This is a genomic window from Roseateles aquatilis, assembly GCF_002205645.1.
Taxonomy (GTDB): Bacteria; Pseudomonadota; Gammaproteobacteria; order Burkholderiales; family Burkholderiaceae_C; genus Roseateles; species Roseateles aquatilis.
Window position 1 is genome coordinate 230,687 of sequence record NZ_NIOF01000001.1, and the last position, 53,796, is coordinate 284,482.

A 53,796-nucleotide genomic window follows, 5' to 3' on the forward strand; every position below is an offset into this window, starting at 1 on the left:
GCGCTGGCGGACCTCTCCGCCATCGCCGAGCGCTCGCGGCTCAAGGGCAAGGCGCTGGACCTGTCGGCCATCGACGCGCGGCTGCGCCGCCCCTTGCCGCTGGCGCTGCGCGTGGTGCTGACCTGGGACGCGGACAACACCGACATCGACCTGTGGGTCACCGATCCGGACGGCGAGCGTGCGTACTTCGCGCATCCGCTCACGCGCCAGGGCGGGCGCATGTCGCGGGACTTCACCGGCGGCTACGGCCCCGAGGAGTTCTCGCTGCGCGTCGCCAAGCCGGGCACGTACACGGTGCAGGCCAACTTCTTCGGCCACCAGCGGCAGGTCATCGCGCCGTCGACGACATTGATGGTGCGGCTGTCCAGCGGCTTCGGCACCGCGGCGCAGAAGGACCGGGACATCGTGCTGCGCCTGGCGGGCCGCGGCGACGGCGTGGTGGTGGGCACGTTCACCGTGAAGTAGCGCCCGCGCGGCCAGGGCCGGCACCCCGTTTGCCCCACCGGGGATTGCCCTGGAAAAAGGAAAACACGCATGGATGCCGCATCGCTGAAGCTGGGCCTGGTGGGCAATTGCGCGGTCAGCGCCCTCATCGACGACCGCGCGCGCGTGGTGTGGGCCTGCGTGCCGCGCTACGACGGCGATCCGATGTTCAACGCGCTGATCGACTCGCCCGAGGGCGTGGGGCCGGACGGTACGTTCCAGGTCATGCTGGAGGACTTCTCGCACAGCGAGCAGTCCTACGACCATGGCACCGCGGTCCTGCGCACGCGCCTGTACGACACGCACGGCGACGCGATCGAGGTCACCGACTTCATGCCGCGTTTCTTCCTCCAGGACCGCCCCTTCCGGCCGATGATGCTGGTGCGGCGCATCCGCCCGCTGCAGGGCCATCCACGCATCCGCGTGGTGCTGCGCCCGGTGCTGGCGTGGGGCACGGCCAAGCCGGAGCGCACGCGCGGCAGCAACCACATGCGCTTCGTCGGCCCGCGCTTCACCGTGCGCCTGACCACGAACGCGCCGCTGACCTACGTCAGCGCCGAGACCGCCTTCGCGCTCGACATGCCGATGAGCTTCATCTTCGGTCCGGACGAGACGCTCGATCGCGGCGTGGAGGACGCGGCGCGGCTGCTGGAAGAGCACACCATCACCTACTGGCGCGACTGGACCCGGCGCCTGGCGATCCCGCTGGAGTGGCAGGAGGCGGTGATCCGCGCGGCCATCACACTCAAGCTCTGCCTGTACGAAGAGACCGGGGCCATCGTCGCCGCGATGACCACCAGCATCCCGGAGGCGCCCGGCACGCAGCGCAACTGGGACTACCGCTACTGCTGGCTGCGCGATGCCTTCTTCGTCGTGCGCGCGCTCAACAGCCTGTCGGAGACCGGCACGATGGAGGACTACCTGCGCTGGCTGCGCAACGTGGTCGCGCAATCGAAGGACGGGCACGTGCAGCCGCTCTACGGCATCGGGCTGGAGCAGACCCTGACCGAGCGCACCATGGACCACCTGCGCGGCTATCGCGGCATGGGCCCGGTGCGCGCGGGCAACCAGGCCTACGAGCACTTCCAGCACGACGTCTACGGCAACATCGTGCTCGGCTCGGCGCAGTCCTTCTTCGACCACCGGCTGCATCAGCGCGCGGGCCTCGACGAATTCGCGCTGCTGGAGCGCGCCGGCGAGCGGGCCTACGCCATCCACGACCAGCCCGACGCCGGCATGTGGGAGCTGCGCACGCGGTCGCGCGTCCACACCTCGTCGGTGCTGATGAACTGGGCCGCCTGCGACCGGCTCGCCAAGATCGCGAACGAGCTCAAGCTGCCTCAGCGCTCGGCGCTGTGGCGCGAGCGCGCCGACGTGATCAGGAAGAAGATCCTGGAGAACGCCTGGAGCGACCAGCGCCAGTCCTTCGTCGAGAGCTTCGGCGGCAAGGACCTGGACGCGAGCGTGCTGCTGATGGCCGAGGTCGGCTTCATCGACCCGAAGGACCCGCGTTTCGTGAGCACCGTGGAGGCGCTGGAGGCGTCGCTGTGCGACGGCCCCTACATGCGGCGCTATGAGGCGCCGGACGACTTCGGCCGGCCGGAGACCTCGTTCAACATCTGCGCGTTCTGGCGCATCGACGCGCTCGCCCGCATCGGCCGCACGGAGAAGGCCCGCGAGCTCTTCGAGTCACTGCTCGCGTCGCGCAACCACCTCGGGCTGCTGTCCGAGGACACGCATCCCGTCACCGGCGAGCTGTGGGGGAACTTCCCGCAGACGTACTCGATGGTGGGGATCATCAACGGGGCGATGCGGCTGTCGAGGGCGTGGGATACGCAGATCTGACGACGCCGTGAGCCGGCCCGGCGCGTGCGATCGTCGGCCCCGCCCGGCTGAGGCCCGGTGGGGTCGTCCCGCCGCACCGCGGCGGGACGACGGCGAGCCTCGCCGTCATCGATCCGGGAGAACCAATCCCCTCACTCGGTGATCCGGACACGCCGCAGTTGCGGATCGCTGTCGATCTGCGCCCGCGTGAATGGCTGGCGGATCCATTCCTTGGCCGAGAACTTCAACGTCTGATCCGCGGCATGCGGCGAGTCGGAATGCGGCGATTGCGAGTACGCCAGCAATGCATCCGCCACGGGGCCGTCGGCGTTGAAGCCGACCACCTGCACGTAACTCGTGCCGGCCACCACCTCGCGCCACCGGAAGGAGCTGCCGCTCTCCATCGCGTTGTAGACGCCCAGGCGCGCGCTGCCGCCATGCACCGGGATCGAGCCGGTGCCTCGCGAGGCACGCTGGACGTCGCCCCAGCGCTTGCCGTCGCGCCATAGCCTGCTGTCGTCGACCGAGGCCGCCGCGCCGCGCAGCGTGTCCCGCACCGCCGCCGCCACGGCCGGATCCTCGACCCGCAGGCCGCGCGGCGTGGACAGCGGCTGGCCGGGATCGAACGGCACCCGCCAGAAGTCGGCGGGCAGCGGCGCGTCCGCCGGCACGAAGGCATCGAAGTAACCGTAGCCCACGCCGGCCTCGAGATTGGCGCTGCGGTCCCACGTGGACAGCGCCGTGCAGGGTGTCGCCAGCGAGGCGTCGGCGACACACGCCCGCAGCACGTCGTCGAGCACGAGATCGGCGAGGTAGACCCGGTTGTTCATCAGCATCGCCTGCACGTCCTGCGCCGACATGCGCGCGCCGCCGGACAGCGCCTGCGTCACGTGCCGCAGCCCGAAACGGGCGCGCGCGTCCAGCTCCACGCCGTCCATGCTCACCAGCGGCGAGTACCCCGTGAGCGGCGCCGCCGGATTGGCCATCCAGGCGCTGTCGTTGGCGTTGTGCACGAAGTCGTTGCGTTCGAGGATGGGCAGGTCCTTGCCGGAGAAGATCCCCGATTGCGGCGCCGTGGGGTCGACCTCCCAGCGGCAGTCGGCGCGCGCGTCCAGCACGAAGATGCCGTTCGCCGCAGGTGCCTCGAAGCCGCTCGCGATGCAACGCCGCGCGCGCTCGGTCGATAGCTTCGGGACCGGGCTCACGGCCATGAACAGCGTGCGCCCCTCCTTGTCGGCGGCGATCGTGTTGTTCCAGGGATTGCCCACGTTGTTCCGCACGACGGTCTTCACCTGATCGAGCGACGCCGCGCGATTGATGCCGTACCACTCGTCGACAAGCCGGTGGTTGTCCAGCCTCGCGTCCCGCATCGCCGTGGCGCCCGCGGCGTCCCAGCCGATCAGCCAACCGAACTCGCTGCGGTAGAACGTCCGCGAACGGGTCTGCACCGTGCCGTCGGCCTGTTTCACCGGCACGTCGATCCGCTGGCGTTCCATCGCCTTGCTGGCGCCGTCGACCATGTAGCGGGTCGGGTCCGCCGGATCCAGCGCCAGACGGTACAGCGTCGAGTGCGCCGAGGTGGTGGTGGTGTGACTCCACGCGAAGTTGGACGTGAAGCCGATGCCCACCACCGGCAGACCCGGCAGCGTCGCGCCCATCACGTCGAGCTTGCCCGGGATCGTGGTGTGGAGCTGCATCATGCGCAGCACGCCGGCCCACGGGAAGTGCGGATTGCCCAGCAGCAAGCCGCGTCCGTTCTGCGAGCCATCGCGTCCGAGCGCGAGCGCGTTGCTGGCCGTCGGCCGGCGCTGCGCGGCGGTGCGCGCCAGCAGCGTGCCGAGCGCCGAGGCCGCCGTGGCCTGCCCGGGCTGCGCGGCGACGACCTGGGCCTGGAAGTCCAGGATGCCGTTGAGCGAGTTGTAGAACCGGGTCAGGCGGACCAAGTCGACGTCGACGATCTCGCGCACCCAGGGCGCGTCGCGGCAGTCCTGCGGCAGCTTGGCCTTCGCGGTCTCACGCACATGGCGGTTGTAGCCCGCGACCCAGCCGCGCATCAGCTCGCGCGCCTCCTTGGACTGCGCGCGCCAGGCGGTCTGCACGCTGGCCTCCTCATTGAGCAGGCGGAAGAAATAGTCGGACGCCAGGTTGGCCGGCACGCCGGTCGCCCCGCCGGCCGCGCCCTCGCCCAGGTACCGCGAGCGCTCGCCCGCCACCGTGGCGAATTGCTCGGCCAGGACGCACACCCCGTCCTGCGCCTGCACGTAGCCGACGCCGTAGCCGAGGCTGCCCTCGTCGACCGCGCTGACGTGCGGAATGCCGTAGGACGTGCGCGAGATCTCGGCCTCGTAGTCGTGCTTCGGCGAATCGCCGCCGCAGGCCGCCAGCAGCGTGGCGGTGGTCAGCGCGAGCGCGCCCGTGGAAGGGCGCGTCGTCAGCGCCGGATGTCGCGATGGCATGGGGGAACTCTCCTGGATGAATCGCCTGCTCACGCGGGACATCCGCGTGGTGCCGTTCACTCTAGGAAAGCGGGCTTAGCAACCCCTGAGCCGTCGCCGCCACGGCTGAGCACGGGCTGAGCGCGGGCAGCTCCACGACGAAGGTCGCGCCGCCGCCCGGCGTGTCCTCGACGCGCACCCGGCCGGCGTGCAGATCGACGACGCGGCGCACGATGGCCAACCCCAGGCCGCTGCCCGAGCCGTCGTTGCCGGGCACGCGGTAGAAGCGCTCGAAGATGCGCTCGCGTTCCGACGGCGGCACGCCGACGCCCGTGTCGGCAACCCGCAGTTCCAGTCGATGCGCGCCGCCGCCGGCCTCATGGCCGCGCACCTCGACGTCGACACGCCCGCCCCGCGATGCATGCCGCAGGGCGTTGTCGAGCAGGTTGTCGAGGATCGACACGGCCGCCTCCGGATCGAGGCTCGCGCGGGCATGGTCGTCCCCCTGGTAGGACAACTCGATGCGCCGCGCGCCGGCCACGCCCGCCACATGCGCCAGGCGCTCCCGCGCCAGCGCCGCCACGTCCACCAAGCGGCGCGGCGCATGCACGTCGAGCACCTCCAGCCGCGACAGCAGCAGCAGCTTCGCCGCCAGCTCGCTCGATCGCTGCACGCCCTGCTCCAGCGCGGCCAGCGCCGCCGCGCGCTCGTGGGCATCGCGTGAATGCGCGAGCACGTGGGCTTGCGCGTTCATCGCCGCCAGTGGCGTGCGCAATTCATGCGCCGCATCGGCGAAGAACTGCCGCTCGGCGTCCAGCATGCGCGACATGCGGGCGAAGAGACCATCGATGGCATCGAGCAAGGGCGCCAGCTCCGCGTGGCGCGCCGGCAGGACCAGCGGGGACAGATCGCGCGGGTCGCGCGCCGCCAGACGATGCGCCGCGGTGCGCAGCGGCCTGAGCCCGGCGTGCGCGCTGACGCCCACCAGCACGATCGCGACGGCGGCGATGATCAGCATGGTCCAACCGGCGTCCTCCATCAGCTCCGCGCCGGCCCGGTGGTACAGCGCGAGCGGCTGCGCCACGACGACGGTGAGCGCGCCGTTGGCGCTGCGCGCCGCATAGGTCCGCCACACCTGATCGCCGCGGCGCGCCTCGCCGGCGCCGTCCCGCACCGAGGCGAAGTCCAGCGCGGGCCCGTTGCCCGATGCCGCCAGGACACGCCCGTCGGAGGACCAGACGCGATAGGCGAATTCCTCCGGACGCATCGTCGGCTCCGTCATCGCCACTTTCACCTGCACCAGCAGCCGCGCCTGATGCGCCCGGGCCGCATCCTCCAGTCCCGGCGCCGATAGCAGGTCGGCATAGGCCTGCGCCGTGAGCTGCAAGTCCCGGAGCACCGCCTCGCCGTCGGCGGCGATCAATTGGCGATAGACGTAGATGCATTGCGACAGCAGGACGCCGCACAACAGCAGGACCACCAGGCTGTAGAGGCGCCGGAACAGCGATGGACGCAGCCACGGCCCGAGCAACCGCCTCATTCGAGCGCCATCATGTACCCGACGCCGCGCACCGTCTGCACCACGTCGCGGCCGAGCTTGCGGCGCAGGCCGTGGACCTGCACCTCCAGCGCGTTCATCGTGGCCGACTCGCCGTCGCGGTAGACGCGATCGAAGAGCTCGTCGCGGGGCACCCAACGTCCGGCGCGGCGGGCCAGCTCGATGAGCAACTGGTACTCGCGCGGGGTCAGCTCGACCGCCTCCTCGCCGGACCAGACGCGGCGCTGGTCGGTATCGATGCGGACGCGGCCGACGCTCCACTGGCTGACCGCGTAGCCCGCATGGCGCCGCAGCACCGCCCGCAGCCGGGCCAGCAGCTCGGGCACGGCGAACGGCTTGACCAGGTAATCGTCGGCGCCGCGGTCCAGCGCCTGCAGGCGGTCGTCGAGCCCGCCGCGGGCGGTGGCCACCACGATGGGCACCCCGTGCCCGCCCTGGCGCAACTCGGCGAGCAGCGTCACGCCCTCGCCGTCCGGCAGCCCCAGGTCCAGCACGATGGCATCGACCTGACGCGCCGCCAGCGTGCCGCGCGCGTCCTCGACGCGGCGCACCCAAATCGTCCGGTAGCCCGCCTGCTCCAGGGCCTTCGCCAGGGCGTTGCCCAGGGGAAGATCGTCTTCGACCAACAGCACCTCACGCATGGCCCGCTCCGCTCCTTGCCGCGGACCTTAGCGAATCAATCTGAGGATTTCCTGATCGTCCCGTGTCGCGCCCTCGGCGGCCGCGTCGCGCCGACGCGGCCGCCGATGCTCATCGGATCCAGCGTTCCCCGGTCTCGCCCGGCTCGCCGCCCTGCGGGAAGAACACCACCGCGACGACCATGCCGTCGGCGCCGCGCTCGACCTTCGCGATGCCGACGCTGCCATCGATCGCCAGGCTGTCGGGTCCGGTCGGCACCAGCACCAGCGGCGCGCGCCCCTGACGAACCCAGCGCAGACCGCCGTCCTGGACCGCCAGCTCGCGCTGCGACTTCTCATCCGTGGACAGCTTGTAGTTGCCGGCGAAGGTCTTCAGTTGGGCCTCGGTCAGCGTCACCGGCACCACGTCCGCATACGGCTGCCCGACCGCGAAGGCGGCCAGCTTGCGGGCCGCCAGGCTGACGTTGAAGCCAGGCGCGTCCGAGTTGCGCAGCATCACGACGGTCAGACCGCTTTGCGGGAAGTAGGCCAGCGAGCTGACGAAGCCGTTGATGCCGCCGCCGTGATCCAGGCGCGGCTGGCCGCGCAAGGTGCCGGCCGTGATGCCGAAGCCGTAGCCGCTCGCCTGCGCCGGGCCTTCCGGCGTCGTCATGCGCCGATAGAGCGCCGGGGACAGCACCTTGCCGCCATGCAGCGCGAGGTTCCAGCGCCACAGGTCCTGCGCGTTGGCCACCAGCGCGCCGGCGGCATGGGGCTGCGTCATGCTCAGCAGGCCGGCGGTGGCCAGATTGCCGGTGGCCGGATCCAGGCTGTAGCCCTCCACCATGCCGGGGATCACGCGCTGCTCGCCGGGATAGACGGTCTTCGTCAGGCCGTTGGGGGCCAGCACCAGTTCCTGCGCGGCCAGGTACCAGGCCTTGCCCGTGATGGCCTCGATCACGGCGCCCACCAGCACGTAGCCCGAGTTGTTGTAGGCCCAGCGCTCGCCGGGCTTGAAGTCGACCGGCAGGTTCTTGAATTCGTCGATCAGCGCCTGCGTGCTCAGGTCCCGGCGGATCGGGTTGCGCATGTAGTTGGGGATGCCGGTATAGCTCTTCACGCCGGAGGTGTGGTTGAGCAGTTGCAGCAGCGTGATGTTCTCGCCGTTCGGGAAACCGGGCACGTACTTGGACAGCGGGTCGTCAAGCTTGGCGCGCCCCTGGTCGATCAGCTTGAGCAGCGTGGCGGCCGCGTACTGCTTGGTCACCGAGCCGATGCGGAAGCTCTGGTCCGCCTTCATCGGCACGCCCAGCTCGACGCTGGCCATGCCGCGCGCGCCCTGGTACAGCAGCTGGTCGCCGCGCGCCACGAGGATCACCACGCCGGGTCCGTCGGTGGCGAGCTTCTGCTCGTCGAGCAGTCGCTGCGCGTAAGTGCCGATCTGCGCGGCAGTCGGCGCCGCCGCGGGCGTGCGGGCGGACCCGTCCTGCCCATGCGCCATGAACGATGCCGCCAGCAGGCTGGCGGCAAACAGGTGTCGACTCCATCGCTTCATTGATTCATCTCCCTTGGCCGAGGTGGCGGGGCGCAGGATGCCCTACTCACGCGGTGCCCGCCCATCGGGATTGCGATGAGCCGTCGGAACAAGGGGATGAATTGCAGCGCGGCATGCGCCCGCGCGGGAACCGTCAGTTCAGCCGCGTCGTCGGCCTGGCCAGCAACACCCGCTCGAACGCCCGGAAGTGACGGCAGGAGCGCATCGGGTCGTCCATGCGCTCGTACAGCGCGCCGAGGCAGTAATGGGCGTCGGCCATGTCGGGATCAAGCGCCAGCGCGTGCTCGTAGGCTTCCAGCGCCTCGATCAGCGCACCCGTTTCCTCCAGCGCCGCGCCATGCTGCAGATGGACCCGCGCGCTGCCGGCGCATCGCTCGATCGCCAGCTCCAGCAACGCCAGCGCTTCCTGGCCGCGACCTTGCCGCCGGAAGTGGGTGGCGAGCTTCACGTAGGCGTCCTCCGCGATGCGCAGCGCCTGCGGATCGGCCATCGGACTGGCCAGGGCAGGCAGCGCGGCGGCGGTGACGTGAGCGTCGGAGCGGCGGGTCGAGGTGGCGGCGTAGGTCATGTCGATGGCTTCCTGTTGTTGGACACGAAGTTATCGCGATGCCCGTGCCCGCGCTGCCGGCAGAAGGAGCGAGGCGGCGTAGGACAAGCGGCATGCCGTCGCGGCGCCGTCGCGCGGACCGCGTCGGCAATCCCTACAGCCGCGGCTGGATCAGCCAGATCCAGAGCGCCGCCCCCGCCGCCAGCCACAGCGCGACGATGAGCACGGCCCCCACCCGGCTGCTCGGCTTCGCTCCCTGGGTCCGCATCCACCGGTCGGCCTGGTCGCGACAGTCGGCGAGCACGTCGGCCGGCAGCATCCGGATGGTGAGCCAGATCAGCGCGGGCAGCAGCAGCACGTCGTCCACATACCCGAGCACGGGGATGAAGTCGGGGATCAGGTCGATGGGGCTCAATGCGTAGGCCACCACGAAGAGACCGAGCGCCTTGGCAGGCCAGGGCGTCCCCGGGTGCTTGCCGGCGAACCAGAGCGTCACGCCGTCGCGCTTGATCCGCTTGGCCCAGCCCTTGAGTCGAGTACCGAAAGTCATGCGGCGAGCATGCCACGGCGATGGTGACAAGGTCCCGCGCGAGAGATCGGCCGTGCAACGCCTGACGAATAATCCCGGCATGAACTTCATTCGCCCTCGCGCCCTCCTGCTCGCCACGCTCCTCACGACGACCAGCGCCGTGGCGCTGGCGGAAACACCGCTGGTGGAGGCGCAGTCACGGGTCGCCTGGACGTCGCTGCGGACGCTGGTGTCCAAGGCGCTGCTCCATGGGCAGGTCAACCCGCAGGTCGCCGCGTGCGTGCGGACGTTGCCGCCCAACAGCTTTCATCAGGTCATCCGCCAGATCGCCGACGACAGCTTCGAGCCGTCCGCGCAAGGCATGGTGGACGACTTCCTGAACTCGCCGGTGGGCCAGAAGCAGGCGAAGCGGGCATGGCTGACGGTTTTTCAGAACCAGCAGTTGCCGCTGCCCCAGCCCATGCCGGAGTACTCCGCGGAAGACAGGCAGCAGCTCGAGATCTTCTCCGGGCTGACGGCCGTGCGGCGGTATCTGGACGAGAGCTTCCTGGACAGTCCGAAGGCCTCGCCGCTGATCCAGGGTCGCGTGCGCGAGTTGATGCAGCAGTGCGCGGAGAAGGTGACGCGCGCCGCCGCCTCGCAGGCAGGAGCTTCGCAGGCAGGGGCTCCGCAGACGACGCCGCGGGTCGGCACGACGGCCGCGACGGCCGCGACAGCCGCGGCGCCCGCCGACTCGGCGGCTACCGAGAGCCGTGACGCGGCACTCGGCGCGATCGGCACGGCCTACTTCATCGTCGGAAGGATCGGCAAGGACTGCCTGTCGCTGCTGAATCGGCCGGACACCGCGCAGGATTTCGTCGCCGTCTGGCAAAAGCGCAACGAAGTCTTCGTGACCGCCGCGTCGAAGTACCAGGCCAGGCGACTGGCGGAAGCACGGGCGCAAGGCGGCAAGGCGCAGGCCGACGTGGTCTGGGGCCAGATGACCGGCGCCGTGCGCGCGAGCGGCGAAGGCGCGGTGCGCGGCATGCTCGACCAGCCGGATCGCACGGCCGCATGCCAACGCGCGGTTGATCTGATCGACAAGGGCGCGTTCGACCTGAAGCCGGGGCAGCCGATGCATGACGAGTTGCAATCGCTGGTCGCCTGGGCCGAGACACAGCGATAGGCCCCTGCGCTAAGCTCCGCGGACCTCACGACGCCCAGGAGCCCTCATGAAGCGAGTCACCGGAATCGGCGGAATCTTCTTCAACGCCAAGGACCCCGCCACCTTGCGCGATTGGTACAAGACGCACCTGGGCATCGACGTCCAGCCCTGGGGCGGCGCCGCCTTCTCGTGGGCCGACGCCGACGGCCAGCCCACCGGCGGCACGACGGTCTGGTCCATCGGCGCCGGCGACGGGGATGCCATCGCGCCCGGCAAGTCGTTCACGATCAACTATCGCGTGGACGATCTCGCCGCGCTGCTGCAGGCGCTCCGTGACGAGGGCTGCGACGTCCTGGAAAAGAGCGACGACTCGGCGTACGGCAAGTTCGGCTGGGTCATCGACCCCGAGGGCAACCGCGTCGAGCTGTGGGAGCCGCCGGCGGGGCAATGACGGCCGTCTTCGGCGACGGCAACGCCACGCTCGGCGGCCCGGGCGCGACCGGCGCCGCATCGCGCGGGTGCCGGGCGCCCGCGCGACGCCGCGCGGCCTCGGCGCCTCAGCGCTGCCCGGCCTGCACCGCGCGCGCCCGGTCCGTGTAGCCCTTGTAGGCCGGGATCGCGACGGCGGCGACGAGGCCGACCAAGGCGATCACCGGCAGGATCACGCCCAGCACCCGCACGCCCCAGGTGTTGGGCGGGGGCGGCGCGCCGAAACGGTTCGCGCCCTTGCTGCCCGGCACGAAGATCCAGATCAGTGCGATGACCGGCACGATGACCGTCAGCGTCCACCAGCCGCTGATGTTGAGGTCGTGGCACCGCTTGATGCCGATGATCACGGTGAACCAAAGCACCGCGGCCAGCGCCGCCCAGCCCGCGAGCATCGCCAGCACCGAGCCGCCGAGCACGAACATCAGCCCGCCCGACACGGCCGTGTGGATCAACGACGCGCCGGTGGAATAGGCCAGATAGCGCAGCCGCCCGATCCGCCCCTTGGCGGAGAACATCTTGAGCTCCGCCGCGGGCACGGGCGGCGCCACGTCGGCCACCGCGGCGACGGGCGGGGCGTACTGGTTCAGCGTGGGTTCGATCATCGGGTCCTCCTGGGTTGAATCTGAATCTGAAAGCTCACAACAGTCCCGCGCGCTTGACCTGGTGGTACCGGTTGACCAGCGTGGCGGCGAGCGCGCGCGGCTCGACGTCGATGGACAGCTTGTCGTGGTCCACCACGCGGGCGAAGGCATCGTGGCGCGCCTGGGTCAGCAGGTGCGCGCTGGCCACCGTGACGGCGTCCTCGGGGCCGGCGATGGGCTGCGCGGCCATGCGCCCCAGCGCGGTCTCGCGCAGGCTGGCCAGCAGCACCAGGTGACGGCGGCGCAACAGGCGCAGCGCCGGCTGCAGCTCGGGCGAATCCTCGTCGCGGAAGTTGGTCAGCACGATGACCAGCGAGCGGCGGCGCAGTCGGTGCGACAGCGCCTCGGCCGCGGCCAGGTAGTCGGAATGGTGCCCGCCCGGTTGCAGGTCGTGCATCTTGTTCATCAGCACGTTGAGCGCGCCCATGCCCTTGCGCGGCGCGCAGTCGCGACGCGCGCCCTCCTCGCAGCCGAAGGTCATCGCGCCGACCTCGTCGCCCTCGGAGAGCGCCACGTAGGCCAGCAGCATCAACGCGTCCAGCGCGTCGTCGAAGTGGCTGGTCTCGCCCACGTCGGCCGATCGCTCGTCGGCGCGCATGCGGCGGCCGCAATCGAGCAGGAACATCACGCATTGGTCGCGCTCGTCCTGGTACTCCCGCACGACGGGCTTGCGCTGGCGCAGCGAGGCCTTGGCGTCGAGGTGTCGCAGCGGGTCGCCGCGCCGATATTCGGCGAGCTGGCGGAAGTCGGTGCCCTGCCCGCGCTGAATGAAGTTCTTGATGCCGATCTGCGCCAGGCGACGATCGCCGGACAGCCACGCATAACGCGCCAGCGCCGCGAAGTTGGGATAGACGCGCAGGTCGCGCGGCTCGCCCATGCGCTCGCGCACCTCGAAGAGCCCTGCCCGCGTGCGCCACAAGAGCTGGGTGATGCCCAGCGTCGCCACGCCGCGCTGCCGCGCCGTGGCGCGGAACTGCACGCTGACGCGCGTCTGCGCGGCCAGGGTCAGCGCATGCGGCAGGCCCTCGAAGTCGAAGAGCGGGTCGAGCTCGTCGAAGACCTGCAGGCGCCAGGCCATCGGGCCGGGATTGACGAGGTCCAGCTTGAGCTCGGTCGGCGCGCCGATGGCGAAGGCCGCCGGCAGCCGCCGCTCCACCCGCAGGCCGCCACTGGCCCACAGCCGCGAGCTGCGCCACAGGTCGACGACGGCCAGCACCAGCAGCGCGCCCAGCACCGCGCCGCCCACCGGCGCCACGACGGCCAGCGGGGCCCCCAGGGCCAGCGCGATCGCGAAGGCGAGGCACAGCGCGACCAGCACCGCGATGCTGGCCCGCGTGGGCAGGACGAGGCGGCGGGCGGTGGTCTTCAAAGCCGGGGCGCCTCCACGCTCTCCAGCGCGGCCTGCAGGATCTCGTCCAGGTCGCGGCCCTCGATCTGCGCATCGGGCGCCATGGTGACGCGATGGCGCAGCACCGCCAGCGCCTGCCGCGCGACGTCGTCGGGCGTGATGAAGTCGCGGCCGTCGATCAGCGCGACGGCCCGCGCCGCGCGCACCAGCGCCACGCTCGCACGCGGCCCGGCGCCGACGTCCAGGCCGGGCCAGTGGCGCGTGGCCCGGACCACGCGCACGGCGTAGTCGACGACCAGCCCGTCCGCATGCACGAGGCTGGCCAGGCGCTGCAGCTCCAGGACCTGCACGTCGTCCAGCACCGGCCGCACCGCCTCCAGCGGCAGCTCATGCCCGGCACGGCCGGCGGTGACGAGCTGCACCACGGCCGTTTCCTCCTCGTGCGTCGGATAACCGATGCGGATCTGCAGCAGGAAGCGGTCGAGCTGGGCCTCGGGCAGCGGATACGTGCCCTCGGTGTCCACCGGGTTCTGCGTGGCCATCACGATGAAGGGCCGCGGCAGCGGCAACGTCTCGCCTTCCAGCGTGGCCTGGTACTCCTGCATGACTTCGAGCAGCGCGCTCTGCGTCTTGGCGGGCGCGCGGTTGACCTCGTCGGCCAGCAACAGGTTGGTGAACACCGGGCCCTTGCGCACGCGCAGGCGGCCCAGGCCCGCGCCGGTGTCGTCCAGCACGCTGTGGCCGACGACGTCCGCCGGCATCAGGTCCGGCGTGAACTGCACGCGCGCGTACTTCAGGCGCAGCGCCTGCGACAGCGCGCGGGCCAGCAGCGTCTTGCCCAGGCCGGGCACGCCCTCGACCAGCACGTGCCCCGACGCCACCACGGCCACGAGCATCTGCTCCACGGCCTGCGCCTGGCCGACGACGGCCTTGCCGACTTCGTTGCGCAGGGCGTGCACCCATTGCGTGGCGAGCTTGAGCTCCTCGGGCTTGATCATGGCGAATGTCTTTCTTCGTGAGGTCGTTGCAGGCGGCGCCGGGCCGATTCGAGCAGGTGCAGGCGCGGCGGCAGCTCCGCGCGGGTGCAGAGCCGCGAGGACATGGCCGTCGCCAGGTCGTCGCGCGCCACCAGGGTGGCATCCGCGATGGCGTGGGCGCGTTCCAGCCGGGTCAGTCGGCCGTAGCCGGGCAGTGTGTTGGACGCCGCTTCATCGAGCGCCCGCTGCTGGGCTGCCAGCAGCGCGTCGCCGCCCTCGCGATGCAGATAGGCGCCCATGCCGCGCACCTGCTCGGAGATGGACCGGCGCAGGCGCGGCGGCGGCGCCAGCCGTGGACCGAACCGGATGGCACCGCGCCACAGGGCGGCCGCCAGGGCCAACGCACCGAACAGGATCGCGATCCAGCCGCTGTGCCACAACCAGGGCAGCAAGGCCTCGCGTTGTTCGCCCAGGTAGATCCAGACCTCGGCGCCAGGCTCGGCCTGCACCGCCGCGGCCAGGAGCACCGGGGCGTCGCAGCGCAGCGCCCAGTCGTTGTGGAAGAGCATGCGGCTCGTGTTCAGCACGGTCACGCTGCCCTGCCCCACCGAAACACGCAGCCCCTGCGCGCCGAGCTTCTGCTCCAGCGTCCAGGTGGCCTCGTGGCCCGGCTTGGTCCTCAACCGCTGACTCCAGCGGAAGGAGCTGCATAGCTCAAGCTTGCCGACGTTGCCGAAGATCGGGGGGTTCGACGTCATGCGTTCGCCTTCGCGATCCGGCCCACCGGCCGCGGGCGTGACCGCGGGAGCACGAGCGCGCTCGGCGGCGGAAGCCGCCGAGGCCGCTTCCGCCGCTTCCCGGCGGACCCTCTCGCCGACGGGGACGCGCTGCACCGGCACCCAGTCCTCCAGCTTGGTGTCGTCCCAGTCGAACCCTTCCACCAGCACGAGGTGCCCCCCGCGCTCCACCCATCGATGCAATTGTTCGGCGCGGCCTGGCATCAAGGTCCAGTTGCCGGAAAGCAGGACCAGGCGCGCGTGTTTCGGCGGCAGCGCGTCCAGCTCCTCGCGGTGCTGCGCCTGCAGGCCCAGCCGGCGCAGCACCTGCTCGAAGGCATAGACCGGGTTCTTCAACGCCTCACCCTGCGAACGGCGTGGACGTTCCCGCTCGACCCACTCGGTCTGGGTCGAGAACCACCAGCCGCCGAGCACCGACACCAGCAGCACGAGCGCCCAGATCACGCGGTCGCGATTCATGTCGCCGCTCCCGTGGGCATGCGGACGTCGAAGTCGGCGCACAGGTGCTCGAACACCTCCGGCGACAGCTCGCGCCGGGCGTACGCCACCGTCTGCCAGCCCGCCACCAGTTGCGTCAGGAAGGTCTGCGACGCCGCCTCCAGGTGCGGGGCCGACAGGGCCAGGCAGTCACGTTCCGTGCTGGCCGCGCGGATCGGCACGCCATGTCCATGGACCAGCCGCGACAGCGCGCCGCGGTACAGCAGCGACAGGGCCGCGCGCGTTTCGCCGCGCTGCCACAGCGCGCGCGCCGCGCCGCCGATGTCGGCGGGCAGGCTCTCGGGGCGGATGTCCAGCGTGCCCACGTGGGTCGGCGGCGCGGCCGTCAGCGCGCGGCCGGCCTGCTGGCGCTGGAGCAGGTCCCTCAGGCGCAGCAGCACCCACACCAGCAGGCCGGCGCCGACCAGCCACATGGCCACGCGCAGTCCCGCGGACAGACTGTCGATCAGATCGCGCCACCAACGGAAATCGTCCTGCTTGCCGGGCGTCTTCCTGGCCTCGTCCTTCTTCTTGAGGCGCAAGACCCTGGTCTTCTCCATGCCGGCCAACAGCGGGTCGGCCTGCACGGCGCTCGCGGCCGCCAGCACCGCGCGCGCGTCGATCGCCGACGCTGGGGCCGATGCCGCGGCTGGCGGCGCGGCGGGAGCCGACGCTGATGCCGACGCCGACGCCGACGCTGATGCCGACGCTGATGCCTGTGTCTGCGACCGTGGCGATGCCGTTGCCGATGCGGATGCCGATGGCGACACCGTCACCGCCGGCGTGCGCGCGCCGCCGACGCTGCTCCCCAGGACCACCGCCAGCACGATCACGTCACGTAAACGCACGGCGGAACTCCTGCTCGATGTCCCAGGCCTCGAGGACCACGCGCCGGTTCAGGTACATCGCGAACCCCGCCGCGACGTAGAACGGCTCCAGGAACAGCACCACCAGCATGTAGGCCGACGCCAGCAGCATGTCCAGGCCCAGTTGGCCGGCCGCATGCGTCTCGGGGCGGAAGAACCAGTCCCACACCCCGGCGCTGCGGTTTTCTGGCGCGAACCACCACACCAGCGCGATCAGCGCGTAGCTCAGCACCGCCTCCGCGTGCACGAACGCGGTCTGCAGCGCCGTGGCCGCGCCGCGGTTCTCGTTGAGCATCAGCTGGACGCGCTGGCGCCGCGCGCCGCCGCGCTGGCCTTCGAGCTGTTCGACCGGCTGCGTGTACGCACGCCACGGCGAGAAGCGCCGCCACAGCAGCGTGCGCAGCAATTGCCCGCCGAAGACCTGCCGCCGCGCGCGCCACAGATCGGACCAGCGCGTGGCCTCGCCAAAGACCGCGCGCGACATCACGAACAGCAGGCTGCGGTCCAGCCAGGGCTTGAGCCAGAACACGATCAGCATGGGCAGCCAGCTCTGAACGTCCACGGTGCACATGGCCAGCACCGCCACGACCAGGAACACCGGCGTGAAGCACCGCCAGATCGACGGCGCCTGCGCGCGCACCAGCGCCAGGCCCAGATCGCAGGCCTCGCCCTGGCTGCGCGGCCGCAGCACGACGGCCAGTCCCTCAACCCGCATGCGCGCCCCCTCGCCCCATCAGGCCCAGCCAGGCGAGCACCAGCGCCCAGCACACGGCGGCGACGCCGTACTTGACCGCCGGCGTGATCCAGCCCGCGGAGGACCAGAAGGCCTCGACGGCGGCGGCGATCAGCAGCAGGAAGAACGCCGCGTAGATCAGCGGCACGGCCGCCCGCGCGGACTCGCGCAGCGCCTCCAGCCGGCCCAGGCGTCCCGGCGCCAGCCAGCCCAGGCCCATCCGCAGGCCGGCCGCGCCCGACAGCACAATGCCGGTGAGCTCGAAGGGCGAGTGCGTGGCCACGAAGGGCCAGAGGTTGTGGCCCAGGCCGACACGCTGCAGATGCCCGAGGGTGACGCCGATCGCCAGGCCGTTGTAGAGCAGCACGAAGGCGCTGCCCACGCCGGCCAGGATGCCGGCGCCGAAGCAGCGGAAGCCGATGCCGATGTTGTTGAAGATGTAGAAGCCGAACATCTGCCAGTCGTCGTCGGCCCCGCGCACCCGTCCCAGCGCGTCCTTGCCGTCGGCGTACATGGCCTCGTAGTCACGCAGCTGGCTGGCGTCCAGCAGGCGCAGCGCGAAGTCCGGGCTGTGCAACGTCAACGCGTAGGCCAGCGCCAGCGGCAGCGCGAAGAGCAGCAGCGCCAGCAGCACGAAACGCCCTTGCGCGCGCACCGCGCGGGGCAGGTCCACGCGCAGGAGCCGGGCCAGCGGCCGCAGCCCGTAGTCCTGGCGGCGGTAGATGAGCTGGTGGGCCTCCTGCGTGAGCGCCTCCAGGCGCTCCACCAGATGGATGGGATATGCGCGCGACTGCGCCAGCGCCAGGTGCTCGCACACACGCCGGTAATGCGCGGCCAGCAAGGCGCCGTCCGCCTTCTGGCCCAGCTTGGCCAGCGCCAGCTGCGCGGCGAAGGCGTCCCACACCGGGGCGTACTTCTCCTCGAAGTGCGTCGGGGTCATGGGCGCGTCCCCATCAGCCAATGCGCGACGCCGAGCAGGCGCTCGGACGTGCCGCGCCTGGGTTCGCCGGGTTGCACCGGCGGCAGCACGGGCGCGGCGAGCGCGGCCAGTTCCTCGAAACGTTCCGGCGTCAGACGCCTGGCGCGGCCGGCCCAGGCGCTGATGGCGGCGCGCTCGCGCTGGTTCAGGGGCCGGGCCGGCGCCAGGCTGGCGGCCGAGGGCGCCGGGTCGTGCAGGATCACCGGCTCGGTGTGGACGACCAGCGTGCCGGCGGCCAAGTCGCCCAGGCGTTTGCAATCCCGGTTCAGCAGCATCGTGACGATGCCGAAGGCATAGGCCAGCGGCAGGAAATCCGCGACGCGCAGCAGGTTGCGGGTGATGGACGCGGCCGGCGTGACCGGCAGCCCGGTGTCCATCACGACGCGCAGGCCCTGCGCGCGCTTGCCCGGCGTGGCGCCGCCACGGCCCAGCTCGAACACGATCGGGTACAGCCACTCGACGCAGAAGACGCCGATCATGACCAGCCCGCCGCCGAAGTTGCCCCACGCGCCCAGGACCATGATCAGCACCAGGTCGATGGCCAGGCGGATCAGCAGGTCGATCAGGAACGCCATCGTCCGCGCGACCAGGCCGGCCGGGCGCAGGGACAGGACGATGCCCTCGGGGGTTTCGGCCAGCGCCAGCGTGTCGATGCGCCGCGCCGCCATCCGCGGCGCGTTCAGAGCTGGATCACCCGGGTGTCCGCGGTCGCGTCACGCAGACACTTGCGCGACCGGACGCGCCCGTCGAGGGCGGCGTCTTCCACAAGCGCCTGGGGCGGCGCGAAGCGTTCGTCCACGTTGACCGACATCCCGAAACTCCCTCTCCTTGTTTGGCGGCGATTGTGTCAGCGCTTCATGACGCGGTCGATCGGTGGCATTCCCGAATGGGCCCCTCCGAAGGGGGAGCCGCCGCGGCGATGACGCGACATTCGCACGGTCGGCCGCTTGTCCCGCGGGACACCGCCCCCTGCCGCGTCACATCGAACCGATAGCATCGCGGCCTCCTCACCGCTCGCCACCGCCATCGATGATCCGCCGCCTTCCGCTCCTGCTCGCCGCCCTCCTCCTGGCGACCGGCCTGGTCTCTCCGGCCCGGGCCGACGACTTCCTGCATCAGCCGACCAACGTGCGCATCCCCGACACCATCGCGGGCTTCGTGCGGAAGGACATCAAGGATCTGGAGGCGAGCACGCCGGGCCATGGCGTGCAGATCAACTTCGCCAAGGAAGGCGCCTACACCGCCACGCTCTTCATCTACACCGACGCGCGCATCCGCGCGGCCGCCTCGCTGTCGGACGAGTTCATCGTCCAGGCGCATCGCTTGAGCGCGGAACAGGTCCTGACCATCGCCAAGCTGCGCGAGCCGACGCAGCGGTCAGCCAATTCGCGTCGGCTGGGCCCCACGGCGATCACCCAGGCACGCACCACGCCCGAGCCGACGCCGATGTATTCGGACTTCTACATCGTCTACCTCGGCGGCCGCGCCACGTTCGACAAGATGGACACCTGGCTCGCCCGCGGGCACCTCTGGAAGCTCCGCCTCACGCGCGTGCCGGGCAGCCTGGACAACGACACCGGCACGGACTTCGTCTTCGGACTCGCCCAGCTGTCCATCGACGGCCAGTGCGCCCCCGATTGCGTCGCGAAGCTCAAGCCGAGGGAGGTGCCGGCGGCGTCGGGCCCCGCATCCGCTGCGGCATCCGCCCCTGGGCCCACGGCCACTTCCGCCCCCGTGTCCGTGCCGACAACGACCGCCGCCGTGCCGTCGACGATGGCGACGCGCGTCGCGGCGGCGGTGGAGCGAATCCTCAAAGTGCAGCTGGACAGCGGCGAGCCGGCCGCCATCGAGACGATCAAGGCCTGCTACGCCGCGTTGCCCACCGGAGGCATGGCCGAGGAGCTGGAAGGCTGCCTGGGCCAGGACATCGCCTTCGCGACCGTTTCGAACGGCATGTACCGTCAGGCCCTCAAGGGTCAGACCCAGCCGGAGTACCTCACCATGCCCGTGCTGCGGGCCCGCGTGATGACGCAGTCGCAGCGCGCCGGCTATTCCGCCGCGGACAGCGATCTCCTGGCCAGGACAGTGGCGAAGTACGCCTTCGAAGCGCTGCTGAAGCCGCGCTGAGGGGACGACGGGCGACGGCCTCGGCGCGAGCCGCGGGCGTCAGTTCCTGTCCGCGCGGATGGCGGGACCGGCCGACGGCTCGCCCGCCGGCGTGACGCGCCCGCTGGCCTTCCTGGTGTAGGCCCTGGGCCGCGAGGCCCCGTCGGCATCGGCATCGTCGCCCGACGCCTGGACGGCCGGTGGCGTCGCGGACGCGGCGTTTGTGTCGCCGGCCTGAGCGGAGGCCGCGTCGATGGGCGGTCCCACGGTGCCGGACTGCTTCCTGCTGGCGCTGGACGTCGGCGGCGGATCCTGCGGTTGAGCGACCACCGCGACACCGGCGACCGTCACGGAAAACGCGAGCAACGTGGTACCGAGCTGATTCATGGCCTGTCCCCTGCGAATCCCTCCTGCCGCCCCGTCGGACGGCGCGGATCGGATGGAGACCGGGGCAATCGGCGATCCCGAAGGATCGCCGCCGGGCCTTCGGCCGGGCTCTCGGTCAGGCCGTCAGTCGCGCATCCACAACGGCGGCCAGCCGTAGGCGCGGGAGACGGCGCGGGAGACCTCGGCCATCATCGGATACCCCGCGTCGGCGTTGGTCATGATCACCACCCCGCGACCGCTGCCGGCGAAAGCCACCGCGTAGCACCTGAAGCCGGCGTTGCCGCCGGTGTGGCTGTAGCGGAAGGCCTCGCCCGCGCCGGCCAGGCCGAACCCCTGCCCGTCGCCGCCGGGCACCGCGGTGAGCATCGTGCGGGCGCTGGCCGGGCTGAGGACGCCGTCGGGCTCGCCCCGATACGAGCGGCCAACGGACAGCATGAATCGGGCGAGGTCCGACGGCGTGGTCCAGAGCCCGGCCGCGGCCTGCTCCGGATAAACGCGGTGGCGGCCCTTCAACGGCGCGTCGCCGCGCTCGTGGCCGGACGCGGCCCGGTCGGCCAGCCCGGCCGGCAACGGCTGCGCGAAGGTGCTGTCCGCCATGCCGGCGGGCTTCAGCACCGTGTCCCGCAGCAGGTCGGCGAAGGGACGTCCCGAGGCCTCCTCCATCAGCATCTGCATCACCACGAAACCGCCACCGGAGTAACGCTCGACCGTGCCGGGGATGGCGTCCACGCGCACGGGCGGCGTGTTGGCCGGGGGCGCGCCGTCGAGGATCTGCTGGAGCGTCGGCAGGGGCTGGCCCGGCTCGTAGCCACCGAAGCCGTGGCCGGTGAGGCCGGCCATGTGCGTGATGATGCGGCGCGGGGTGACCTTCTCGACGCGGGTGAAGGCGTTCTCGGGCACCTTCCAGCCGCGGAGCCGGGTGTTGACGTCCTCGTCGAGCTTCAGCTCGCCGCGCTCCACAAGTCGGAACAGGCCGGCCGAGCTGACGGGTTTGGCGATCGACGCGGCCTGGAACAAGGTCTCCACGTCGACCGGCACCTTCGTCGTCGCGTCACGGACGCCGTACCCACGCGCCCACAGCAGGCGCCCCTGATCGAAGACGGCGATGCTCAAGCCGGGCACGCCCAGTTGCACCATGCGCGCCGACAGCGACCGCGGCGCGCCGCTGTCCTTGCCGGAGGCATCGATGGGCACGATGTTCTGCTCGACCCGCTGGATGCGCGCGTCCAGGTCGGCCGGTGGCGCGTCCGAGGCGGCATGGCCGGTGGTGAGCAGCAACAGCCCGGCCAGTGGCAGCAGCAGGCCCTTGATCGATTGGTACACCTGTTTGAACCTTGTCGTGAGGCCGGGCGGCAGGGCCCGGCATTGAATGGAAGTCGCTCGATGGAACGGTCGGCATCCCGGCGTCGGGGGCGATTCTGTCCGACGCGCGGGGCTGTCCGGGCGCTCGCCAACCCGGTGTGACTTCCAGCCTCGCGCGCTGCGCGCCTCGCCCCTCGGGTCAACCTCGATTTCGGACCGCCGCCAATCGCTGAGAATGCCGCCCGAGGTCCGCCAGGCTGGCCGAAGAGCATGGCAGGCGGACGCTCGAACGAGCAACAACGATCCGGGGGAATCACCATGTCCGATGAAGGCGACTTCGTCATCGTCGCCACGTGCGGCACGCCCACCGAGGCTCACCTGATGGGCGGTGTGCTGGAGGCCGCGGGCCTGTCGCCGCAGGTCGCCGACGCCAACACCGTTCAGGCCAACATGTTCTGGGGCCAGGCGGTGGGGGTACGTGTCCGGGTGCCGGCGTCCCAGGAGGCGGCGGCCAGGGAGGCGCTGGCGGCGTACGAGGCCGGCGCCTATCAGCTGCCGTCCGACGGCCCCGCGCCGGCCGCCTTCGCGGAGCTCCCCGCCCCGGTCTTCAGTCCGGATCGCGCGGTGCTGCTAAGTTTCTTGTTGACGCCGGTCTTCGGCGCCGCGATCCAGATCGCCAACTCGCGCGCGATGGGCACGCGCGATCGGCTGCCGGGTCAATGGATCTCGCTCGCGCTGCTGACCGCCGCGAGCGTCTTCGGCATCGTCCTCGTGCACGCGCTCAACCCCGGTCCGTTCATCGTCTTCCGGGCGGCATTGGGGCTCTCGTTCATCACCGCGCTTTGGTATGTCATCTCCGGCGGGCAGCAAAGCAAGGCGCTGCTGGCGACCTATGGGTCCCGGTACCGCAGGAAGAGCCTCAAGGTGCCGGCGATCGCGACGGCGGTGATCGCGTTGGCGGCGGGGTGGGGGTTGACGGTGGTGGGCGCATGAAGGGGACCGCGAGTCGCCCTAGGTCGCGGAAGCCACGACTGGCCGCTCGAACCGCAACCCCATCACCAGCGGCACCGTCACCGCGTAGACGACCACGGGCAACAGCCAGATCGCGCCGGTCCATTGCTCCCTGACGACGAAGTAGAAGCTGGAGAACGCCAGCGGGCAGACGATCGAGGCCAGGCTCACCGCCGATGTCAGCACGCCCTGGAACTGGCCTTGTTCGTGCGCATCGACCTGCCGCGTCGCGAGGGCCTGCAGCGTCGGCGCGCCGATACCGCCCAGCGCGATGAGCGGCATGATCGCGAAGATCATCCAGCTCTGCGTGGCGAAGGCCATCAGCAGCAGCGCCACGCTCGCGCTGGCGATGCCCGTCAGCACGGTCGTGCGCTCGCCCAGCAGCTTCACCGCGGGGCCCGGCAGAAACGCCTGGGCCAGCGTCTGGCAAATCCCGAACGCGCCGAGCGACAGGCCGATCCACAGGCCGTTCCATTGGAAGGTGTCGTTGCCCCACAGCGCCCAGCAGGTGCCGTAGACCTCGCCCGCGGCGCTGAAGGCGAAGAAGATCAGCGTGATGGGCAGCAGGCCCTTCGCCGAAAACACCCAGCGCAGCGGCCGCAACGGATTCAGCGCCGCCCGATCGATCGGCGCCCGCGTCGGCGTGCGCGACTCCGGCAGCAACACAAACGCCAGCAGCAGATTGCAGGCGTTCAGCACCGCCGCCGCGATGAAGGGCAGCCGCAGCCCATGGTCGCCGAGCGCGCCGCCAAGCACCGGGCCGACGATGAAGCCGATGCCGAACATGGCGTTCAAGAGGCCGAAGCGGCGCGCGCGTTTGTCCTCGGGCGAGATGTCGGTGATGTAGGCCGCCGCCACCGAGGTGTTGGCGCTCGTCAGGCCCGCGATGGCGCGCCCCAGCAGCAACATCCAGAGGTTGGACGCGAAGGCCAGGAACAGGTAGTTCACGGCCGCGCCGGCGAGCGAGATCAGCAGCACCGGACGCCGCCCCAGCCGGTCGCTCAGCGCGCCCAGCACCGGCGCGAAGAGGAACTGCATCGCGGCGTAGAGGGCGATGGTGAGCCCGATGTAGGGCGCCACGTCGTCCACGTGGGTGACGCTGCGCAGCAGCGACGGCAGGATCGGAAAGATCAGGCCGATGCCGACGGCATCGAGAACGATGGCGGCGAAGATGACGACGAGCGGTCGGTTCATGGCAGGTCGGCCTGAATGCCGTCGGCCTCATCGTCGGACGCGGACACGGCTCAAGCGCAAATATGTACTCAGTACACAAAATGTACTCGGTACAATGAAAGGATGTCAATGACCCCGCCCGATCGCCGCTCCCGCAAGCGCCTGGCCACGCGCCAAGGCATCTCGGATGTCGCCACGCGCCTGTTCTGGGAGCGCGGCTTCGACAAGGTGACCATCGACGAGATCGCGGCCGCGGCGGACGTCGGCCGCATGACGGTCTTCAACCACTTCCCGCGCAAGGAGGACCTGTTCTTCGACCGCGAGGACGAAGGCCGCGAGACCCTGCGCGAAGCGCTGCGGCAGCGCGACCCGGCCATCTCCCCCGTCGAGACGCTGCGGCTGCTCGCGCACCAGTTGGTGGCGCAGCAAAGCCCCTATCTCAGCTTCTCGCCGGCGGGCCAGAGCTTCATCGACACCATCATGGGCAGCGAGGCGCTGAAGGCGCGGGCCCGCGCCATCCGCGACGAGCTGGCGCAGGTGGTCGCCGTGGGGCTGTCCGAATGCGTGGGCCGGGACGCCGGCGACGCCGATGCCCACCTGGCCGCCGACCTGCTGCTGGCGACGTGGACGGTGGCCTTCATCCAGGCGCACCGCGCCTTCCGGCTGCGCCAGGACGCCAGGAAGGCCAAGGCGACCTTCCTCGCCATCGTGGATCAGGGCCACGTCGGCCTGGAAGCCGCGATGGCGGGCACGCCCTACGTCTGAGCGACGCGCCGCGTCCGTCGCATGCCGCGGGCGCCGCGCCGCATCACCGGCGTCCGGCCACGACCACCGCCGCGCCGGCCTCAGTCGTCCACCAGCAACCGATACCCGACCCCCGTCTCGGTCAACAGATAACGCGGGCTGGCCGCGTTGACCTCCAGCCGGCGGCGCAACTGGTGGACATAGACGCGCAGGTAGTTGGCGTGCTCGTCCTGATGCGGTCCCCACACCTCGCGCAGCAGGTGCCGGGCCGACACCACCCGGTTGGCGTTCTTCGCCAGGATGGACAACACGCGCCATTGCGTCGCGGTGAGCGGGATGGACTCCGCCCCGCGAAGCACCGTCTGCCGCTCCATGTCGATGGACACGTCGCCCAGGCGCAGCAGGGTGCGGCCGTCCTGGAAGCTCTGCGCCGCGCGGCGCAGCGCCACCCGCAGCCGCGCGCGCAGCTCGGCCACGCCGAACGGCTTGGTCAGGTAGTCGTCGGCGCCGCAATCCAGCGCCTCGACCTTGTCCTCCTCCTGGCTGCGCGCCGACAGCACGATGATGGGCCGCTGGGTCCACTGGCGCAGTTGCCTGATGAAGACAAGGCCGTCGCGATCGGGCAGGCCCAGGTCGACGAGGAACAGGTCGATGCGCCGATTGCCGGCCAGGGTCTCGGCCCGCGCCACCGATTCCGCCTCGTGGACCTGATGGCCGTCGGCCTGCAGCGCGGTGACGAGCATCTGCCGGATCGCAGGATCGTCCTCCACCACCAGCGTGTGCACCTGCCTGGCGCTCATTCCAGCGCTTCCATCGCGGAGGCCGACTGCGTCGGTTGCGGAATGGACCACTGCACGCAGGCCCCCTCGCGGTTGCTGACGAGCAGCCGGCCGCCGTGCAGCTTGGCGATGGCGTCGCAGATGGCCAGTCCCAGCCCGGTGCCCTGCCCCGTCAGGGACGCCCCGCGCGAGAACTTCTTGACCATCTCCTGCTCCCGCCCGGGCGGGAAACCCGGGCCGTTGTCCCGGATCGTCAGGTGCGCCTCCCCGCTCTCGATGGCGATGGCGACCTCGATCAGCGATCCCTCCGGGGCGTAACGACAGGCGTTGCCCAGCAGGTTGCCGAAGAGCTGCTCCAGCAGGCGCGGGTCGCACCAGAGCAGGTCGTCGGGGTCGAAGCGCGTGACCACGCGGAAGGCGTTCAGCTTGGCCTGCAGCGGGCTCAGCACCGCGGACACCAGCTCGTCGACGGGGCACCACTCGAATTTCGGCTGCACGCCGCCGCCCTCGATGCGCGTCAGGTCCAGCAGGTTGCTCATCAGATGGTGGACGCGGCGGGCCTCGCTCAGCACGCCGCGCAGCAGCGCGCGGTGGCGCTCCTCGGAGATGTCGGCGCCCTGCTCGAGCAAGGCGCTGACGGATCCGACGATGGCGGTGATCGGGCTGCGGAAGTCGTGCGAGATGGCCGCCAGCAAGGTGCTCCTGAGCCGCTCGGTCTCGGCCTCGACCTTGGCCTGGGAGTTGATCTGCTCCAGGTGCAGGCGCTCCAGCGCGATGGCGGCCTGATCCGCGAAGGCATGGATCAGCTTCAGGTCGCCAGCGCGGTGGTTCAGCGACCAGCCGTTCTTCACCACCAGCACGCCGACCTGCGCCGACGCGCCCACCAGCGGGATGCGCAGCTCGTCGACCGATGCCGGCTCGTCGTCGCGACCGAGGGCCCGCTCCGTGTCGCCGTCGCCCGTGGACAACGGCTTCGCCACCTGCAGCTTGACGCTGAGCAGCATGCTCGAGGCATGCCCCATCGCGTTCAGCACCGCATGGCGGATGGACTGCTGCACGTCGCGCGGCGAGGTGGCCTGCGCCAGGTCGGTGGCCAGGGCGTTGCGCGCCTGCGTGCGGCGGGCCTTGTCCGCGATCTCCAGGGTCTTCTTGCGAAGGCTGGAGGCGAGCGAGCTGATCAGGCACCCCACCGCCAGCATCAGGCCGAAGGTCAGGTAGTGATGCGCCTCCAGCCTGGAGAAATGCCAGTGGGGCTTCAGGAACAGCAGGTCGTACAGCACGACGCTGAGCACCACGAAGATCACCGCGGCGGTCAGCCCGCTGCGGATGGCCACGGCGGTCGCGCCCACCAGGTAGACCATCATGAGGCTGCCCGGATCGATGTGCTCGCTCAGGACCTGCGCCACCAGGCTGCAGACCGCGAGCGCGAGCAGGATGGCGATCTGGGCGCTCAGCCGCGGATGGGCCCGCTCCAAAGCCTTCAGACCCATGGACGTGGCCCGCGCGGACTGGCCCATCGGACCGGCGACCAGCTCGCGATACAGAGTTCCCAGATTCTTTTGCAATGGAAAGCCAACCTCGCGTTGTGCCTCCGGTCTCCGGATGATCCTGCCGCGGGCAGGCGTGGTGTTATCGATACCTCTGAAGGATGCGAGCAAGAGTGCCGTCCGCGCGTAGGCTCCGGATCACGTCGTCCAGTTGCCGCGCCGTGACCGGGCTGTGCCTGGACACCGCGCAGCGGGTCTCGTAGCCCCCCGTCAGCAGATAGGGATGCAGCGAGAGCCTGGAATGGCCGTGTCGGAGCTGATATTCCAAGTACTGCTGATTCAGGCTGGCATGCTGCATCCGCCCCAGCTCCAGCATCCGCAACACCGCTTTCGCGCTGTCGGCGTTCTCGCGCACGAAGGACGGTCCCAGCGCGCGCTCCAGCTCCGGATACGCATAGCCCTTGACGACGCCGATCGGCTGGCCCGCCAGGTCCTCCAGCGTCCGGGGCCGGGGGCTGTCGGTCCGCGTCACCACGACGCCGGCGTGCGGCAGGAACGGCTGCGTCCACTCCACCGGCTCGTCCAGCCATTCCGGCAGCAGCGCGCAGGACCAGTGGGAGCGGCCCTCGCGCAGCATCGGGCCGATGCGCTTGCGGGGCACCGCGTGCAGGTGCACGGTCCGGCCCAGGCGGCCCGCGATGGCATGCGCCAGGTCGCGATGGATGCCGCCGTGCACGTGGTCGCCGACGATGTGCGCAAAGGGCATGTCGGCCGCGCGGTCCACCAGCATCGTCATCGGCGCCAGGTGCGCGTGAGGGTGCGCGGCCGGCTGCCACCCCAGCAACAGCAGCAGGCAAAGAACGAACGCCCGCGTCATGACTGCGATGCGGCGATCCGGCTCAAGCCGGCGCGCCGTGCAGCGTGAACCTGCTGACGACCCGGGCCAGCCCGGCGGCCTGCTGTTCCAGACTGTCGGCCGCGGCCGCGGCCTCCTCGACCAGGGCGGCGTTCTGCTGCGTCACCTGATCGAGCTGCGTGATGGCGTCGTTGACCTGGCCGATGCCGGTGCTCTGCTCGTTCGTCGAGTTGTTGATCTCGGAGATGACGGTGGCGACGCTGCGCACCTGATTCACCAGCTCCTCCATCGTCGCCCCGGCCGCTTCCACCAGCTGGTTGCCGGCGGAGACGCGCTCGACGCTGTCGTCGATCAACTGCTTGATCTCCTTGGCGGCGGTGGCGCTGCGCTGCGCCAGGCTGCGCACCTCCGAGGCCACCACGGCGAAGCCGCGGCCCTGCTCGCCGGCACGCGCCGCCTCGACGGCCGCGTTCAGCGCCAGGATGTTGGTCTGGAAGGCGATACCGTCGATGACGCCGATGATCTCGGAGATGCTGCGCGAGGCCACGTTGATGTCGGCCATTGTCTTGACCACCTGCGTGACCGCGCCGCCGCCCTTGATGGCGGTCTCGCGCGCGTCGCGGGCCAGGTCGGCGGCCTTGCGGGCGGACTCGGCATTGCTCATCACGGCGCTGGCCAGTTGCTCCATGGCCGCGGCGGTCTGCTGCAGGTTGCTGGCCTGCTCCTCGGTGCGCTGCGACAGGTCGGCATTGCCGGTGGCGATCTGCGACGTGCCGGTGACGATGCTGTCGCTGCCCTCCCGCACGGTGCTGACCACCTGACGCAGGGCCGCCTGCATCTCGCTCATCGCCAGCATCACGCTGCCCGGCCGGGCTCGGGAGATATCGATCGTTCCCGTCAGATCGCCACCCGCAATCGTTGCCGCGGCCGCGGCGGCGTCACCGGGCTCGCCACCCAGCTGGCGGGACAGGCCCCGGGTCAGCATGACGCCGACCACCACGCCCACCAGCACGCCGCCCAGCGTCAGCAGCATCAGCGTGATCCGGATCTGGGCGTAGATCCGCTCTGTCTCGTCGTTGTGATCGGAGGCGTTGGAGTGCTTGATCTCCACCATGCGGGACATCAGCTCGTCAGCCTTCTCGCCCAGCGCGCGCACGTCGGTGGTGAGCTTGGCGGTGGAGGCACGGGGCGCCGTCAGCTCTTCTGACTTCAGCAGCCGCGCCACTTCCTTGACGCCGTTCTCATAGGCGGTCGCCGCGGCGATGGCGTCGCGGACCACGCCCTGGCCGGCCACGGTGACGAACTTGTCCTGCGCGCCCTTGAGCTCCTCGTGCATCTGCACGATCAGCGCGTCGACCAGGCTGAGCTGGCGCGCGCGGTCTTCTTCGGTGGTGGCCACGATGGCGCTGCGAATGCCGCGGCCGATCTCCACCAGCTTGATGTTGGCCGCGGCGGAATGGCGCATGCCGATCATCTCGCGCTCATACATGACGGTGGCCATGTCGTTGATCAGGGCGGCCTTGGACATGCCTTGCAGTCCGATCACGCCGCCGATCAACGCGACGAGTAGAAAGCCGACGATCAGCTTCGTGCCGACCTTGAGGTGTTGGAACCAGATCATTCAGATGCCTAAATTTGTTGACGTTCAACCACGGGTTTTCACGTGTGGACGGAACCTTATCAACCGCAGCATTTATGCAGTGTTAAAAAACGCGACGGGTCCCCTGGAAAGGGCCAGGGGCGTGAAGAGGTGCCAGATGCGTCCCGTGGGCACGACGAAGGGCGCATTTTTTCCGAAACCGGCCACTCGAAAAGATGGCGAAGCCCCCCTTTAATCGAGGGGTCAGGTATTGCGGGGATGCGGCAGGCGCGGCGCCGGCAAACGAAAAATGCCGGCCCCGAGCGGGGCCGGCTGTCTGTTTGGAACTCGCCTCGGCGCGCCGTCCGGCGCTCGCCGAGATACCGTTTGACGGGACCGAACGGATAACGAATCACGCGGTGCCGGAGAACTCCCATATCAGGGGGAGAAGCCCTCCCGAATCTGTGCCACGATGGGCGCGACCGCATGTCCAGCGGATATCTGTCCGAGCTTTCCGAGTCCCCCTCGCCGCCAAGAACTCCAAAGGAATCACCGTGAAAACCATCGACGAGATGCTGAGCCTGGACCTCATTACCCACGAACAGCACCGCCAGATCGGCGAATGGATCGCGAGCGCCGATTCGCCCGATGCGATCCTGGCGATGCCCGCGCCGCTGTGGCAGGCGGTGGAACGCGCCAGCGAGGTCATGGGCGTGGATGCCGACCTGCTGCGCCCGCCTTCGCTGGATGCAGGCGACTTCGCGGGCTGAGCCGAAGCAGCCTGTCGCGGCGATGTGACGGTCACATCGCCGCGGTGGGTCAGCCGGCCAGCAGCTGCTGCACGCGGTCCCGGTGCATGCCGCGCAGCGCGGGCAGCAGCGCGCCGACATCGCTGTACTCCGCCCCCGACAGCGTGCGCGACAGGGTCTCGGCCAGCGCCCCGGCCTGTGCCGGCGCGAGCGCCGGCGCGGCGCGACCGGCCGCGGCATCGAGCTGCTCGCTCAGGCGCTCCCGCGCCTTCGTCACCTTGGGCTGGGCCTGCAGCAACTGGCCCAGCGCCTGGCGTTGTCCCGCCGCTTCCTTCACGTCCCAGCGCTGCGGCTGCAGCGCCTCGGGCGCCGGCTCCAGCAACGCACGCACCGGTTGGCCGCTCGGGAACCGCCGGCCCTCGCCGCGCAGCGTCATGCCGTCGCGCAGCGCCGGCCATTGCGACTCGGCGACGCTGAAGACGATCTCCTGTCCCTGCGCCTGCACCGTCACGCCCGCGGGCGACAGCGCCTTCATCAGCGACTGCAACTGCTGCTGCGAGCCCTCCCCGTCCAGCGTGACCGCCACGGCGATCGGCTTGGTCGTGGCGCCGCTCTCCAGCGGCTGACCGGGCAACTGCAGCCGCAAGGTTTCACGGCCGCCCTGTTGCAGCACCGCCAGGTCCAGCCCGCGCAGCTTGAAGCGCTGCCGCGCGGCGCCGTCCTCGGGCGCGGGCTGCAGGTCGCCGTCGACCCGGCCGCCGGCATCGCGGCTGCGCTGCGACCACAGGTGACGCAGTTGATCGACCTGGCCGCTCAATGCCGGCGAGGGCGCGGCCTGGCGCGCCAGGGTGTCGCTCAAGCCGCCCTTGAGGCGCTGCATCGCCGCGGCCAGTCGGTCCAGGTATTCGAGCCCCTGCTGCAGGCGCCCCAGCTGCAACTGCGCGCCCGGCTCCCGCGCGCCCGAGGAGGTCTCGGCGGCGCGCAGCGGCGCGGCGTCGACGTGCGCGGCAAGCGGCGTCGCGGGTCGGGCGACGGAGACCTCGGCACGCGGCGCGGCGGCGGTGGGCAGCGCCTCGCCGGCGCTGGCCGACCAGGCGGCGCGCTGCGCGGCGGGCGAGAGCGCGTCGCCGCTGGCGGTCAGCAGGCCGCGTTGGGGCGCGGCGGTGGTGGAGCCGGAAGTCGCGGGCAGCATCGGTGGCGGGGTCCCTGGATCAGATCGCGTTGAACAGGCTCAACTGGCTGACCTTGGCATACGCCTTCTGCGTCGCCTGCAGCGCCAGCGTGTAGCTGTTGAGGCGCGTGGCCGCCTCGCCGTAGTCGATCTGGCCGATGTCCAGCGCGGACTGCTGGTTGGCCAGGCTGACCGAGGCGTGATTGCTGTCCAGCGTCGCCAGGATGTTCTGCCGGCCGCCGAGCTGCCCGATCTTGCCGGACACGCTGCCCAGCGTCTGATCCAGCGCGACGATCATCGCCTGCACGTCCGAGTGCACGCCCTCCGCCGTCGCGCCCGGCGCGGCCAGTTGGCCGGTCAGCGTATTGAGTTGGCGCAGGAAGCCTCCCATGTTCTCCAGCGTCACGTTGGCCGGCACGTTCAGGTTGTCCGCCACCGCGACCTGCTGCGTCTGCGTGTTGCCCAGGAAGTTGTAGGCCGCGTCGACGGCGGGCTGGTCGCTGGCGGTGCCGGAGAACAGGTAGCGCCCTTCCGCGTTCTTGCTGTTGGCCAGGTAGAGCAGGCTGTCGTGCAAGGTCTTCATCGAGCCCGACATCGCGTTCAGGTCGGGGCCCGTGTTGCCCGCGTCCGCCGCCCAGACCAGCAGGTCGCGCGTCGCCTGCAGGTCTTCCTTGATGCTGTCCAGCGTGACCTCGCTGGTCCGCAGGCGGGCCTGCAGCGCGCCGATGTTGTCCCGGTACTGCGCGAACGAGGCCTCGTCGCGGGACAGCCGCGCCAGGCGCAGCGTGGCGATGCTGTCGTCGGACGGCTTGAGCACGCGCTGGCCCGAGGCCATCTGCCGCATGACCTGCGACAGGCCCTCGTTGGCGGCCTGCAGCGCGCTGTTCATCGTGGCGTGGTACTGGTTGCTGGCGATGCGCATGGGGGTTCCGATCGGTGTCCGTGTGGGCGGGCAGGCGCTCAACCCAGCATTTGCAGGGTGCTGTCGAACAGCTGATTGGCGACGGCCACGACCTTCATGTTGGCCTGGTACATCTGCTGGTACTGCAGCAGGTTGATGGCTTCCTCGTCGCTGTTGACGCCGCTGCTGGACTTCCAGTCCTCCTCGGCCTGGTCGCGCACCGTGATCGCCGTCTTCTGCGCGGACTGGTTCAGCGAGCTGGCCACGCCGAGCCTGCCCACCAACTGCGTGAAGACGTCGCCCAGCACCACCGGCGCGGAGCCCGCCGCGTTGCCCTGCGCGTCGAAGGTCGTCATCGTCAGCGTCTTGTTCTTGAGCCCGACCAGTTGCGTCAGGTTGCCGCTGTCGCCGGTGACCGTCGGGCTGCTGGAGAAGGCCAGCTGATCCGCGGTGATGCCGGTCATCTTGAGGCGGCCGCCGGAGGTGTCGAACAGCGGCGCGCCGGGTCCCGCGGCCGGCGGCGCGTAACCCGCGGCGAGCTGCGTGTTGAATGCGTTGCCCAGGCCCAGCGCCAGCTCCGAGATCGTCGTGCGCATCGGCCCCAGCACCTGCTGCTGCAGATCGGCCAGGCCGCCGAGCTGTCCGCCCTGCCCGACGTCGGACAGCTTGAAGGAGGTGCTGGCGAACTGGATCTTCAGCGCGCCGGGGCCGTCGGTGGCCAGCACCGCCGCGTCGGCGCCGACGACCAGCGGCTGGCCGCCGCGCAGCGAGACGCTCTTGGTACCGTCCGGCGTGTCCACCACCTGCAGACCGACCAGCGAGGACAGCGCCTTGATCTTCTCGTCGCGCGCGTCCTGCAGGCCGGCGTCGTTGGTGCCGGCGGCGCGGCCGGCGGCGATCTGCTTGTTGAGCAGCGCGATGTCCTGCGTCAGCGCGTTGACCTGGTTGACCACGCCGTCGCGCTGGCTGGCGATGGCCGTCTGCTGGTTGGCGAAGAGCTGCTGCAGGCTGTCGAAACGCTTGACCAGCCCGTCGGCCGAGGTCAGCACGGCCTCGCGCAGCGGCCCGGACTCGGGCTGCACGCTGGCGGCGTTGAGCGCGGCGAAGAACTGGTCGATGCCTTCGTTGATGTTGGCCGTGTCGTCGGACATGACCTGCTCGAGCTGCGTCAGGTAGTTCTGGCCCGCCTTGTACTGGCCGAGCTGGCTGGTGGCCTGCCAGAGCTGGACGTTCTTGTAGCCGTCGGCGAAGCGCAGCAGCGCCGACACCTGCACGCCGGCGCCGCCCTTCGTGGTCTGCAGCGAGCCCAGCAGCACGCCCGTACGGGTGTAGCCCGGCGTCATCGCGTTGGCGACGTTCTGGCTGGTGGCGGTCAGCGCCGCCTGGGCCGCCTGCGCGCCGGACAGGCCGTTCAAGATGATGCTCATGGGGATGAAGGCTCGTGCAAGGGCAAGGACTGGGAGGCGCGATGGGGCCTGGCAAGAGGGCCGCCAGGCCCGCGTGGGCTCGCGCGGCGGTGTTGCTTCAGGAAGGCGACCCGGACGGCGCGGAACTTAAGCCCGGCGCGGAGGCCGGCATCGGCGCCCGCGTCGACGCTTCCGTTCGCGCCTCCGTTGGCGCCGGCACCCGCGCCGGCGAGGCCGCCGCGAGCTGCGGCAGCACCTGCTTGAGCATCAGGTCGGCGATGCCGAAGGCGCGCTGCTGCGCCAGCGCGTCGGCGACGAAGCCGTCGGCCAGGTCCAGCATGTCCTGGTTGACGCGTTTCTTCTCGGGGCTGTCCTCGTCGGCCAGCGCGCGCGTGCCGGCGCGCATCTGGCTGATCATCTGCTTGATGAAGAAGGCCTCGAACTTGACGGCGGCGCCGGTGGCCTGCGCCTTGATGCGCGCGTCCGGATCCGGGGCGCCGTCCAGCGGCAGGGGCGCGGGGCCGCGCAGGTCGCCCAGGGGCGCCGTCGCGGGGGTGTTCAGCGGCATGCTCATCAGATCACCTGCAATTCGCCTTCGATCGCGCCGGCCTGGTCCAGGGCCTGCAGGATCGCCATCAGGTCGTCCGGATTGGCGCCGATGCTGTTGACCATGTCGACGATGGCCTGCAGCGAGGTGCCCGCCGGCCAGCGGAACATGCGGCCGTCGCCCTGGTCCACGCGCAGCTGCGATTGCGGCACCGTCTGCGTGCGGCCCTGGCTGAACGCGCCCGGCTGGCTGACCTGCGGCGTCTCGCTGATCACCACCTTCAGCGAGCCGTGCGACACCGCCGCCGGCCGCACCTTGACGCCATCGGCGATGACGACGGTGCCGGTGCGGGAATTGAAGATCACGCGCGGCAGCGCCGGCGCGGCCTCGATGGACAGCCCCTCCAGCTGCGCGACGAAGGCCACGCGCTGCGTCGGCTCGGCCGGCGCGCGCACGGCGACGCTGGTGCCGTCGCGCGTCGACGCGGTGCCGGCGCCGAAGCGGCCGTTGACCGCGTCCACGATCAGCGTCGCGGTCTGGAAGCCGGGCCGCTTGAGGTTGAGGACGACGTCGGGGCGGGTGTCGAAATCGGTGCCGATCTCGCGCTCGATCGTCGCGCCGCTCGGCACGCGGCCGGTCGTCGGCGTGTTGACGGTGACGCTGGAGCCGCTCTGCCCCTGCGCGCTCAAGCCCGTCACCACGAGATTGCCCTGCGCCAGCGCATAGACCTCGCCGTCCACCGCGTGCAGCTCCGTCAGCATCAGCGTGCCGCCGCGCAGGCTCTTCGCGTCGCCCAGCGAGGACACCGTGATGTCGATCGCCTGGCCGCGGCGATAACCGGCCGGGAAGGTGGCGCTGACCATCACGGCCGCGGCGTTGCGGGACTTGGCCTCGGTCTTCTCGGGCAGCTTCACGCCGAATTGCTTGAGCAGGTTGCCCACCGACTGGCCGGCGAATTTCACCTGCGTGCTGTCGCCGCTGCCGTTCAGGCCGACGACCAGGCCGTAGCCCAGCAACTGGTTCTCGCGCACGCCCTCCACGTTGACGAGCTGGCGCAGCGTCTGCGCGGCATGCGCCGGCGCGGGGGCCACGAGCGCGAGCGAGGGGGCGACCAGCGCCAGGGTGAGCAGCAGGTGTTTCATGGCGTCAGATCGGATTCCAGGGGCTGTTGAACCAGCGGGTGAACCAGCCCGGCGTGTTGGCGTCGGCCAGGTGGCCGCGCCCGCTGTAGGCGATGCGCGCGTTGGCGATGCGTTGCGAGGAGATGCGGTTCTCGCTGTCCACGTCGGCCGGCCGCACGTAGCCGGCCAGGCGCACCAGTTCCTCGCCCTGGTTGAGCGTGAGGCTCTTCTCGCCGGCCACGCGCAGCAGGCCGTTGCTCATGACCTCCTGCACGACGACGGTGATCGCGCCCTGCAGCGTGTTCTGCTGCGTGCTGCTGCCGCTGCCGCTGAAGTCGCGGTTGCCGCCGATGCCGTACGCGCGCTGCTTGCCGTTGAGGTCGAGGTTCAGGTCGGCGCCGCTCTTCTTGGCGCTCTGCGTGTCGGCGCTCTTGCTGGCCTGCGTCGCTTCCTGCAGCACGACGGTCAGCACGTCGCCCGCGCGGAAGGCCCGCGTGTCGGCGACCAGGCTGGCGCTGCGTCCAGCCACGAAGACACCGCCGCCCGACGGCCGCTGCGGCTCCGGCAGAGGCAGCGGCAAGGGCCCCGGATCGGCGGACGGCAGCGTCGGCGGGGCGATGGCGGCGCAGCCGGCCAGGAAGGCCGCCACGGCGAGCAGGCCCGCGCCGCGCAGGACGCGGCGCGGCGCGCCCGGGCCGCGCGAAGAGACGCGCCGCGCGGCGGTGCCGCGGACGGCCGCGGCGGTACAGCCGGCGTTGGCCTTGGCGTTGGCGACCTCGACGACGAAGTCGTCGTCGGCGGCGGTGATGCGGACGGCGCTGCGCATGGTCGCTCCGATCAGCGCGCGGCCTGCGCCAGCGTCTGCAACATGTTGTCGGCGGCGGAGAGCACCTTGGTGTTCATCTCGTAGGTACGCTGGGCCGCGATCATGTCGACCATCTCCTCGACGACCTGCACGTTCGATCCCTCCAGCGCGCCCTGCTTGAGCTTGCCCAGGCCGTTCTCGCCGGGCACGCCCTCGGTGGGCGCGCCGCTGGCCGCGGTCTCCTGGAACAGGTTGTCCCCCAGGGCCAGCAGGCCGGCCGGATTGACGAACTGGGTCAGGCGCAACTGGCCGATCTCGCTGGGCGCGGCGTTGGCGGCGACCGTCGCGGTGACGACGCCGTTCTCGCCGATCGTGATCGCCGTCGCGTTGGCCGGCACGGTGATCTCCGGCTGGATGCGCTGGCCCTGCGCGGTGACCAGGCGGCCGTCCGAGTTGATCTGCAACTGGCCGGCGCGCGTGTAGGCCGGGCGGCTGTTGGGGCCCTCGACCTGCAGGAAGCCGTTGCCCACGATGGCCACGTCCAGGCTCTGACCGGTCGTCTGCAGGTTGCCGTTGGTGAAGACCTTCTGCGTGCCGACCATGCGCGTGCCGTTGCCCAGCTGCACGCCGGTGGGCGACGCGGTGCCGTCCTCGGCCTGCGCGCCGGGCTGGCGCTCGACCTGGTAGAACAGGTCCTCGAACATGACGCGGTCGCGCTTGAAGCCGACCGTGTTGACGTTGGCCAGGTTGTTGGCGATGGCCTGCAACTTGGCGTCCTGCGCCTGCACGCCGGTCTTGCTGATCCACATGGCGGGGTTCATCGGGGGCTCCTTGGGGAATTCGGTGGAGAGATCGCTGGGGTTGGAAGGTCTGGCCGACGCGTTATTCGCGCACCAGCCGGTTGCCGGTCTCGGCCATGCTGTCGGCGGCCTTGTAGAAACGCATCTGCAGCTCGAAGTCGCGCGCCAGGTTCATGGTCGCGACCATCTCCTCGACGGCGGAGACATTGCTCGCCTCCAGCTTGCCGGACGCGACCTTGACCGCCGGGTCCGGGGCCGGCGTGCCGCCGTCGCGCGTCACCAGCAGGCCGGCCTCGTTCTTGGTCAGTTGCGCGAAGTCGGGGCGCACCAGCTTGAGCCGGTCCACCGGCTGCAGCTCGGTCTGTCCGGCGGTCAGGATGGACACGGTGCCGTCGGCCAGGACTTCCAGCTTGTCGTGCGGCGGCAGGACGATGGGCCCGCCCGCCCCCAGCACCGCATGCCGGCCCAGGCGCAGCTGGCCCTGCGCGTCGACGGTGAAGTTGCCGCCGCGGGTGTAGGCCTCGGCGCCGTCCGGTCCGTCCTGCGCGACGGCGAAGAGGCCGTCGCCCTGGATCGCCAGGTCGAGGTCGCGGCCCGTGTCGCGCTGGCTGCCGGCGCGCGCGCTGATCACGTCGGACCGCGCCTGCGAGAGGTGCCGCGCGTCGTAGCCGAAGCCCTTCACCTGCGCGGCCGAGGCCTGCTCCAGGTTGGCCCGGAAGCCCGCCGTCTCCAGGTTGGCCAGGTTGTTGGCATGCACGGCCTGCGCGCGCTGGATGCGCTCGGCGCCGCTCATGACGGTGTAGATCAGGGCATCCATGGTCGTGACCCGTTCAGATGGGAGGACGTTTCGGGAAGCGTTTCGGCAGACGTTTCAGGGGCTCGTGCCCGCGTCAGACGGCCTGCATCAGTGCCTGCATCATTTCGTTCTCGGTCGAGATGAGCTTGGTGTTGGCCTGGTAGTTGCGCTGCGCGCTCATGAGGCTGACCAGCTCGCCGGTGATGTCGACGTTGGACTGCTCCAGCGCGCCGGCGCTCAGCTTGGACGCGGTGCCCGAGCCGGGGCGCGAGTACAGCGCCACGCCGCTGTCGGGCGTCGCGGACCAGCTGGTGTCGCTGATCGACTTCAGCGCGCCTTCGTTGGCGAAGGTGGCCACGGCCAGCGTGCCGACGGTCTGCTTCTCGCCGTTGCTGTAGGTCGCGACCAGCGAGCCGTCCTCCGACAGGCTGGTGCCGGTCAGCGTGCCGGCGGCGTAGCCGTTGGACTCGTTGGTGCGGGTGGTCGTGTCGCCGGCGAATTGCGAGGTGCCGGTGTAGTCGATGCGCATCGCGATCGCCGCGGCGCCGTTGCCGGGCGCGGCATTCAGCGTCACCGCGGGCACGGTCGTGAGCTGGCCTTGCGCGTCGAAGTTGAGCGTCGCGCCGACGCCGGCCGGTGCCGCGCCGTCGAAGCTGTAGTACGCGTTGACGGCGCCCACGCCGGTCTTGACGAAGTACTGGGTAACGGTGTGCTTGGTGCCCAGCGAGTCGTAGACCGTCGAGGTCACCGAGCTGTTGTAGCTGCGCGATTCGTTCTTGTCGAAGGGCGTGACGGCCGGCACGGTCCAGTCGGCGCTGAGGTTGCCGTTGTAGGTCAGCTTGTCGCTGGACTGCGCCGGGATCTGGCCGGTGGTGACGCGCAGGTCGCCGAAGGCGCCCAGGCCCGCGCCGGGGACCGGGCGGCCGGCGGCGTCCAGCACCGTCGCGTAGCCCTGCGCCTTGCGGCCCGTGCCGTCGACGACGTTGCCGTTCTTGTCGACGCTGAACAGGCCGACGCGGGTGAAGACGGTCTGGCCGCCGTCGTCGCGCACGGCGAAGAAGCCGCGGCCCTGGATCATCGCGTCCATGCCGCGGCCGGTGTTGAACAGGCCGCCGCCGGTCTCGATGCTCTGCGAGACGGAGCCGACTTCCACGCCCACCGGGTGGCTGTCCGCGTACATCGACGAGAAGTTGCTGCGGCTGGACTTGAAGCCGTAGGTGCCGGAGTTGGCGATGTTGTTGCTGATGGTCTCCAGGCTGGCGTTGACCGCGTTGATGCCCGAACGTGCGATTTCGAAACTCATGGGGATCTCCGAAGGCTGTGATTCAAGAACTGAAGGGGGCTCGTGCCGAAGGTGCCGATGGGCGGGACGCGTCCTCAGGACGCGGCGCGGCCCTTGAACTGGGTGATGGCCTGGCTGGTGATCTCGCCGACGCCCGCAAGCTGCAACATCACGCCGCCGTCCGCGGCCAGCCGCACGCCGTCCAGGCGGGCGACCGTCTCGACATTGACGGCGCGCTTGTCGCCGGCCTCGAGCCTGACGCTGTAGCGGCCGTCGGCCAGGCCCAGCCTGGCCGGGTCCAGCGTGTAGCCCTGCTCGCCCTTGCCGAGCGCGCCCAGGTCGATGCGCTGCTCGCGGCCGTCGCCGCCGGTCAACACCAGCGTGTTGGCGGGGCTGTTGCTGTCCAGCGAGAAGCGCAACTGGACCGGGTCGCGGGACAGGTTCAGCGACGACACCGTGGCCTGCAGCGTCGAGCCGACCTGCGCGCCCAGCGTCATCAGCTGCAGGCTGGCCAGCATGCTGGCGTTGGTCTGGCCCTGCGAGGCGAGCTGCTGCATCGACTCGACCTGGCTGAGCTGCGTCAGCTGGCTGACGAATTGGGACGGGTCCTGCGGCGAGAGCGGATCCTGGTTCTTGATCTGCGCCACCAGCAGCGTGGTGAACAGCTTGCTCATGCCGCCGTTGGCGGCGATGTTCTCGTTGCCGGCGGCCCCGTTGGCGGCGGCGTTGTTGTTGACGGACGTGGTCATGGTCGGTTCCTCAGTTCTCGCCCAGGCGCAGCAGCGACTGCTGCATGGACTTCACCCGCGACAGCACCTCGACGTTGGTCTCGAAGGCGCGCGACGCGGACAGCATGTCGGTCATCTCGGCGACCGGGTTGACGTTGGGATAGAAGACCTCGCCGTTCTCGTTGGCGAGCGGGTTCTCCGGCTCATAGGCCTTGCGCAGCGGCTCCTGGCTCTCGACGACGTCCAGCACCTGCACCCGGGCGCCGGCGAGCTGCTGGTCGCCCAGGCCCTCGCGCGCCGCCAGCGCGGCGAAGACCGGCTTGCGGGCGTGGTACGTCGCGGCCTCGGTGCCCGATGCCGATTGCGCGTTGGCCAGGTTGCTGGCGATGGTGTTGAGGCGCACCGTCTGCGCCGACATCGCCGAGCCGGCGATCTGGGTGATCTGCTTGAAGGACATCGTGCTTGCTCCGGTCGGGGTCCGTTACTGGCCGTTGATGGCCTTGGCCAGGCCCTTGAGCTTCATGTTCACGAAGGTCAGGCTGGTCTGGAAGTCGAGCGCGTTCTGCGCGAAGGCGGCCTGCTCCACGCCCAGCTCGACGGTGTTGCCGTCCTGCGAGGGGTGATACGGCACGCGGTACCGCAGGTCCTGCGCGCCGGTGTCCAGCGCGAGATCGCCGCCGAAGCCGTCCCCCGCATCGCCACCGACCGCGGCACGCAGCGACGCGGCAAAATCAATGTCCCGCGCCTGGTATCCCGGCGTGCTGACGTTGGCGACGTTGGAGGCCAGGACCTTGGTCCGCTCCGCGCGCAGACGCAGCGCGTCGTCATGCACTCCGGCCGCCTTGCTGAAATCGATGCTCATGCGCGACTCCCTTCCTTGCTTCGTTTCCGTTGTGCTGACCACCGCCTGCGCGGTCTCAGCGTGTTTCCTGTCCGCGACGGCCTTGGCCGCGGGCGCTGTTCCAGCCGGCGCCGTTGCGGCCGGCCCGCGTCCCGACGCGACCGCCGCGCTCGACGCGCAGGTGCTGGACACCGCCCGCGCCGCCCTGCTCGACCAGGCGCAGCAGGCCGGCCTGATCGCGCCGGAGCTGCAGTTGACGCAGCCCGCGCCGCGCGCCCGTCCGGCCTGCCCGGCCGGCTGGGACGTCGCGCTGCTGGACAGCCGCAGCCTGATGCGCCTGCGCCTGGTGGCGCGTTGCACCGACGACGCCGCCCGCGTGCCGCCGCAGGACTTCCTGCTGCGCGCCACGCTCAGCGCCGAGGTGCTGGTCGTGACGCAGGGCGTGGCCAGCGGCCAGCCGGTCACCGAGGACCAGTTGCAGCTGCAGCGCCGCGACATCAGCCAAACGCCGGACGCGTTGTCCACGCTGGAGCCCGGCCTGGCCGCGCGCAGCACGCTGCGTCCCGGGCAGTTGCTCCAGAAACGGCTGCTGGCCGCGGCGATCGTCGTCAAGCGCGGCGACACGGTGCGTATCCAGGCCAGCCGCGGCGGCGTCAGCGTCGAGGGCGCCGGCGAGGCGCTCGACAGCGGCGCACGCCAGGGCGTGATCCGCGTGCGCAACAACGCCAGCGGCCGTGTCATTCAGGCCCGCGTGCTCGACAGCGGACTGGTGGAGCCCGCCGAGCTGCGCTGAGGCCGGGCCGGTCGCGGGGCCCATCGGTTCGATCCTCATTTCGCCGCTCCCTGCACGCGGGCGGCGATGCGCGCCAGCTTGTCCGCGTACGCCGGATCGGTCGCATACCCGCCGCGCTGCAGCGCCTGGCCGTAGGCGCGCGCGTCGGTCCCGGCGTTGAGCGCGCCCTGGTACCGCGGGTTGCCGCCGACCAGGCGCGCCAGATCGTCGAAGGACTGGGCCGGCGACGCATAGGCGCGGAAGGCCTCGCTGCGCGCGACCGGCGCGCCGCCCTCGATTTCGGTGGTCATGGCCTGGACGACGCCGCCCTGCCAGGTGCCGGTGGCCTTGATGCCGAAGTAGTTGTGGCTGCTGGCGCCGTCGGCCGCGCGGAGGGGCGAGCGGCCCCAGCCCGTCTCCAGCGCGGCCTGCGCCGTCAGCACCTCGGGCGCGACGCCCAGCTTCGCGCCGGCGCCGCGCGCCAGCGGCAGCACCTCGTCGATGAAAGCCTGGCGTTCGGCTTCACCGACGCCGTTCAGGTCCTCCGCACCGGCGATGCCGCCCGCCGTCAGCGACGACAGCGCCTGCTGGCGGCCCCACGCGCCCTCGGGACTCAGCGCCGCGCCGGTCGAACCCGCGCTGGAGGCGCCTCCCGAGCCGTCGCCCTGCTCGATGTAGCGGACGACCTCGCGATTCAATTGCTGGAAGAGCGCATCGAAACGCGGCGCGCCGACCTCGCCCGCTCCGCGCGCCATGCCGCGTTCCGCCGTGCCGCCCAGCGCCGGGAACTCGCCCGCGCGGAAGTCAGCGTTCAGCATAGACATGCTCCTCGCGGCCGAGCAGTTGTTGCATCAGCATCTGCTGCTCGGTGATCAGTTGGGCGTTGCGCAGGTTCAGCGCATGGCACTCGGTCATCGCGCGCTCGAACTCGCGGTGCAGCGCGGCCAGCGGTTCGGCCGTCGCGGTGGGCAGCCGGGCCACCAGCGCCCGCAGCGTCGGCGCGGTGTTGGGTCCCAGCAGCGCGGCCAGCAGCTCGCGACGAGCCACGTGCTGCGCCTCGATCGCGGTGGCCTGCGCCAGGATCCGCGCGGACAGGTCGGCGATCGCTTCGGCGTCGTGGTGCAGCGCGGCATGGAACTGGCGCTCCAGCCACTCGCGCAGCGTGCCGTAGTCGCGCAGGTCACGCGCCAGGCCGTCACGCAGTTGCTGCAGCGCCAGCACCGCGGCGCTATCGCCGCGTCGCCTCGCGTGGCCCGGCATCGCGGTCACGACCGGCCTCCGTGGAAACGCTGGATCAGTTGCGCCAGGCGGTTGGCGTCGAAGCGGATCTCGCCCTTGGCCAGCGCGTCGCGCAGCGCGGCGACCTTGGTCTGATCGACATCGGGCATGTCGGCCATCGCGGCCTGCGCCGGCTTGAGCACGTCCGACTCCAGCGCGGCCGCCTGCAACGCCGGGCTGGACGCCCTGGCGCCCGCGGCGCGGTCGGCGGCATCGACCGCCGTCGTCGTGGCGCCAGCGGTGCCGGCGGCGGGATTCAACGGGCCTGTGGACGTGATCTTCATACGGTCACCTTTGGATCTGGTTCGCATGGGGCCTCCGTCACCGGGAGACCGCCGAGGCGGCGGGACCACCCGCGGCCGGGTTCGCGGCCGAACTCGTGGACGTGAAAGCGGGCGAGGCGGCGGGCGTGGACTGGGGCGCGGGCGAGGACGCGGCCACCGCCGCCGCGTGCGACGGCAGCGCGGCGCGCAGTTGCGCGGCGGCGTCGGGGGGGCCGGCGTCGTTCAGCCCGGACGGGCCGTACATGCCGGCGATGGTCCGGGCCTGCGCGCTGGTCAGCAGCATCAGCTCGATGCGGCGGTTGATCGCGGCGGTCGGGGCGCGCGCATCCAGCGGCGCGGCGTCGGCCATGCCGGAGACCTGCAGCACGCTGGATTCCGGCATGCCGCCCGCCAGCAGCTCATGGCGCGCGGCCATGGCGCGGTGGCTGGACAGCGCCCAGTTGGTGAAGGCGCCGGGACCGCGGTCCTGGTAGGTCGTGGCATCCGTGTGGCCGACGATCAGCAACTGGTTGCGGATCTCCGCCAGCAGCGGACCCAGCTTGCGCAGCAGCGCCCGCAAGCGCGGGCTGGGCTGGGCGCTGCCGCGCTCGAACATGCCGCTGGCCTCGGTGTCGTGCAGTTGCAGGCGCAGGCCCTGCGGCGTGACCGCGCTGCGCAGGTGGCCTTGCAGGCCCTCCTCCGCCGCGAGGCCGGCGATGCGGTGCGCCAGCGCCTGCAGTTGCTCGGGCGAGTCCAGGCTGGGCCGGCCGATGCGCGCGTCGGCCGCGCCGCCGCGTTGCGGATCGCCGGCGCTGGGGTCCTCGCTGCGGGCCGGCACCGGATGGCGCTCGATCATGCTGCCGCGCGATCCGGCGGCCAGCGAGTTGGTCAGGCCCTGGCCGTCCTCGATCAGGTTGGCGCCGGCGTTTTGCAGCACGACCTGCATGCGTTCCGAGTTGCGCGAGGCCAGCAGCCACAGCACCAGGAACAGGCACAGCAGCGCCAGGCAGAAGTCGGCGAACGCGACTTTCCACGCGCCGCCATGGCCCTCGTCGTCGGCGCGGCGCGAGACGCGCTTCACCACCGTCTGGTGGTGATCGCCGCGCGCGGCGCGTCCGCCGCTCACCAGTTCAGGCTGCACGGCGCTCCCCTTCTCCCGGCGCGCGGTCGGTGGCGCGGCGACGCGGCGCGGCCGGCTTCTCGGCGCCGCTCAACGCGTCGATCCACGACTCCAGCTGCGCGAAGCTGGGCTTGATGTTGAGCTGCACCAGGCGGCGCCCGGCGTCGATCGCCAGCAGCGGCGGCTTGCCCGCCACGTGCGTGACCAGCACCACCTTGACGGACTCCAGCGACGCGAGCTCCTCGTGCACCAGCTGCTTCATCATGTTGGACACCGGATCCAGCACGCCGTAGCAGAAGAAGATGCCGATGAAGGTGCCGACCATCGCCGCCGCCACCATCACCGCGATCTCGCCGCTGCCGGCGCCGTCGGCCACCTGGTTCATCGCCATCACGATGCCCAGCACCGCGGCCAGGATGCCGAAGCCTGGCATCGCCTCGGCGATCTTGTGCAGCGACTTGGACGGCTGCATCAGCTCGTCGTGGATCGCCTCCAGCTCCTGCTCCAGCACGCCCTCCAGCTCGTGCGCGCTGATCTTGCCCATCGCCATCAGGCGGAAGTTGTCCACGATGAAGTGCAGCAGCTTGGGGTTGGCCAGGATCAGCGGATAGCGCTGGAACAGCACGCTCTGCTGCGGCGCCTCGACGTGCGCGTCCAGCGCCTTGAGCCCGCCGGCCGCCGCCTGCAGCAGCTCGTACATCAGCAGCAGCAACTGGCGCTGGAACTCCTGGCCCTGCTTGCGACGGCCCAGCTTGCGCAGTTGCAGCAGCATCTCCGACAGCACGTGGCGCGGGTTGCCCAGCACGATGGCGCCCAGGCCCGCGCCGACGATGATCAGCAGCTCCACCGGCTGCCAGATCACCTTGAAGCTGCCGCCGTGCAGCATGAAGCCGCCGAAGACGCAGCCCAGGACGATCAAAATTCCGACGAGTGCTTGCATGACATGTCCCGGGCGCTCAGGCCTGCTGGAGGAAGGCGCGCATCTTGGCGAGCGCGGCCTTGTTGATCTGGGAAACGCGCGCCTCGGTGAGATCGAGCACCGCGGCGATCTCCTTGAGGCTGGCGTCGAATTCGTAGTAAAGCTGGATCACCTTCTGCTCGCGCTCGTTGAGCGCGGTCAGCGCCTGCGCGATCGAGCGCGTCACCATCAGCTGCGCCTCCGGACCGCGACGGTCGCTGGGCAGTTGCGCCAGTTCCTCGACCAGCTCGTCGAAGCTGGCCAGTTCCTCGGCCACCTCGGCCTGCAGGAAGTCCTGGTAGGCCTTGGGCGTGAGCTTCAGGTGGGCGAGGATCTCGGCCTCCGCCGGCTCGCGGCCCAGTTGGCGGGTCAGCGCGCGCAGCGCGTCGCGCTGGCGATGGCTGTCCTGCCGCACCGTGCGCGGCCGCCAGTCCTGGCGGCGCAGCTCGTCGAGGATGGCACCGCGCACGCGCAGCGCGGCGAAGGGGCCGAAGCCGCCGTCGGGCATGCCGTAGCGGCGCAGCGCCTCCAGCAGGCCCATCAGGCCGATCTGCTCCATGTCCTCGCGGTCCATCACCGCGCTGGCCTGCGCCGAGAGCTGCCGCACCACGCGCTTGACCAGGGGCGCGTACTCGCGCAGCGTGCGCTGCTCGATGTCCGCACCCAGGCCCGCGGTGGCGACGGCGCCCCATTCGGCGTAGGCATGCTGCACGGCGTGTTCCCCGCTTACTCGATGATCAGCTTGCCGATCAGCGCCTCGGCGAACGGCGCCTCGCGCCGGTCCGCCGCATAGCTGTCGACATAAGCCTTGTTGAGCAGGCGCGCGAAGTCCTCGACGCGCATCGCCTGCGCGCTCTCGACCGTGTACGCGGACAGCGCCTTGACCGCGACGGTGCGCAGCAGCGGCAGGTGCTCCTTGGTGCGGCGCTCCTGGTCGGGCAAGGTCTTGAAGACGATGTCCACCGCCATGTAATGCGACACCGCCGAGCCGTTGGGCCCGCGCAGCATCACCAGCACCTTGTCCAGGGTGACGTACTTGTAGTCGGGCGCGGGTTTGCCGTCGTCCTTGGCCGCCTTGGGGTCCGTCGCCCCCTTTGCGCCGGCCGCGGCGGCGGTCGCGGCGCCGTCCTTGGCGTGCTGCGACTGCAGCCACCACACGGCGGCGCCCGCCGCGCCCGCGGCCAGCAGCGCCACCGCGGCGATCAAGCCGATCAGCTTGGCCTTGCTCTTCATCGTGAATTCCTCGTGTTGGCGTCCAGCGCGTCGTCGAACGCGAAGGCCGCGCCGCCGCCCGTGTCGTCATCGCCGAGCGCGCGGCCCGGCTGGCGCTGCCCATCGCGGGCCTGGCCACCCGAGGCGCCCGCGCCGGATTGGCCGGCGCCGTCACGGCCGCGGCCGTCTCCGGCCGACTGCGCGCCACCGGCGACCTGCACCGACACGTCGCCGCTGTGGCGCTGCACCAGTTCATGGCGCAGCGGCTCGGCGATCTGGCGCAGTTGCTGGCGGACCTCGTCATGGCTGGCGCTGAGCTGCACCTGCAGCGCGCCGCCTTGCTGGCGGATGTCGATCTCGATGCGGCCAAGTTCCGGCGGCGACAGGTGCAGCCGCGCGCCCTCGCCGCGCTGCGCGATCTGGAGTTGCAGCCGGTCGCCCAGGGCCTGCAGCAGCGGCTGCTGCCAGGCCTCGCGCGAGGCGGGGAGCGTCAACGTGCCGCCGGGCGCGACGGACGTCGAGACGTCACCGGCGTCGGTCGGCGCCACCGCGGTCATCGCGGCCGACAGGTCGGCGTTCCAGCGCTGCAGGTTCTGCCAGGAGGCGGCATCGGCGGGCGACGTCCTGGACGACACCGGCGTCGCGGAAGCCTCGGCGAACAGGACATCGCCCGCGCCGGGCGGCTGCATGGCCAACAGCCGCGCCGGATCGGCCGCCATCGCGGACGCGGACGAGGCGGACGTTCCCGGCGCGGCGCCGGACGGGCTCGAGCCGTCCCGCGTCGACGCGGCCATCGCGCGCGGCATCGCCGCCGGCAATGGCACCAGCGGGAACGTCAGCATCGACGTCAGCGGCACGGGGACCGATCCGGCCGGCGATTGATCGGCGTCGGCGGTCGTGTCATCGGTCTTCGAATCACCGTCGCGCGCGGTGACGCTGGCGATCGCGGCGTCGGCGGGGGGAACGCCGCCGGGTGCGCGACCCAGCAGCTCGTCGAGCGCGCGCATCAGCGCGGCGTCCAGGATGTCGACGCCCTCGCCGGAGGCCGGAGCGGACGCGGCGGCGCCGGCATCGCGCTCATCGGCCGCCGCCGACATCAACTGGCCGAACGGGCGCGACGCCGTGGCGGGCGCCGTCGCGTGGACCACCGTCGTGCGGTCGGCGGTCGTGCGGTCGGTGGTCGCGGATTGGGCGGCCCGCTTCGCGTCGACATCGGCGTGAGCGTCGGAAACGGTCGAGCCGGACGTCGAGTCCGGCGCGATCCCCGACATCGCCTTCGGCTTCGCTGTCGACAGAGTCTTCGCATCGTTGCCTGCCGCCGACCGGGGCGGCGTCCTGTCGATGGCGGACACCGCGGCGCGGACCGTGGAAGCGGTCGCGATCGCGGTCGCCGCCGAGGTCGTCGTGGTCATCGTCATGCTTGCGTCTCCATGCCCCAGTCGTGGCTCTGCGCGTAGGCGGACCACCCTTGCCGCTGCTGCCGCATCTGCGCCAGCGCCTCGCCGACGCGGTCGAGCTCGCGCTGGCACTCGCCGCGCACCTGCTCGTGCAGGGCGCGCAGGCGCTGCAGCGCGCCGCGCTCGCCAGGGCTCAGCGCGGCGCCGTCGAGGGCGCCCAGCAGTTGCGCCAGCTCGGCGTCGGCGCGCGTCAGCGCGGTCCAGTTGCGCGTCGCGCAGGCATCGCGCAGGCGCTCGCCCAGCATCTGCAGGCGGGCGGTCACGGGGGTGGAGCTCAGCATCGCGTCCCCCTGTTCATCCATGACGGGCTTGCACGCCCTGCCAGCCGCCGCGGATCTGCGTCAGCAGGCCGCGGACCTCGTCCAGCGGCGCGACGTCCAGCGCCACGCCCGCCTGGTAGAGCCGATCGGCGCAGTAGTCGTAGAGCCGCGCCAGGTTGGCCACGACCTCGCCGCCGGACTCCAGGTCCAGCGCGCTGGACAAGCCGTTGATGATCGCGACGCACTTGTCCAGGCTGGCCGCCTTGAGCTCGTAGCGGTTCGCCTCGATGTGGGCGCGGGCGCGGGCCAGCTCGTCGAGCAGGCCGTCCATCAGCACCAGCACCAGCTGGAGCGGCGACGCCTGCGCGGTCTGCGCATGCAGATGGACGGTCTGGTAGCTCTGGTAGGCGTCGTGGCTCATCGCTTCTCGGATCGTTGCTCGGCCGGTCAGGCCGAGATGGCGTTGAACATGCTGCCGGTGCCGGACAGCTGCGACTGCAGGTTCTGCAGTTGCGTGAACTGCTGGAGGTAGCGCTGGTACGCCTGCGTGTACTGCGTGTCCAGGCGGGTCTGGCGGGCGCCGATGCTCTTCTGCTGCGCCTGCACCGTGGTCTGGCGCTGCTTGATCTGGCCGTTGGAGCTGTTGGTCCAGCTGTCGGCCAGCTTGTCCAGCGCGCCCAGCACGCCGCTGCTGCCGGACAGCGCGGTCGTGCCCAGCGCCTTGTCCAGGGCGTCGGGCGTGGCGGACAGCGCCTTGGTCAGCTTGGCGTTGTCCAGGCTCAGCGCGCCGGTGCGGTCGATGGAGATGCCCAGCGTGCGCAGGTTGCTGCCGCCGTAGTCGTTGCGCAGCAGGCTGCCGATGCGGTCGCGCAGCGCGCGCACGCCGGCGTCGCTGGCGAAGGCGCCGTTGGCGGCGCCGCTCTTGCCGACCACCGTCAGGTCGTCGAGCGCCTTCTCCAGCGTGTTGTACGCGTCGACGAAGGACTGCAGCTTGGCGCTGGTGGCGCTGTCGTCACGGGCCACGGTCAACGTGACCGGTGATTCGCCGACCGCCTGCGCCTTCTTGAGCGTGATGGTCACGCCCTGGATCGCGGTGACGGTGTTGGTGGCCTGCTGCAGCCGCACGCCGCTGCCCTGCGCGCCCAGCCAGACAATCGCGTCCTGCGCGGCGACCAGCTCCTTGCGCTTGGCCGGATCCTCCAGCGCGGTCTTCAGGGGGCCGGACAGGCCGCTCGTGTCCAGCGTCAGCTTGCCGCCGGCGCCGCTGACGCCGGAGGTCAGCACCAGTTGCGTCGCGCCGCCCACGGTCACCACCATCGCGGTGGCCTTGCCGCTGGCGGCGGTGTTGATCGCGCGGGCGATCTCGGTCTGCGACAGCGTGCCGTCGCCGTCGGCGTCCGCGCTGGCCAGGTCGACGTTGAAGCTGCTGCCGTCGTCCAGTTGCACCGACATGCTGCCCGGGCCGGCCGGCACCGCCGGCAGGTCCTGGAAGGCGACCTGGTGGGTCTTGGCCAGTTGCTCGACGAACAGCGGCGTGCTGGTCGGCTGCGCGCCGGTGGCCGCCGTCGCGGTCATCACCGCGCTGTCGCTGGGCGTGGCGCCGTACTGCGTGACGCTCTGGCCCGGCTTGGACGACAGGCCGGCCAGCGCCGTCTTGAACGCGCTCAGCGCGCCCTGCAGCTTGGTCAGCCCGGTCGAGGCCGCGGTCGCGGCCTTGGTCTGCGCGTCCAGCAGCGCCTGCGTCGGTTGGGTGTAGGCCGTGGCCAGGTTGGTGGCCATCGAGGTGGGATCGAAACTAGTCGCCATGGCGGGCTCCTCCGCAGAATCCAGGGTTGAGACTTCCCCGGACCAAGGCGACCGAAAGTGCATGGGGCTTAAACATGACGGCCCCACCCGCTCGGACCGAAGGCGGCCGGGCCGCCGAAACCGGATTCGCCCGGCGCCGCGGCGGCGCGTTGGCCGGTGCATTGGCCGGCAATTTCGTCCTGGCGCTTCTGCTCGCGGCGGGCCTGCTCGGCGCGCGCCTGCACGTCGGCGCGCTCGACCAGTTGGCGCAGCGACTCCTGCTTGCGGGCGGCGGCCAGCGTCTCGGCGCGCACCTGCACCAGCTCGGCCTCGCGGCGGACCAGTTCCTCGCGCTGGCGGTCGGCCCAGCCCAGCATGGCCTGCTTGTAGGCCGCGCTGTTCTGCGCCAGGCCCGGCAGTTGGGCGCCGCTGAGCGTGGCATGGGCGCCGAGCGCCTCCAGCCGGTCGACGGTGCCCTGCACGCGCTGGCACAGCTGCTGCTGCGCCACCAGCTTCGCCTGGTGCCGGTCCAGCCGCAGTTGCTGCAGCTCGGCCAGCCGACCCAGGTTGCGGCGCATGGCGTCCCTGGCGTTGGACGCGGTCATGCCAGCACCTCCTTCAACCGGTCCAGCGTCTGCGCCAGCGGCGCGGCCTCGTGGGTGCCCTGGTGCAGGAAGTCCTCGATGCGCGGCCACAGCGCGACGGCGCGGTCGGTGGCCGGGTCGGCGCCGGGCACGTAGGCGCCCAGCGGCATCAGCTCGCGGACCTGCTCGAAGCGCGCCATCAACTGCTTGAGCTCGCGGGCGGCCTGCTGCTGCGGCCGGTCGGTGACCAGCGCCATGCAGCGGCTGATGGACTGCGCGATGTCGATGGCGGGATAGTGGCCGCGCTCGGCCAGCGCCCGCGACAGCACGATGTGGCCGTCCAGGATCGCCCGCGCGGTGTCGACGACCGGGTCCTGCTGGTCGTCACCCTCGGCCAGCACGGTGTAGATGGCGCTCATGGTGCCCTCGCCCTCGCCGTTGCCGGCGCTCTCGACCAGCTCCGGCAGCAGGCTGAAGACCGACGGCGGATAACCGCGCGTGGCCGGCGGCTCGCCCAGCGCCAGCGCCACCTCGCGCTTGGCCATCGCGTAACGCGTCAGCGAGTCCACCAGCAGCAGCACGTGGCGGCCCTGGTCACGGTAATGGGCGGCGATGCCGTGGCACAGCTCGGTGGCGCGCAGCCGCATCAGCGGCGACTCGTCCGCCGGCGCCACGACGACGACCGCGCGCGCCAGGCCCTCGGCGCCGAGCGACAGATCGATGAACTCGCGCACCTCGCGGCCGCGCTCGCCGATCAGGCCGACGACGACCACGTCCGCCACGGTATTGCGGGTGATCAGGCCCAGCAGCACGCTCTTGCCGACGCCGGAGCCGGCCATCAGCCCGACGCGCTGGCCGCGGCCCAGCGTCAGCAGGCCGTTGATGGCGCGCACGCCCACGTCCAGCGGCTCGTCCACCGGCTTTTTGCGCAGCGGGTTGACCCGCGGCGGCACCATCTGCAGCGGCTGGTCGCCGCCCAGGCGGCCCAGGCCGTCGATCGGCTCGCCCAGCCCGTTGACGATGCGCCCCATCCACTGCGGGCCGATCATCAGCGAGGCGCGGTCCGGCGCGGGCAGCACGCGGGCACCGGCGGCCAGGCCGTCGGGTTTCTTGAACGGCATCAGGTAGGCGACCTGGTCGCGGAAGCCGACGACCTGCGCGGCCAGCCAGCCGTCCGCGGCGGTGCCGCCGGCGCCGTCGCCGCGTGTCTCGATCAGGCAGCGCTGACCGGTGCGCAGCGTGCAGCCGGACGCTTCCAGCAGCAGGCCGGACGCGCCGACCAGGCGGCCGGTGGGCGTGGAGACCGGCACGTCGCCGAGCTCGACGCGGCGCAGCGCGTTGCGGATCATGCGCGGTGCTCCGGCAGATCGGCGGGCTGCGTGGACGGCGCCGCGCCGTCGGCCGAGGCGGCCTCGTGCGCGCCGTCGGCGCCATCGCCCGCGCTTTCGGGAATCAACTGGCCGCGGACCTGCGCCATGCAGGCGGTGAGCCGTTGCCGGCAACCGGCGTCGGCCTCGCGACCACCCGCCAGGACGCGGCACTCGCCCGGCTCCAGCGCGGCATCGGCGCGCAGCGTCCAGTCCTTGATCCGCTCCGGCCCCAGTTCCAGCAGGCGCTGGCGATCCTCGGGATTGAGGAACACCTCGACGCCGTCGCGCGCCAGCGGCATCGAGGACAGCGTCTCGTCGACCAGCGCCAGCAGTTGCGCCGGGCGCAACGTCAGCTCGGCGCGGATGACCTGCCGCGCGACGCGCTCGACCAGCTCCACGACCTCGTGGCGGGTGGCGTTCTGGTAGTCCTGCTGCAGCTGGCACAGGTGCGTCAGCAGCGTCTCGACCGCCGCGACCGGGCTGACCAGCAGCGCCTTGGCGTCGTCGCGGCCGGCGGCCAGTCCTTGCGCATGGCCAGCGGCCTCGGCGGCGACGCGGGCGTCGGCCTGGCCGGACTGCAGTCCGCTCGCGTAACCTTCCTCGTAGCCCTTGGCCAGGCCTTCCTGGAAGCCCTGCGCCAGGCTGGCCTGCAGCTGCGCGCCGGTCTGCCCCGCGAGGGACGCGGCCGGGCCGGCGCTGAAATGCGCCAGTGGCGGGAAGCGATGCGGACGCAGCGTCTTCATTCGACGACGTCCTCGGCGAACAGCTGCACCTGGATCTCGCCCGCGTCCACCAGCGCCTTCACCTGCGCCATGATCTCGGCGCGCGCCTGCTCGACGCGGCTCATCGGCATCGGGCCGCCGCGGCGGATCAGGTCCTCGAAGCTCTGCGCCTGGCGGCGCGGCATCGCGGCCAGCACGGCGTCGCGCACCGGCGGCTCGGCGCCCTTGAGCGCGACCGCCCACAGCTCCATCGGCACTTCCTCGATGAGGCGCGTGAGCGAGGCTTCGCTCTGGCGCGACAGCATGAAGAACTCGTACATCGAGGTCTCGATCTCGCTGACGACCTCGGGGTCGTGCGCGCGCAGCAGTTCCACCATCTGCTGGCGCTGGCCGGGCAGGCGGTTGAGGATCTCGGCGACCTGCTTCACGCCCTCGACGGCGGCGCCCTGCTGGCCCAGGCCGGCCAGGCAGCGCTCGACCAGGTCCTCCAGCTCCGACAGCAGCTCGGCGTCGACCTCGGACAGGCGCGCCATCTGCAGCAGCACGCGGTCGCGTCCGCCCGCCGGCCCCTCGGGCAGCGCGGCGACGACCTCGCTGGCCAGCGCGCTCGGCAGGAAGGCCAGGAAGACCGCCTGCATGCGCTGGTGTTCATGGCTGATCTGCTCGGCCAGCCACTTCGGCGAGGCCCATTGCAGGCGCTGCATCTTGGGACGGATGGCGTCGCCGTAAATGCTGTTGAGCACGCTGGAGGCGATCTGCCCGCCCAGCGCCAGGTCCAGCGAGCGCTTCAGGTAGCTGCGCGACGCGCCGTGCACGCCGCTTTGCTCGCGGTAATCGTCGAAGAAGGTCTGCAGCGCGGTCTTGACCCAATCGACCTTGATGCCGGACAGGCGCGACATCACCTGCGTGACGTCCAGCAGTTCCTCGCGCGACAGGCAGCGCAGGACCGCCGCGGCGGGCTCCTCGCCCATGCTCAGCAGCACGATGGCGGCACGTTCGACCGGGCTCAGCGACGCGGCGCTGCCGGGCGGAATGAAATCACTCGCTTCGGCCATTTTTCTTCTGCACCCATTGCTTGACGACTTCCGCCACCCGCTCCGGCTCCTTGGCCGCGAGCACCTTCAGGTGGTCCACCAGCACGTCGACCGGGGATCCCGGCGGCGGCAGTTCGTAGTTCTCCAGCAGCGGCGTCACGGCCGAGCCGCCGGATGCCGCATGGCCCGCCAGCGCGCCGTGCGCCGGCTGACCCGGCGCGGGCAGGCCGTCGACGGCCGGCGACATGCCCGGTGTCTGGCCCTGGGCGCCGACCAGCGGCTCCAGCGGCGTCAGATCGGGGCCCGCGGGGCCCGCGCGGCGATCAACGCGGCGATCGGCGGCATCGCCCGGCTTGCGGCCCCCCATGCCCAGCGCGTGCTGGCCCATGCGCAGCAGGGGCCGCGCCAGCA

The 53,796-nt window shown here is 71.1% G+C and carries 59 protein-coding genes (2 of these 59 only partly in view); 9 read left to right on the top strand and 50 right to left on the bottom strand.

Annotated elements, in window-relative coordinates; genetic code table 11:
- Both CDN99_RS00920 and CDN99_RS00925 read left to right on the top strand, forming a co-directional pair.
- Window positions 1-465 carry the end of a DUF2135 domain-containing protein gene (locus tag CDN99_RS00920; protein ID WP_088382246.1) on the top strand. The gene continues 2,763 nt to the left of window position 1, outside the view, so only the last 465 of its 3,228 coding nucleotides appear in the window; its start codon lies off the left edge, out of view; it ends in the stop codon at window positions 463-465.
- Window positions 466-534: 69 nt separating this feature from the next.
- A complete protein-coding gene (locus tag CDN99_RS00925; protein WP_088382247.1) occupies window positions 535-2,328 on the top strand; it encodes a glycoside hydrolase family 15 protein in 1,794 nt (597 codons plus the stop codon).
- A 131-nt stretch (window positions 2,329-2,459) separates the two neighbouring features.
- Here CDN99_RS00925 and CDN99_RS00930 read toward each other — a convergent pair whose 3' ends face one another.
- From CDN99_RS00930 to CDN99_RS00955, 6 genes are all read right to left on the bottom strand, one after another.
- Window positions 2,460-4,763: a penicillin acylase family protein gene (locus CDN99_RS00930; protein ID WP_158218721.1), complete on the bottom strand. Its 2,304-nt coding sequence runs from the start codon at window positions 4,761-4,763 to the stop codon at window positions 2,460-2,462.
- Between the two features lie 61 nt (window positions 4,764-4,824).
- Window positions 4,825-6,282, bottom strand: a complete 1,458-nt coding sequence (locus CDN99_RS00935; protein ID WP_088382249.1) for a sensor histidine kinase — start codon at window positions 6,280-6,282, stop codon at window positions 4,825-4,827.
- The gene (locus tag CDN99_RS00940; RefSeq protein ID WP_088382250.1) at window positions 6,279-6,941 is read right to left on the bottom strand and encodes a response regulator; all 663 of its coding nucleotides are present in this window, start codon (window positions 6,939-6,941) and stop codon (window positions 6,279-6,281) included. Before CDN99_RS00940 ends, CDN99_RS00935 begins: the two co-directional genes overlap by 4 nt.
- Window positions 6,942-7,050: 109 nt before the next feature.
- Window positions 7,051-8,472 carry a serine hydrolase domain-containing protein gene (locus CDN99_RS00945; protein ID WP_088382251.1) on the bottom strand — a complete coding sequence of 474 codons (1,422 nt, stop codon included), beginning with the start codon at window positions 8,470-8,472 and terminating at the stop codon, window positions 7,051-7,053.
- Window positions 8,473-8,605: 133 nt separating this feature from the next.
- Complete coding sequence (locus tag CDN99_RS00950; RefSeq protein WP_088382252.1) at window positions 8,606-9,040, bottom strand: tetratricopeptide repeat protein; 435 nt, start codon at window positions 9,038-9,040, stop codon at window positions 8,606-8,608.
- A gap of 133 nt (window positions 9,041-9,173) precedes the next feature.
- Window positions 9,174-9,569 carry a YkvA family protein gene (locus CDN99_RS00955; protein WP_088382253.1) on the bottom strand — a complete coding sequence of 132 codons (396 nt, stop codon included), beginning with the start codon at window positions 9,567-9,569 and terminating at the stop codon, window positions 9,174-9,176.
- Window positions 9,570-9,648: 79 nt separating this feature from the next.
- On the opposite strand from CDN99_RS00955, the gene CDN99_RS00960 reads away from it, so the two are divergent.
- Window positions 9,649-10,713 (top strand): hypothetical protein, encoded by a 1,065-nt coding sequence (locus CDN99_RS00960; RefSeq protein WP_088382254.1) that lies wholly within the window; start codon window positions 9,649-9,651, stop codon window positions 10,711-10,713.
- Between the two features lie 46 nt (window positions 10,714-10,759).
- Window positions 10,760-11,143, top strand: coding sequence for a VOC family protein (locus CDN99_RS00965; RefSeq protein WP_088382255.1), 384 nt, complete (start codon window positions 10,760-10,762; stop codon window positions 11,141-11,143).
- A gap of 106 nt (window positions 11,144-11,249) precedes the next feature.
- On the opposite strand, the gene CDN99_RS00970 is transcribed toward CDN99_RS00965, so the two are convergent.
- Genes CDN99_RS00970 through CDN99_RS29495 form a run of 9 tightly spaced genes read right to left on the bottom strand, consistent with a single transcriptional unit; the run spans window position 11,250 to window position 18,810 of the window.
- Window positions 11,250-11,783, bottom strand: a complete 534-nt coding sequence (locus CDN99_RS00970; RefSeq protein WP_088382256.1) for a DUF805 domain-containing protein — start codon at window positions 11,781-11,783, stop codon at window positions 11,250-11,252.
- A gap of 34 nt (window positions 11,784-11,817) precedes the next feature.
- Entirely contained in the window at window positions 11,818-13,191 is a 1,374-nt protein-coding gene (locus tag CDN99_RS00975; RefSeq protein WP_238139306.1) for a DUF58 domain-containing protein, read from the bottom strand.
- Complete coding sequence (locus tag CDN99_RS00980) at window positions 13,188-14,168, bottom strand: AAA family ATPase (RefSeq protein ID WP_088382257.1); 981 nt, start codon at window positions 14,166-14,168, stop codon at window positions 13,188-13,190. Before CDN99_RS00980 ends, CDN99_RS00975 begins: the two co-directional genes overlap by 4 nt.
- Window positions 14,165-15,403, bottom strand: coding sequence for a DUF4350 domain-containing protein (locus CDN99_RS00985; RefSeq protein WP_088382258.1), 1,239 nt, complete (start codon window positions 15,401-15,403; stop codon window positions 14,165-14,167). The genes CDN99_RS00980 and CDN99_RS00985 overlap by 4 nt, the downstream gene beginning before the upstream one ends.
- On the bottom strand, window positions 15,400-16,269 hold the full coding sequence (locus CDN99_RS00990) for a DUF4129 domain-containing protein (protein WP_141100583.1): 870 nt from the start codon (window positions 16,267-16,269) through the stop codon (window positions 15,400-15,402). Before CDN99_RS00990 ends, CDN99_RS00985 begins: the two co-directional genes overlap by 4 nt.
- On the bottom strand, window positions 16,256-17,002 hold the full coding sequence (locus CDN99_RS00995; protein ID WP_088382260.1) for a hypothetical protein: 747 nt from the start codon (window positions 17,000-17,002) through the stop codon (window positions 16,256-16,258). The genes CDN99_RS00990 and CDN99_RS00995 overlap by 14 nt, the downstream gene beginning before the upstream one ends.
- Window positions 16,992-17,960 carry a stage II sporulation protein M gene (locus tag CDN99_RS01000; protein ID WP_088382261.1) on the bottom strand — a complete coding sequence of 323 codons (969 nt, stop codon included), beginning with the start codon at window positions 17,958-17,960 and terminating at the stop codon, window positions 16,992-16,994. Before CDN99_RS01000 ends, CDN99_RS00995 begins: the two co-directional genes overlap by 11 nt.
- A complete protein-coding gene (locus tag CDN99_RS01005) occupies window positions 17,957-18,667 on the bottom strand; it encodes an RDD family protein (RefSeq protein WP_088382262.1) in 711 nt (236 codons plus the stop codon). Before CDN99_RS01005 ends, CDN99_RS01000 begins: the two co-directional genes overlap by 4 nt.
- An 11-nt stretch (window positions 18,668-18,678) precedes the next feature.
- On the bottom strand, window positions 18,679-18,810 hold the full coding sequence (locus CDN99_RS29495; protein ID WP_259374705.1) for a hypothetical protein: 132 nt from the start codon (window positions 18,808-18,810) through the stop codon (window positions 18,679-18,681).
- A gap of 218 nt (window positions 18,811-19,028) precedes the next feature.
- Here CDN99_RS29495 and CDN99_RS01010 point away from each other — a divergent pair, with 218 nt between their 5' ends.
- The gene (locus CDN99_RS01010) at window positions 19,029-20,126 is read left to right on the top strand and encodes a hypothetical protein (protein WP_088382263.1); all 1,098 of its coding nucleotides are present in this window, start codon (window positions 19,029-19,031) and stop codon (window positions 20,124-20,126) included.
- Between the two features lie 39 nt (window positions 20,127-20,165).
- Here the strand turns inward: CDN99_RS01010 and CDN99_RS01015 are convergent, their stop codons facing one another.
- Complete coding sequence (locus CDN99_RS01015) at window positions 20,166-20,492, bottom strand: hypothetical protein (RefSeq protein WP_088382264.1); 327 nt, start codon at window positions 20,490-20,492, stop codon at window positions 20,166-20,168.
- A gap of 123 nt (window positions 20,493-20,615) precedes the next feature.
- On the bottom strand, window positions 20,616-21,815 hold the full coding sequence (locus CDN99_RS01020) for a serine hydrolase domain-containing protein (protein WP_088382265.1): 1,200 nt from the start codon (window positions 21,813-21,815) through the stop codon (window positions 20,616-20,618).
- Window positions 21,816-22,112: 297 nt separating this feature from the next.
- Between CDN99_RS01020 and CDN99_RS01025 the strand changes: the two genes are divergently transcribed.
- Window positions 22,113-22,787 carry a DUF2007 domain-containing protein gene (locus CDN99_RS01025; RefSeq protein WP_088382266.1) on the top strand — a complete coding sequence of 225 codons (675 nt, stop codon included), beginning with the start codon at window positions 22,113-22,115 and terminating at the stop codon, window positions 22,785-22,787.
- Window positions 22,788-22,805: 18 nt separating this feature from the next.
- Here the strand turns inward: CDN99_RS01025 and CDN99_RS01030 are convergent, their stop codons facing one another.
- Window positions 22,806-23,999: a TCR/Tet family MFS transporter gene (locus CDN99_RS01030; protein WP_088382267.1), complete on the bottom strand. Its 1,194-nt coding sequence runs from the start codon at window positions 23,997-23,999 to the stop codon at window positions 22,806-22,808.
- Between the two features lie 108 nt (window positions 24,000-24,107).
- Between CDN99_RS01030 and CDN99_RS01035 the strand changes: the two genes are divergently transcribed.
- Window positions 24,108-24,743, top strand: coding sequence for a TetR/AcrR family transcriptional regulator (locus tag CDN99_RS01035; RefSeq protein WP_238139307.1), 636 nt, complete (start codon window positions 24,108-24,110; stop codon window positions 24,741-24,743).
- Between the two features lie 80 nt (window positions 24,744-24,823).
- Here the strand turns inward: CDN99_RS01035 and CDN99_RS01040 are convergent, their stop codons facing one another.
- The 4 genes from CDN99_RS01040 to CDN99_RS29575 form a co-directional block, all read right to left on the bottom strand.
- A complete protein-coding gene (locus tag CDN99_RS01040) occupies window positions 24,824-25,522 on the bottom strand; it encodes a response regulator (protein ID WP_088382269.1) in 699 nt (232 codons plus the stop codon).
- The gene (locus tag CDN99_RS01045; protein WP_141100585.1) at window positions 25,519-27,066 is read right to left on the bottom strand and encodes an ATP-binding protein; all 1,548 of its coding nucleotides are present in this window, start codon (window positions 27,064-27,066) and stop codon (window positions 25,519-25,521) included. Before CDN99_RS01045 ends, CDN99_RS01040 begins: the two co-directional genes overlap by 4 nt.
- Before the next feature lie 64 nt (window positions 27,067-27,130).
- The gene (locus CDN99_RS01050; protein WP_088382271.1) at window positions 27,131-27,865 is read right to left on the bottom strand and encodes a substrate-binding periplasmic protein; all 735 of its coding nucleotides are present in this window, start codon (window positions 27,863-27,865) and stop codon (window positions 27,131-27,133) included.
- Window positions 27,866-27,887: 22 nt separating this feature from the next.
- Complete coding sequence (locus CDN99_RS29575) at window positions 27,888-29,465, bottom strand: methyl-accepting chemotaxis protein (protein WP_088382272.1); 1,578 nt, start codon at window positions 29,463-29,465, stop codon at window positions 27,888-27,890.
- Window positions 29,466-29,977: 512 nt separating this feature from the next.
- Here CDN99_RS29575 and CDN99_RS01060 point away from each other — a divergent pair.
- A complete protein-coding gene (locus CDN99_RS01060; protein WP_088382273.1) occupies window positions 29,978-30,193 on the top strand; it encodes a hypothetical protein in 216 nt (71 codons plus the stop codon).
- A 49-nt stretch (window positions 30,194-30,242) separates the two neighbouring features.
- Here the strand turns inward: CDN99_RS01060 and CDN99_RS01065 are convergent, their stop codons facing one another.
- The 12 genes from CDN99_RS01065 to flgB all read right to left on the bottom strand — a co-directional run bounded on the left by CDN99_RS01065 (window position 30,243) and on the right by flgB (window position 40,591).
- Complete coding sequence (locus tag CDN99_RS01065) at window positions 30,243-31,364, bottom strand: hypothetical protein (RefSeq protein WP_088382274.1); 1,122 nt, start codon at window positions 31,362-31,364, stop codon at window positions 30,243-30,245.
- Window positions 31,365-31,383: 19 nt separating this feature from the next.
- Window positions 31,384-32,265, bottom strand: a complete 882-nt coding sequence (gene flgL, locus CDN99_RS01070) for a flagellar hook-associated protein FlgL (protein ID WP_088382275.1) — start codon at window positions 32,263-32,265, stop codon at window positions 31,384-31,386.
- A gap of 38 nt (window positions 32,266-32,303) precedes the next feature.
- Window positions 32,304-33,671, bottom strand: a complete 1,368-nt coding sequence (gene flgK / locus CDN99_RS01075; protein ID WP_088382276.1) for a flagellar hook-associated protein FlgK — start codon at window positions 33,669-33,671, stop codon at window positions 32,304-32,306.
- 97 nt (window positions 33,672-33,768) lie between these two features.
- The gene (locus tag CDN99_RS01080; protein ID WP_193531670.1) at window positions 33,769-34,224 is read right to left on the bottom strand and encodes a hypothetical protein; all 456 of its coding nucleotides are present in this window, start codon (window positions 34,222-34,224) and stop codon (window positions 33,769-33,771) included.
- Window positions 34,224-35,339 carry a flagellar basal body P-ring protein FlgI gene (locus CDN99_RS01085; RefSeq protein WP_088382277.1) on the bottom strand — a complete coding sequence of 372 codons (1,116 nt, stop codon included), beginning with the start codon at window positions 35,337-35,339 and terminating at the stop codon, window positions 34,224-34,226. Before CDN99_RS01085 ends, CDN99_RS01080 begins: the two co-directional genes overlap by 1 nt.
- Before the next feature lie 4 nt (window positions 35,340-35,343).
- Window positions 35,344-36,144, bottom strand: coding sequence for a flagellar basal body L-ring protein FlgH (gene flgH, locus CDN99_RS01090; RefSeq protein WP_088382278.1), 801 nt, complete (start codon window positions 36,142-36,144; stop codon window positions 35,344-35,346).
- 11 nt (window positions 36,145-36,155) lie between these two features.
- Complete coding sequence (gene flgG, locus CDN99_RS01095) at window positions 36,156-36,944, bottom strand: flagellar basal-body rod protein FlgG (RefSeq protein WP_169727025.1); 789 nt, start codon at window positions 36,942-36,944, stop codon at window positions 36,156-36,158.
- 61 nt (window positions 36,945-37,005) lie between these two features.
- A complete protein-coding gene (locus tag CDN99_RS01100) occupies window positions 37,006-37,740 on the bottom strand; it encodes a flagellar basal-body rod protein FlgF (protein ID WP_088382279.1) in 735 nt (244 codons plus the stop codon).
- A 73-nt stretch (window positions 37,741-37,813) separates the two neighbouring features.
- Window positions 37,814-39,022 carry a flagellar hook protein FlgE gene (locus tag CDN99_RS01105; RefSeq protein WP_088382280.1) on the bottom strand — a complete coding sequence of 403 codons (1,209 nt, stop codon included), beginning with the start codon at window positions 39,020-39,022 and terminating at the stop codon, window positions 37,814-37,816.
- Window positions 39,023-39,096: 74 nt separating this feature from the next.
- Window positions 39,097-39,750, bottom strand: coding sequence for a flagellar hook capping FlgD N-terminal domain-containing protein (locus CDN99_RS01110; protein ID WP_088382281.1), 654 nt, complete (start codon window positions 39,748-39,750; stop codon window positions 39,097-39,099).
- A 10-nt stretch (window positions 39,751-39,760) separates the two neighbouring features.
- Window positions 39,761-40,186 (bottom strand): flagellar basal body rod protein FlgC, encoded by a 426-nt coding sequence (flgC, locus tag CDN99_RS01115; protein WP_088382282.1) that lies wholly within the window; start codon window positions 40,184-40,186, stop codon window positions 39,761-39,763.
- 24 nt (window positions 40,187-40,210) lie between these two features.
- Entirely contained in the window at window positions 40,211-40,591 is a 381-nt protein-coding gene (gene flgB, locus CDN99_RS01120) for a flagellar basal body rod protein FlgB (protein WP_088382283.1), read from the bottom strand.
- On the opposite strand from flgB, the gene flgA reads away from it, so the two are divergent.
- On the top strand, window positions 40,590-41,363 hold the full coding sequence (gene flgA, locus CDN99_RS01125; RefSeq protein WP_158218722.1) for a flagellar basal body P-ring formation chaperone FlgA: 774 nt from the start codon (window positions 40,590-40,592) through the stop codon (window positions 41,361-41,363). The genes flgB and flgA overlap by 2 nt on opposite strands.
- A gap of 35 nt (window positions 41,364-41,398) precedes the next feature.
- On the opposite strand, the gene CDN99_RS01130 is transcribed toward flgA, so the two are convergent.
- The 16 genes from CDN99_RS01130 to fliF all read right to left on the bottom strand — a co-directional run.
- Window positions 41,399-42,160 carry a glycoside hydrolase family 73 protein gene (locus CDN99_RS01130; RefSeq protein ID WP_238139308.1) on the bottom strand — a complete coding sequence of 254 codons (762 nt, stop codon included), beginning with the start codon at window positions 42,158-42,160 and terminating at the stop codon, window positions 41,399-41,401.
- Window positions 42,147-42,602: a flagellar export chaperone FlgN gene (gene flgN, locus CDN99_RS01135; protein ID WP_238139371.1), complete on the bottom strand. Its 456-nt coding sequence runs from the start codon at window positions 42,600-42,602 to the stop codon at window positions 42,147-42,149. The genes CDN99_RS01130 and flgN overlap by 14 nt, the downstream gene beginning before the upstream one ends.
- 5 nt (window positions 42,603-42,607) lie before the next feature.
- A complete protein-coding gene (flgM, locus tag CDN99_RS01140) occupies window positions 42,608-42,904 on the bottom strand; it encodes a flagellar biosynthesis anti-sigma factor FlgM (RefSeq protein WP_088383272.1) in 297 nt (98 codons plus the stop codon).
- Window positions 42,905-42,941: 37 nt separating this feature from the next.
- A complete protein-coding gene (locus tag CDN99_RS01150) occupies window positions 42,942-44,024 on the bottom strand; it encodes a flagellar motor protein MotB (RefSeq protein WP_238139309.1) in 1,083 nt (360 codons plus the stop codon).
- Window positions 44,014-44,943 carry a flagellar motor stator protein MotA gene (motA, locus tag CDN99_RS01155; RefSeq protein ID WP_088382286.1) on the bottom strand — a complete coding sequence of 310 codons (930 nt, stop codon included), beginning with the start codon at window positions 44,941-44,943 and terminating at the stop codon, window positions 44,014-44,016. Before motA ends, CDN99_RS01150 begins: the two co-directional genes overlap by 11 nt.
- A gap of 16 nt (window positions 44,944-44,959) precedes the next feature.
- Window positions 44,960-45,673 (bottom strand): FliA/WhiG family RNA polymerase sigma factor, encoded by a 714-nt coding sequence (locus CDN99_RS01160; protein WP_088382287.1) that lies wholly within the window; start codon window positions 45,671-45,673, stop codon window positions 44,960-44,962.
- 14 nt (window positions 45,674-45,687) lie between these two features.
- A complete protein-coding gene (locus CDN99_RS01165; protein WP_088382288.1) occupies window positions 45,688-46,194 on the bottom strand; it encodes a flagellar basal body protein in 507 nt (168 codons plus the stop codon).
- Window positions 46,191-47,591 (bottom strand): flagellar hook-length control protein FliK, encoded by a 1,401-nt coding sequence (locus CDN99_RS01170; RefSeq protein ID WP_088382289.1) that lies wholly within the window; start codon window positions 47,589-47,591, stop codon window positions 46,191-46,193. Before CDN99_RS01170 ends, CDN99_RS01165 begins: the two co-directional genes overlap by 4 nt.
- Complete coding sequence (gene fliT / locus CDN99_RS01175; protein WP_141100586.1) at window positions 47,588-47,932, bottom strand: flagellar protein FliT; 345 nt, start codon at window positions 47,930-47,932, stop codon at window positions 47,588-47,590. Before fliT ends, CDN99_RS01170 begins: the two co-directional genes overlap by 4 nt.
- On the bottom strand, window positions 47,925-48,311 hold the full coding sequence (gene fliS / locus CDN99_RS01180; protein WP_088382291.1) for a flagellar export chaperone FliS: 387 nt from the start codon (window positions 48,309-48,311) through the stop codon (window positions 47,925-47,927). The genes fliT and fliS overlap by 8 nt, the downstream gene beginning before the upstream one ends.
- A 26-nt stretch (window positions 48,312-48,337) precedes the next feature.
- Window positions 48,338-49,696 (bottom strand): flagellar filament capping protein FliD, encoded by a 1,359-nt coding sequence (gene fliD / locus CDN99_RS01185; protein ID WP_088382292.1) that lies wholly within the window; start codon window positions 49,694-49,696, stop codon window positions 48,338-48,340.
- A 68-nt stretch (window positions 49,697-49,764) separates the two neighbouring features.
- On the bottom strand, window positions 49,765-50,280 hold the full coding sequence (locus CDN99_RS01190) for a flagellar FliJ family protein (protein ID WP_088382293.1): 516 nt from the start codon (window positions 50,278-50,280) through the stop codon (window positions 49,765-49,767).
- Window positions 50,277-51,608 carry a flagellar protein export ATPase FliI gene (gene fliI / locus CDN99_RS01195; protein WP_088382294.1) on the bottom strand — a complete coding sequence of 444 codons (1,332 nt, stop codon included), beginning with the start codon at window positions 51,606-51,608 and terminating at the stop codon, window positions 50,277-50,279. The genes CDN99_RS01190 and fliI overlap by 4 nt, the downstream gene beginning before the upstream one ends.
- Window positions 51,605-52,372, bottom strand: coding sequence for a flagellar assembly protein FliH (fliH, locus tag CDN99_RS01200; protein ID WP_088382295.1), 768 nt, complete (start codon window positions 52,370-52,372; stop codon window positions 51,605-51,607). Before fliH ends, fliI begins: the two co-directional genes overlap by 4 nt.
- A complete protein-coding gene (locus CDN99_RS01205) occupies window positions 52,369-53,406 on the bottom strand; it encodes a flagellar motor switch protein FliG (protein ID WP_088382296.1) in 1,038 nt (345 codons plus the stop codon). Before CDN99_RS01205 ends, fliH begins: the two co-directional genes overlap by 4 nt.
- Window positions 53,390-53,796, bottom strand: the final stretch of a protein-coding gene (gene fliF, locus CDN99_RS01210) for a flagellar basal-body MS-ring/collar protein FliF (RefSeq protein ID WP_088382297.1). It continues 1,432 nt past the right edge of the window; only the last 407 of its 1,839 coding nucleotides appear in the window; its start codon lies beyond the right edge, outside the window; the stop codon is at window positions 53,390-53,392. The genes CDN99_RS01205 and fliF overlap by 17 nt, the downstream gene beginning before the upstream one ends.

What these genes read in the sequence shown, in the direction of transcription:
- CDN99_RS00925 (WP_088382247.1), top strand. Translation starts at nt 535, where the DNA reads ATGGATGCCGCATCGCTGAAGCTGGGCCTGGTGGGCAATTGCGCGGTC.
- CDN99_RS00980 (WP_088382257.1), bottom strand. Translation starts at nt 14,168, where the DNA reads ATGATCAAGCCCGAGGAGCTCAAGCTCGCCACGCAATGGGTGCACGCC.
- CDN99_RS00930 (WP_158218721.1), bottom strand. Translation starts at nt 4,763, where the DNA reads ATGCCATCGCGACATCCGGCGCTGACGACGCGCCCTTCCACGGGCGCG.
- CDN99_RS01050 (WP_088382271.1), bottom strand. Translation starts at nt 27,865, where the DNA reads ATGACGCGGGCGTTCGTTCTTTGCCTGCTGCTGTTGCTGGGGTGGCAG.
- CDN99_RS00985 (WP_088382258.1), bottom strand. Translation starts at nt 15,403, where the DNA reads ATGAATCGCGACCGCGTGATCTGGGCGCTCGTGCTGCTGGTGTCGGTG.
- flgC (WP_088382282.1), bottom strand. Translation starts at nt 40,186, where the DNA reads ATGTCCTTCAAGCAGATCACCCAGATCGCCGGCTCGGCGATGTCGGCG.
- CDN99_RS00960 (WP_088382254.1), top strand. Translation starts at nt 9,649, where the DNA reads ATGAACTTCATTCGCCCTCGCGCCCTCCTGCTCGCCACGCTCCTCACG.
- CDN99_RS00945 (WP_088382251.1), bottom strand. Translation starts at nt 8,472, where the DNA reads ATGAAGCGATGGAGTCGACACCTGTTTGCCGCCAGCCTGCTGGCGGCA.
- flgB (WP_088382283.1), bottom strand. Translation starts at nt 40,591, where the DNA reads ATGAGCATCGATTTCAGCAAGGCGGCCGGAGTGCATGACGACGCGCTG.
- CDN99_RS01130 (WP_238139308.1), bottom strand. Translation starts at nt 42,160, where the DNA reads ATGCTGAACGCTGACTTCCGCGCGGGCGAGTTCCCGGCGCTGGGCGGC.
- fliS (WP_088382291.1), bottom strand. Translation starts at nt 48,311, where the DNA reads ATGAGCCACGACGCCTACCAGAGCTACCAGACCGTCCATCTGCATGCG.
- flgH (WP_088382278.1), bottom strand. Translation starts at nt 36,144, where the DNA reads ATGCGCAGCGCCGTCCGCATCACCGCCGCCGACGACGACTTCGTCGTC.
- CDN99_RS01005 (WP_088382262.1), bottom strand. Translation starts at nt 18,667, where the DNA reads ATGGCGGCGCGGCGCATCGACACGCTGGCGCTGGCCGAAACCCCCGAG.
- CDN99_RS01030 (WP_088382267.1), bottom strand. Translation starts at nt 23,999, where the DNA reads ATGAACCGACCGCTCGTCGTCATCTTCGCCGCCATCGTTCTCGATGCC.
- CDN99_RS01080 (WP_193531670.1), bottom strand. Translation starts at nt 34,224, where the DNA reads ATGAGCATGCCGCTGAACACCCCCGCGACGGCGCCCCTGGGCGACCTG.
- CDN99_RS01205 (WP_088382296.1), bottom strand. Translation starts at nt 53,406, where the DNA reads ATGGCCGAAGCGAGTGATTTCATTCCGCCCGGCAGCGCCGCGTCGCTG.
- flgL (WP_088382275.1), bottom strand. Translation starts at nt 32,265, where the DNA reads ATGCGCATCGCCAGCAACCAGTACCACGCCACGATGAACAGCGCGCTG.
- CDN99_RS01035 (WP_238139307.1), top strand. Translation starts at nt 24,108, where the DNA reads ATGACCCCGCCCGATCGCCGCTCCCGCAAGCGCCTGGCCACGCGCCAA.
- CDN99_RS00950 (WP_088382252.1), bottom strand. Translation starts at nt 9,040, where the DNA reads ATGACCTACGCCGCCACCTCGACCCGCCGCTCCGACGCTCACGTCACC.
- motA (WP_088382286.1), bottom strand. Translation starts at nt 44,943, where the DNA reads ATGCAAGCACTCGTCGGAATTTTGATCGTCCTGGGCTGCGTCTTCGGC.
- CDN99_RS01040 (WP_088382269.1), bottom strand. Translation starts at nt 25,522, where the DNA reads ATGAGCGCCAGGCAGGTGCACACGCTGGTGGTGGAGGACGATCCTGCG.
- CDN99_RS01105 (WP_088382280.1), bottom strand. Translation starts at nt 39,022, where the DNA reads ATGAGTTTCGAAATCGCACGTTCGGGCATCAACGCGGTCAACGCCAGC.
- fliH (WP_088382295.1), bottom strand. Translation starts at nt 52,372, where the DNA reads ATGAAGACGCTGCGTCCGCATCGCTTCCCGCCACTGGCGCATTTCAGC.
- CDN99_RS01085 (WP_088382277.1), bottom strand. Translation starts at nt 35,339, where the DNA reads ATGAAACACCTGCTGCTCACCCTGGCGCTGGTCGCCCCCTCGCTCGCG.
- flgA (WP_158218722.1), top strand. Translation starts at nt 40,590, where the DNA reads ATGCGCGACTCCCTTCCTTGCTTCGTTTCCGTTGTGCTGACCACCGCC.
- CDN99_RS01000 (WP_088382261.1), bottom strand. Translation starts at nt 17,960, where the DNA reads ATGACCCCGACGCACTTCGAGGAGAAGTACGCCCCGGTGTGGGACGCC.
- flgM (WP_088383272.1), bottom strand. Translation starts at nt 42,904, where the DNA reads ATGAAGATCACGTCCACAGGCCCGTTGAATCCCGCCGCCGGCACCGCT.
- CDN99_RS01015 (WP_088382264.1), bottom strand. Translation starts at nt 20,492, where the DNA reads ATGAATCAGCTCGGTACCACGTTGCTCGCGTTTTCCGTGACGGTCGCC.
- CDN99_RS29575 (WP_088382272.1), bottom strand. Translation starts at nt 29,465, where the DNA reads ATGATCTGGTTCCAACACCTCAAGGTCGGCACGAAGCTGATCGTCGGC.
- CDN99_RS01065 (WP_088382274.1), bottom strand. Translation starts at nt 31,364, where the DNA reads ATGCTGCCCGCGACTTCCGGCTCCACCACCGCCGCGCCCCAACGCGGC.
- flgK (WP_088382276.1), bottom strand. Translation starts at nt 33,671, where the DNA reads ATGAGCATCATCTTGAACGGCCTGTCCGGCGCGCAGGCGGCCCAGGCG.
- CDN99_RS00940 (WP_088382250.1), bottom strand. Translation starts at nt 6,941, where the DNA reads ATGCGTGAGGTGCTGTTGGTCGAAGACGATCTTCCCCTGGGCAACGCC.
- fliI (WP_088382294.1), bottom strand. Translation starts at nt 51,608, where the DNA reads ATGATCCGCAACGCGCTGCGCCGCGTCGAGCTCGGCGACGTGCCGGTC.
- CDN99_RS01010 (WP_088382263.1), top strand. Translation starts at nt 19,029, where the DNA reads ATGATCCGCCGCCTTCCGCTCCTGCTCGCCGCCCTCCTCCTGGCGACC.
- CDN99_RS01165 (WP_088382288.1), bottom strand. Translation starts at nt 46,194, where the DNA reads ATGAAGAGCAAGGCCAAGCTGATCGGCTTGATCGCCGCGGTGGCGCTG.
- CDN99_RS00995 (WP_088382260.1), bottom strand. Translation starts at nt 17,002, where the DNA reads ATGCGGGTTGAGGGACTGGCCGTCGTGCTGCGGCCGCGCAGCCAGGGC.
- CDN99_RS00935 (WP_088382249.1), bottom strand. Translation starts at nt 6,282, where the DNA reads ATGAGGCGGTTGCTCGGGCCGTGGCTGCGTCCATCGCTGTTCCGGCGC.
- flgG (WP_169727025.1), bottom strand. Translation starts at nt 36,944, where the DNA reads ATGAACCCCGCCATGTGGATCAGCAAGACCGGCGTGCAGGCGCAGGAC.
- CDN99_RS01110 (WP_088382281.1), bottom strand. Translation starts at nt 39,750, where the DNA reads ATGACCACGTCCGTCAACAACAACGCCGCCGCCAACGGGGCCGCCGGC.
- CDN99_RS00970 (WP_088382256.1), bottom strand. Translation starts at nt 11,783, where the DNA reads ATGATCGAACCCACGCTGAACCAGTACGCCCCGCCCGTCGCCGCGGTG.
- CDN99_RS01100 (WP_088382279.1), bottom strand. Translation starts at nt 37,740, where the DNA reads ATGGATGCCCTGATCTACACCGTCATGAGCGGCGCCGAGCGCATCCAG.
- CDN99_RS00965 (WP_088382255.1), top strand. Translation starts at nt 10,760, where the DNA reads ATGAAGCGAGTCACCGGAATCGGCGGAATCTTCTTCAACGCCAAGGAC.
- flgN (WP_238139371.1), bottom strand. Translation starts at nt 42,602, where the DNA reads ATGCCGGGCCACGCGAGGCGACGCGGCGATAGCGCCGCGGTGCTGGCG.
- CDN99_RS01025 (WP_088382266.1), top strand. Translation starts at nt 22,113, where the DNA reads ATGTCCGATGAAGGCGACTTCGTCATCGTCGCCACGTGCGGCACGCCC.
- CDN99_RS01170 (WP_088382289.1), bottom strand. Translation starts at nt 47,591, where the DNA reads ATGACGATGACCACGACGACCTCGGCGGCGACCGCGATCGCGACCGCT.
- CDN99_RS00955 (WP_088382253.1), bottom strand. Translation starts at nt 9,569, where the DNA reads ATGACTTTCGGTACTCGACTCAAGGGCTGGGCCAAGCGGATCAAGCGC.
- CDN99_RS29495 (WP_259374705.1), bottom strand. Translation starts at nt 18,810, where the DNA reads ATGTCGGTCAACGTGGACGAACGCTTCGCGCCGCCCCAGGCGCTTGTG.
- CDN99_RS01190 (WP_088382293.1), bottom strand. Translation starts at nt 50,280, where the DNA reads ATGACCGCGTCCAACGCCAGGGACGCCATGCGCCGCAACCTGGGTCGG.
- fliT (WP_141100586.1), bottom strand. Translation starts at nt 47,932, where the DNA reads ATGGATGAACAGGGGGACGCGATGCTGAGCTCCACCCCCGTGACCGCC.
- fliD (WP_088382292.1), bottom strand. Translation starts at nt 49,696, where the DNA reads ATGGCGACTAGTTTCGATCCCACCTCGATGGCCACCAACCTGGCCACG.